We start from the raw sequence: 57,671 nt of genomic DNA on the forward strand, positions 1-57,671 counted from the left end.
TTCAGACATGACCATGCTATCGACATTAAACAGAAAAACAGCGATCAAGTGAAACCAAGCATGTTTTGTAAGAACATTGGGAATTTAACCGGACAACAATGAAAATTTTTATTACCATTAATTATAGAAGCATTTTGTTTGCTTAACGTCCCGTTATTATATGTTTTGTTTGTTATGTTATTGTAATTGACATCATATTGGAAAATTCCACCATTGAAATCTGTAATTACATCCTGATCATAATTGATGAGAAGAGCATCGATATTTTCTTCAACATTAAAACTCTTCCCAATAAATTCTACTATTCTACCTTCAGAGATGTTGTTTCCAGATATAGTGAATAAGAAAAATCTTCGAGCGGTAAAATCTTTATTGTTTAAATAGTATTCGGAAGCAGGTGCAATTAATAAAGACTTTCCGCTTGCGGTTTCCAAACGCCAAGATTCCTTCCAATGAGGAGCAAGTCTGGAAATATTTGGATTTTCGGTATTTAAATGTCTCGAGTGCCATATTTTGGCCGATTCAAGAAGCATTGCAGGAGGAGATTCCCTGTCGTGCATAAAATTGTCGATTTCCTTGCGACAGGCAAATATGATAAGGCAGCAACTGAAAAACAGGGTCATCAGGATAAGTGGGCGCTGTTTCATAATCTAGGTAATTGAGGTTTATAAAAGTAGTCAAGTTTAAGTATTATTTTTTATTAAAGCAAAAAAAGTATATAAAAATAAAACACAGTTTATGGTTGCCTTGACAATAATTATTCTTTGTTTATTTTTTGAATATTCGTTTGCCAAATGAAAAATTGGGAAAGTTTCTTTTTTCCGATAAAATAATAGTTTATAGCAATATACATGTTTATCAGGAGTATAAGAGCGAGCAGGAATGATCCGATATACGTTCTTACCTTGACTTGTTTATCCATCATTTTAGTTTTTTAAGTTCTTCAAAGTCTGACCGGCTCTCTATGGTATGTTTAAGTTTCGCTTTTAAGGTATACGTATTTCTCCAAACGCTAAGATGATTAGCAGCATAAAGAAAGAGTGCGCCAAGGTAAATTATACCAAAAAGATAAACTATTGGGATGTTCCTCTTCCTGACAAGATAGGCTACGTAAATGTAACTGATCAGAAAGCAGGGCCCAATCGATGCTAAATAGCCATACCGATCTGCAACAACGGAAAAACGGGCGAGGGAAAAGAGGTTAATGACTAAAACAAGATGTATACCAAAGAAAAATAAGGCAAAAAAAAGCCACTGACGTTTAATATAGGGGTATAATGTATACAAGATAAGGGGAATAGCAAGGGGATAGATCCACAACCACCAGCATACCCCCTCGTCTCCCTCAAAGGGGAAGGGATATAGGTAAGAGAGGTTCATCGGAAAGATACACTTGGTAAAATATTCACTTATGGTGTAAGCAGCGAGAGGCAACCGTTGATAAAACGGATAAAATGTCCGTCCGGTATCTTCAAGTCCCTGCGACTGGATCGTTATCAATCCAAAAAATAACGCTAATACAAAAAAAGGAAGTTTTTCAAGCCAAACCGCCCCGGTAGCAAGGTTCCGTCGATAGACGGTATCCCATAACAACAAGCACAGGGGTAATGAAACGGCCTGCTCCTTGGCGCCAAAGGAAAAAATAAATGAAAGGATTGTAAAATAATAAAAGGCGGTTTTTTGATGGTTAAGGACTACTATGAGCATGAAAACGACCGAATTTTTATGTTTTAAATCAAAATAAGACAGGTAATTCATAAAATTATATATCGGCTTATTGGTTTGCGGTAAGCGTTGTTCAATATACGATTTATCTAAGAAAAAGGATTGCATTTTACCTAAAATGGGAGAAAATAGGTTAACAGATTCGAAGCCATTAGTTGGCTAACGGTTATCAATAGATGCATGAAGAGTCGGGGTTTAGATTTAAAGATCAAAGCAAAAGCGATTTTAATACCGCTTTTGTAACAGAAAGATTATCTTCGTGTCTAACAATAAAGGACTATCGGACAAATTATCCAAAAGGGCGTAACGAGAAACGTTCTGGTGTTTAGGTAAACGTTCTAATGGTCATTAAATAGATATAAACCAAAATGAGTGAACAGAAAATATTAATGTCGGTTTCCGATGTAACGCCAGAAGAGATGCTCTTTTTGGTAAATGCCACGAAAGGATTAACAGAGAACCAGGTGGATCAATTTTTATTCCTGTACACAGGGAAACGCCGAAAAACTCAAGAAATACTTCTCTTAACGCTGGTTGGTTTTTTGGGTGTAGCGGGCATCCAACGCTTTATGATTAAGCAAGTGGGCATGGGTATTGTATTCTTTTTAACAGCGGGTTTTTGTGGGATAGGCACGATAGTCGATTTAGTGAATCATCGAAACTTAACCGAATCGTTTAACCAGAAAATGGCCATAGAATGCCTTCAAATGGTACGGATGTACAGTAAACCACGTGCGTAGTAGTTGATAAGACGTTATTTGCTGGCTAAAATGACTTGCATATTGGAAGGACCGCTTTCGTTCTTCATCCGGTCTATTGCCGTAACGACATAGGTATACTGTGCCCCATTCCGCACCGATTGATCGGTATAATACGTGCGAGAGGCATCAAAAATGATTTCCAGAATATTCTGGGAACGATTTAAGTTTATTTCTTCTCCGGCGTTAAACCGATAGATAACATAGCCATAGGCCGTTTCACCATCCAATGCGGCGAGCGGAGCATCCCATCGTAAGGATATACCACCGGCGTTCAAATTATGGATGTACAGGTTCTCTGGTGCTAGTGGGGGAATACTATCAATCCAAGACATCGTAGGTGGTAAAGCTTTATACCGATAAAAATTATATTGTAAGGAATCACGGAAACCAGCGAGATTGTTAACCAATGATTTGGAGCTGAAATAAACACTTCCTTGGATGTTGGGGTTCTTTCTTAAATAACGGATTTGCTCAGGGAGTTGACTTCGATCTCGCCATCCGGCACTACCGGATGTTGCTTTAAATGCGGCCTGCCCAACGTATACGTGTTTGCCATAGGCATTTGCTCCCCACCAGCCAATTAGCGTTTCATAAGCAGCAGCTCGATTGTTGAACGCAAAATAGATCTGTGGGTTAATGTAGTCTACCCAATCGTTTTGCAGCCAAGCGCGCGCATCGGCATATAGCTGGCCATAACCGCTCAGTCCAGCGGTTTCAGAACCCTCCGGATGTTGTTTTTTGTTTTGCCAGATGCCAAAGGGGCTGACACCGAATTTAACGTACTTTTTAGTTTGATGAATACTATCTGCCAGGGTTTTTATCAATTGATTAACGTTGTCCCGACGCCAGTCGTCAATATTATGGAAATGCTGGCCATAGCGTTTAAAGGTTTGATAGTCTGGAATAGATTGCCCTGCGGCAGGGTAAGGGTAAAAATAATCGTCAAAATGTACCCCATCGATATCGTAATTGCGCACTACTTCCATAATGACAGCTATAATATACTGTTGCACTTCAGGAATACCGGGATTAAAAAGTTTCTTGCCAGCATAGGTAAAAAACCATTCTGGATGTTGCTTGGTGATGTGGCTGGGATCAACATTGGCCTCGTTTAAATCAAAAGTTGCTCGATAAGGGTTAAACCAAGCATGTAATTCCATGCTCCGATTATGCGCTTCTTGAATAGCAAATTCTAAAGGATCATATAGGGGTGCAGGAGCTAAACCTTGGCGCCCCGTTAGGAAACGTGACCACAATTCCTTGCTTTTAGCATAAATAGCGTCGGCAGAAGGCCTAACTTGTAGAAAGATGGCATTAATACCGGCACGCTGGTGGGCATCAAGTATACGGAGGAGCTCTTGTTTCTGTGCGTCGGCAGGGAGGCCCGGTTTGCTGGGCCAGTCGATATTAACGACAGTAGAAACCCAAACACCGCGAAGCTCGCGCTTAGGACTAGTCGTTGAGATATATTGTGCAAAGCTGGATAAATAAAAAGAAACGAGTATGAATAGTGTTAGTAATGCGTATAGCCCTTTATGCCTGTTCATCAAATTAGCGTATGTTTTAGCGTGCTTATTTCTAAAAAGCTGTAAAGATAAGGATAGCAAGGGGCTATGAGAAAAAAAATCGGTAAAAGTATGCATGGATAAGGAAAAGGTGTAGGCTTATGTATACAAGTAATTTTTAAAAATGCAGCTGTTTGGGTAAGAAAACGCCCTTTTCTATAAGAAATATGTTGGAACAATTTTTGCTCAAAATTTCGAGACCTAACAAGACTTAGAAATTTGTACAATGGAAGATAAAGATACTGTGTATGAGAACCCTTCATTGGAGCAGAGACATACTGCATATGATGTGGAAGAGGATGAATTGCGGGAAAAGGGTAAGGATGGTCCTAAAATCTATTTCTTTATTCTAGCGATACTAGCTTTAATTGCCACCAATATTTATTTCTATGTTAAGTATAAGCATTCGGATGAATTGCATGGTACCGTATTGAGCGAGAAAACACAAATGGAAACGGAACTTGACCGGATTGAGGTAGAGCTGGATCGTGTAACGAAGCAAAATGTTGAACTGACAGAATCTTTAAGGGCAGCGCAAGATAATGCACGCATTAAAATTGAAGAATTGCGCACCAAATTAACCCAACAACAATTAAGTCGGGCAGAATTGGTAAATGCACAAAAGGAAATAGCACAATTACGGACAACGGTTTCTAGGTATACGAAAGACATTGAAAAGTTAAAAAATGAAAATGCGCTCTTGATTTCTGAACGCGATCGATTAAAAGAGTCTGCCGGAAATGCAAATCGCAAAGCGGATGAATTAGAGGCGATAAATAGTGAGCTGGAACAGAAAGTCGCTTTAGCTACCGCGCTTAAATTATCTTCTATTAACATTAATGCGGTAAGGGAAAAGCGACATGGTGAAGAAAGTATAGAAACCAAAGCCAAAAAAACGGATAAACTTCGTATCGATTTTAATATTGCCGATAACCCCTTAGCCAAAAAAGCCATTTACGACGTTTATATCCGTGTGATTGAACCCAATGGTAATTTACTTATTGCCGATAATAACATTTTTGAGGTAGACGGGGTTGAAATGCAATATACCGATAAAACGGGAATAGAATTTTCTAATGATGGAAAACTTTATTCTTATGAATGGCAGGGACCGGAAGACTTTAAGTCGGGAAGTTATACGGTTATGTTGTATACCAATAAAGGCTTAATGGGAAAGGGAACCATTCGTTTAGATTAAGCACTGTTGGGGCTAAATGTAATGAACCTTTTTATTATTTTTCTTTCTTAATCGGAATCTTGATATAGAAGGTCGTTCCCTGACCGATCTCGGTATTATAATAGATGGTTCCCTGCATACTTTCTATGGTTTGTTTGACAAAGGCTAAACCAAGTCCGGTACCCGAGCTTTTAGTGGTAAAATTTGGTTGAAAAATCCGGTCTCTTACCCCCTCATCGATACCATTTCCATTGTCTCGGATAGCGATAGATGCTTGGTGATCTTCCACCATAAGCGAAATTTTAATAATACACTTACCCCTACCGGCCTTTGCTTCGATGGCGTTTTTGATCAAATTACTGAATGATCGGCGTAGCTGATCACGATCTCCCCGAGCAATAACCGGACCATCAGACACATATTTAAAGAAGATATCAACGGCTGCATTATTGTTGTAAATGGGAATAATTTTTTCAATAATATCCAAGAGATCAACATCTTCCAATTGCGTATCGGGCATTTTAGCAAAGTTTGAAAATTCAGAAGCGATGGTAGAAAGGCTATCAATTTGTTCAATAAAGGATTTGCTGAAACGCTTAAATTTTTGATCAAAATTTGGGTCATGCTCTTTCCATGATCGTTCTAAGAGCTGTACGCCAAGTTTTAAGGGGGTTAAGGGGTTCTTTATTTCGTGCGCTACCTGTTTGGCCATTTCTCGCCAAGCCGATTCGCGTTCGGATTGTGCAATTTTATTCGCGCTAACTTCAAGCGCAGCAATCATATTATTGTATTCTTTAATTAGTGAACCTATTTCATCATTTCTTTTCCAGAAGAGCGGTTCATTGATTTTACCGATGGAAGTTTTGGCTAAGCTTCGCTGTATAAGGATCAGTGGAGAGGTAATGCGATTGGCGATAAATACGGCAAAAAGACCTAAGGCAACGATAACCAACGCGTAGATGTTAATAAGGGTATTCAATAACATTCCAATACGATCAGAGAAATCCTTTTCATTGGAGAAATAAGGTAAACTCAGGTAGGCTATTGTTTCATCCTGTTCATTTTTAATCGGTGCATAAGCAACAGTATAACTTAAATCGCCTATTTTTTCCTTATGGAAATATTCTGACCGTTGAAACCGAGCCATATTTAACCAAGCATTGGCATTCATGTACCGGGATGTTAGGCCAAGATCATATATTTTACTTTGCGTGGTAAAAAATAAGAGTCCTTCCGTATTATATAAACTAATATCTGTAGCATTAATATTGGCTATATTATGTAGAAAATCTTCTTCTATTTCGAGTTTTTCTGCTGTTTTGTTTTTAAATATGGTAGACTCAAAACCAGAAGCCAATTGATTGATTCTTCTTACGGTATTGACCTCTTGTTGGTTTTGATATTGGTTGCTAATACTGAAGAAGGTGATGATACCGCTGACGATTAAATTGAGTACGACAGCTAGTACAACAAAGGCTTGTATACGAGTTCGGTAAAGGATTTTATTTTGGGTGATTAAGAATGAACGGCGGACATTTCGGAAGCTGAAATCATAATTTTTAAATGTTACAATTAACCATCGCAGTGCATAGACCACAATGGCAAAAACAAGGAGCACCAGAAAGAGAAAGGACAAAGAAGCTAATTGTACCCAGAAACCCTGCCCATCCTTGCTTAATACCATTAATACATGTTCATTAGGTCTATACATGAGTTCCCTCCCACCTTCTTGATTCCGTATGTGGATATATTGGAAAAGGTTTTTGGGGTACATTTGATCGGAGATGGAAAAACGATGATCGCCAAATTGATTGATTAATTTTCCGTTGCGATATAGCGCAAAAGAATATTGTTGAAGATCATCTTGTTGATTGACGCGACCGTTGCTTAAGATTTCAGGAAAAGAGGCGTATCGTTCAAAGGCTTTACTAGACAACTCGATAACGGCAGTACCAATTTCTTTTCCATCGGCAATGATGGGTATCAGGCCGAAATACAATAAATTGCCTAAACTATTATTTATTCGGTAGAAATATTCGGATACTTTTATAGACCCTGATTCTACTTTTTGTTTGTAGTAGCTGAGCTTTTGAACACTTTTTACGTCATCTGGGTAATTTTTGGTCAGTTCAAAAATATTAAATTCATATCGGGAAAGATATCCACTGAAATAGGTTTGTCTGAGATAATCATTTAGTACAGCTACCTTATACCGTTCGGGATGTGAAAAATAATTGATCAAATAATAATCTTTTGCTACATTATTTTCAATTCCATAAAAAATGAATACCGCATCAGGGTCGTCTGCTGATTCTAATCGTTGGAGAATTAACTTTTGAGACTCTAGTTCCTTATCTTGGATAAATTCCGTTTGTTTTAATGAGGCAATACATGCGAATAACAATAGGGAAGTAATAAAAACGACGAGGTTAAACTGATAATTGTTATAGAAAGAAATAGCCCTTAAAAGGATAATAGCGGCGAAAATAAAAAAGGATGCCGTCAATTCATTGAAGAAAAATTGAAAAGTAGCATAAGCGATAAACGTTATCGCAAATAGAAGGAGCCATTGACGCTTATTTATCGTTAAACTGGAGCCTACAGCAAATACAATCTCTAAAAGTAAATAGAGGTTCAGTATTACCAAACACAAGGAAAGGATTCCTATCCAGCTGAAAATGTTGAGTTTTAAGATATTGCTAACATTAAACTGAATATTCGAATTTCCAATGAGGCCACCAAAAACCTGAACGATTTGCGTGCTGGCGATATAAATGAATAAAGAGGCTAAGACAAAGAAGCCAATATGGATGATCTTGGTGTTTAGCCTTGGATTTACTTTGAAGAGCTGAAACCGGTAATTATAGACGTAGCAGGTAAACCATACGGCAGCAATAATATTGAGCAGAAAAGCGCCTAGCGAAGGAAAGAGGAAGTTGGACGCATAATATTTTGGGTCAAAAAATTCGTTGAAAAAATGATTGGCTAACCAGCCAGTCTGCAAATCGATATAGCGTGCTGTAGCAAAAAATAGTAAGAAGAGAAGTGCGGATAATTTTACTTTTCCACGATCGGCAAGCCATACGCAAAAGCTATTCATTAATACAGTAGCAAAGAGCACTGCGGCCAACCACATGGCTAATTCTAGCTTGGAAAACAGGGTATTATAGGTTTGTTTTTTCAGTTTTACGGAAAAGAGATATTTCCCATCGACACTTCGAATACTATACACCGGATTATCGTCATAATTGGCTATAGTAAGGTTCTGCGAATGAATTAAATCGGATGAAAATTTTTCGCTTAAATAATCATTTTTAAGGGCATATTTCGCTTTTATAGGGATTAAGCAGACAACCGAAAAGCCCCCTTTTGATTTTTTTATGGCTTCGTACGAGCCATTGTCTGGTGTAATCCATGAGCTGCCTTCCGGTAGTCCGGCATCTGATTGCGGCACGATTCGGTCTGAACCCCAGAACGTCAGCTCACTGTTAGAGTAGGTATAGACATAGATCTGTTTTTGCTCCCCTAAGTACTCTACTATTTTTTGGGTTAATTCCTCATCGTTTTGAATATCTCTTAATGCGTTAAAATTATTGGTATCTGCCAGAAAGGATTTTACAAATAATTCTTTTTTATGCAGATTTTGTTCGATTCGTTTCGCCTCAAGACGTAAGAGCTCATCTTTACGGAAAGTAAGGTTAATGGTAATGGCCGTACCTATGAAGCAAAGCGTCAATACTAAAAGGAGTATCCGTATTTTTAGAGAGGTATTCAAATTTCATCCAGTATATGGGTAAAAATATAAAATATTCATGAGGGCTAGTAAAAAAAAGCTAATCGCTATGCATTTCTCTCAAACGCATAGCGATCAGCATGGTATGTTTCAATAAATGGTGTAAAAAATAGAAATATAAAAGGGGACGTGGTGAAGGTAATGGAAAAAGGTATTATATACTCGCCGAGGCTGTTTCTACTTGTCGGTTTACCTTTTTCACTAATCCTTGCAAAACGTTGCCTGGACCCACTTCTAGAAATGATGTTGCTCCATCAGCCAGTAGATGCTCGACCGTTTGTGTCCACCGGACAGCTCCTGTTAATTGAGCGATAAGGTTGGTTTTGATCTGTTGAGGGTCGGTATAAGGCTTGGCATCAATATTTTGGTAAATGGGGCAAATGGGCTCCTTAATTGTTACGCTTTCTATCGCTTTTTGCAGTTCGGCGCGGGCTGTTTCCATAAGAGGTGAATGGAAAGCACCTCCTACATTAAGCTTTAGCGCGCGCTTAGCTCCTGCTTCCAGTAATAGCGTGCATGCTTTGTCAACGCCAGCTACCGTTCCGGAAATAACCAATTGACCAGGACAATTGTAATTTGCGGGGACAACGACATCGCTTACGCGTTGGCAGATATCTTCCACTGTAAAATCATCAAGACCTAAGATGGCTGCCATGGTAGAAGGTTGGATTTCACAAGCCTTTTGCATGGCATTTGCCCGTTTTGCCACCAATTGTAAACCATCTTCAAAAGATAAGGCCTCTGCTGCTACTAATGCCGAGAACTCTCCAAGCGAATGTCCGGCAACCATTTGCGGATTAAAGTCGTTGTCTAACGCTTTTGCCAAGATCACGGAATGCAAAAATATAGCGGGTTGCGTAACTTTTGTTTGTTTAAGATCTTCCTCGCTGCCGTTAAACATGAGGTCTGTAATACGAAAGCCTAAGAGCTCATTCGCCTGTTCAAAAAGGTTGCGGGTATTTTCCTTATAATCATAAAGGTCTTTACCCATTCCTACAAATTGGGCTCCTTGGCCGGGGAATATATATGCCTTCTTCATCGGTTTATATGTGTTTTTATCTTTAGTGGTACGTTTTAAGCGCTAAATTATATGGACTTCAGTTATACGGTTTGGTTTCTGTCTGATACTTTAATAATCCCTTACATCCCATATATCTTATGCCTTACACCTCTTAAAAAGCTAGTCTAAACTTGCTGTGATGAGCCGCAGAAACTCTGCGCGTGTACGTTCCTGAGCAAATGCACCGGTAAATGCAGAAGTGGTTGTTACCGAGTTCTGCTTTTGGATACCACGCATGGCCATGCAAAGATGTTTACATTCAATTACCACAGCAACACCCACTGGACTTAGTGTTTCTTGGATACAATCGCGGATTTCGTTCGTTAATCGCTCCTGTACCTGTAACCGGCGAGCAAAAGCATCTACTACCCGAGGTATTTTACTTAACCCAACAATATGTCCGTTCGGAATATAAGCAACATGTGCTTTCCCAAAAAAAGGTAATAAGTGGTGTTCGCACATCGAATAGACTTCGATGTCTTTAACCACAACCATTTGGCTGTAATCCTCTTCAAACATAGCGCTCCTTAAAATTTCCGCCGGATCTAGATCATAGCCATGCGTGAGGTATTGTAGGGCTTTTGCCACGCGTTCTGGCGTTTTTAAAAGTCCCTGACGTGATGGGTCTTCCCCTAACTGTTGTAAGATATCCTGGTAATGCGTGGCAATACGATTAATCTTAGCAGGATTATAGCGATCAATTTTTATATAACCGTCTATTTGCTCATCATCTAAAGGTGCTTCGTGGTCTGTAATATTCATTCCTTTGTGATTTAATTGCCAAAATATTCCACAGAATTATTTTCCGTTTCCTGTAGTTTTATGCAGTGTAATTGGGCTCCTTCGGCAGCTATTGGCTCTTTGAGTTGATGAAAAATGGAGACAGCCAATATTTCGGTAGAAGCCATTTTACCTTTCATGAAATCTACATCTAAATTTACATTGCGGTGATCAAGTTTGTCGATGACATGATCACGTATAATATCTTTAAGTTTGCGCAGGTCAATGACGAATCCGGTAACAGGATCTATTTCCCCTTTGATGGTAACAAAGAGTTCATAATTATGCCCGTGCCAATTGGGATTACTGCACTTACCAAAAGTCGCTTCGTTTTCTTCCAGGCTCCAATCCTCACGGTACAACTTATGGGCCGCACTAAAGCGCTCTCTACGTGTAATATAAATCATAACTATTTATTAGCCCGCAAAGATAAGTTTAATTAGGCTAAGATTTAAATCTAGTGTAATTTAAGCGCTTTTTACTTTTTACTTTTTACTTTTGAGTTTTTACTTATGGCAAGATGTTTAGTTGTAGCTGCAACAGCAGCCGAGATCGCTCCTTTTTTAGAAGTTTTAGCGCAAAGAAAACAAGCGGAAATCGATGTGCTCCTGACGGATGTAGGTATGGTCGCCACGGCTTTTCAATTGGGGAAAGCCCTTCATCAAAAGACCTATGATTATGCCGTCCAAGTAGGTATTGCTGGAGCTATTACGAAAGACCTGGCCTTGGGTGAGGTAGTTTTTGTTGCTCATGATACGTTCTACGAACTGGGGGCAGAAGATCACGATGATTTTTTAACGATTGAACAATTGGGTTTTGGAAAAAGCACTTTCCATGCTATGCCGGGAGTGATACCAGATGGATATGCCGCATTAACGAGAGTAGCTGGTATAACGGTTAATCGCGTACATGGAAATGAACAGTCTATTGCCCAGCTACGTAGCCGAAGTAACGCAGCAGTAGAAAGCATGGAAGGGGCTGCCTTTTACTATGCTTGCCAGCAGGCAGGATTATCTTGTATACAGGTAAGAAGCATTTCCAATTACGTTGAAAAAAGAAACCGCGCGAATTGGAAAATAGGTTTAGCGGTAAAAAATTTAAATGAATGGCTTATTTCTTGTAGTCATCTTTTTTAACTGTAACGGAGCGGAAGCTTTTTAAGATAAAATGACATTTTCACAGGCATATGGTGCTTAGCATTCTTTTACTTTTGTTTCGCTGGATCGCTTAGTATCTGGTGCTAATGTCTTCTGACTCCATTACGCTTATTAAAAATAAATGATATGAATTTAACTCTTGGTTTTTCCCCCTGCCCTAACGACACGTTTATATTCGATGCCATGATTCATCATAAGATTGATACGGAGGGATTAACGTTTGACGTTTCTTATGAAGATGTGGAAACGCTAAACCATAAGACATTTCATCAGGAATTGGCTATTAGTAAATTGAGCTTCCATGCCTATGCCTATGCGCTAGAAAACTATGTATTATTAGATGCAGGTAGCGCACTGGGTTTTGGTGTTGGCCCATTATTGATTTGTAAACAGGAAGCACTGGTGAAACAGGTATTGCAAACGTTGAAAAATGAAACAGGTGTTTCTGATTTAACGATTGCCATACCGGGGAAATATACGACGGCCAATTTTTTATTGGGTTTGGCTTTCCCGCAATTGCAGCGAAAAGAGACGATGGTTTTTTCTGAAATAGAACCGGCGCTATTAAAAGAGCAGGTTGATTTAGGTCTGATCATTCACGAAAATCGGTTTACGTATCAAGATAAAGGACTACATAAGGTGATCGATCTAGGTGATTTCTGGGAAAAAGAGACGGGTTGTGCCATCCCGCTTGGCGGCATCGTTATTCGTCGGGATTTACCCGAAGACATTAAAGCCAAAGTTAATCGTATTATTCGGCGAAGTGTGGAATATGCTTTTGAGCACCCCACTTCTGGGCTTGATTTTATTCGCTCTCATGCGCAGGAAATGAGTGAGGAAGTCATGTATAAACACATTAATCTATATGTCAATAAGTATTCCGTAGATTTAGGAGAGGAAGGAAGGAAAGCGATAAAGTTGATGTTCGATAAAGCGTTAGCATTAAACGTAATCCCAGCGATAGCGAAAACGCTTTTTTTAAATTAATATAGTGGTATCGAAATGTTGTGTTGTACCTTGTACCGGTTATTATAGTGGTCAGTAATCGGTAATCCGCGCCACACACGTTACTGTTCACGCATCATTTTAAATTTTTATTTTTTTACTTTTTACTTAGCAATATGGCAAGACACACTTATCAAAGTGGTATTATAGGAAATTGTGCGTATATCGCGCATGTACAAACAGACACAAACATTTCTTGGCTATGCTGGCCAGCGTTTGATAGTACCTTTGTTTTTGGTAATAAATTGGACAAAAAACATGGTGGCGAGTTTTCTATTCTGCCGGATGGCGAATTTACCAGTAAACAGCGCTACATACCGAATACGAATATTATAGAAACGGAGATCAGTAGTAAAGAGGGGGTCTATAAAGTTACGGATTTTGCTCCTCGTTTTCAGCAGTATGAACGCTATTTTAAGCCACTTATGCTGGTTCGGAAAGTAGAACGCATTAGTGGAGAACCGCGCTTGCGTATGCGCTGCTATCCGGTAACAGATTATGGAAAGCGACCTCAGGAAAGACATCGCGGAAGTAACCATGTGGAATTTAGCGGCGGTGCAGACAAGATGCGATTGACAACCAACGTGCCGATTAGCCATTTTTTCGAAGCAGGAACGTATGTCTTACACAGCACAAAATATCTAATATTGACTTATGGCGAACCATTAGAGGCTCCGTTGGAAGAAACTGCTGAACGTTTTTTGTGGCAAACCATTAACTATTGGCGGACCTGGATTAAACACACCAGCATTCCGTCTATATATCAGGAAGCGGTGATCCGTTCGGCTCTAGCGTTAAAACTCCACCAATATGAAGATACGGGAGCGATTATTGCGGCCAGTACCTCAAGCTTACCGGAGTATCCCGGTAGTGGGCGGAATTGGGATTATCGGTATTGTTGGATTAGGGATAGCTATTATGTTCTGGCTTCTCTCCTTCGTATCGGACAATTTGAAGAGATGGAAAACTATGCGGAATATATTGCCAATATATCTGCGAACGAAAAAGGAAGGTTCCAACCGTTATATAGTATCAATGGAAGAAAGGAATTGGTAGAAGAAGAATTGAGTTACCTTTCGGGTTATAGGGGGAATAAACCGGTTAGAATAGGAAACCAAGCCTATGAACATATCCAGAACGATGTGTATGGGCAGGTACTCTTGACGTTATTGCCTTTGTATACCGATAGTCGCTTTGTAGCGGAAGAACGTAGCCATTCTGCAGGATGGCTAGAAGCGTTGATCACCAAGATAGAGCAGACTATCGACGAAAAAGATGCGGGTATTTGGGAATTCCGAAACTTTGCGAATTACCATTGCTATACAAACCTTTTTCAATGGTCAGGGTGTAAAGCCGCTGCACGTATTGCGAAGAAGATAGGCAATGCCGACTTAGAAAATCGAGCAGAGCAGTTGGTTAAACGGGCTGCAACGCATATTGAAGATTGTTATGATTCCGAACGAAAGGTTTATACACATGCCGTGGGGAGCAGCCATTTGGACGCAAGCACACTGCAATTAATCATTATGCGGTACCTCGATCCCACATCGGAAAGGGCGAGGAATCACTTGGCGGGCTTAGAAAAAGAGCTTCGGGATGAAAATGGCCTCTTTTATCGGTATCTACATGCCGATGATTTTGGAAAGCCAAAATCAACATTTCTCATCTGTGCATTTTGGTATGTAGAGGCCCTAGCTTGTGTTGGCCGTGCCCAAGATGCGGTTAAGACCTTTGAGAACCTGTTGCAGTATGCCAACCATTTGTTCTTATTTAGCGAAGATATCGATGCAAACAACGGCGACCAATGGGGCAACTTCCCTCAGGCGTATAGTCATGTGGGCCTAATTAATGCCGTAAACCGGATTGCTTCGGTTTTAGGGACACCTAGATTTTTAATATAAGCACATTAGCGGTTAAGAAGAAGTGCGCGCAATAAGGCGCGTACCTCTTCTTGATCTTCCAAATAGTATTTTGCCGCAGACACATTACTTCCTACCTTAATCGTAACGGCTTTTTCGGGAAGCGCTTTAAAGGTATCTTCGTCCGTTCTATCATCGCCAATGGCCAACATAAAATCAAAAGCTGTTTCATGTAGGAGATTTAACGTAGCCCTACCCTTGTTTACATCGGCATTTTTGACCTCCACGACCTTATCTCCATCCAACATTTTTAAGCCAAAGGTATTGAGGTGGTATTGCAGATTGTCCATCAATTCATTGGCGCGAAGCGATCCTAAGCCTTTTTGAACTTTGCGATAATGCCATGCAAGGGAATAACTCTTTTCTTCAATAAAAGAGCCCGGTGTTTTATCGGTATAGATTTCCATTAACTTCATCACCTCTTCTTTCCAAACGGTAGATAAACCGGGTAATTGAACCCAATCGCCATGAACTTCTTTTTTCCATGCACCATGCTCGGCAATGAGTGTATAATTTTTCATACCAAACCAGTGCTCCAGCGTGGTATGTTTCCGGCCACTGATAATCACTAAGGTATTTTTCGGATCGTCTACAAATCCATCCAACAATTCATATAAGGCTGGATCAGGATAGGCTTCATCAATTTCTTTTTTGAAGCCCACTAATGTGCCATCATAATCCAACAAAAGCAGTCGGTTTTTTGCAGACTTATATCTTTCTTGAATGGCCCGTTCTATCGACTCTTTTACTAAGTTCGCTCGGGAATCCCGTTGCATTTGTTTAACATCTTCTATGCGAGCCATAAAAATTTTCACCCAATGTTTGATGTTAAACTTAAAGACAACGGCACGCATGGCTTTCATGCGGTCCTGCATTTCGTCTTCAGGCATATTTAATGCGCTTACGAGGGCTTTTCGGATCTCACTGATATTATTCGGATTTACCAAAAGAGCATCGTTTAACTCTTTCGATGCACCAGCCATCTCACTGAGAATAAGGACGCCTGTATTATCATTCCTACTGGCCACATATTCCTTACTTACCAAGTTCATCCCATCGCGCATGGGCGTGACTAGACAGACGTCGGCGACATTATATAAGGCAGAGATGATTTCGATGGGATACCCGTGGTAAAAGTAGGCAATAGGGGACCATTGGAAGGTGCGGAATCGGGCGATGATATTACCTACTAGACGATCGATTTCATCTTTTAATAATTTATATTGGGGGACACTGTCCCGAGAGGGGACAACCACCATGTATAAGATAATTTTTTCTAAGTATTCGGGGTTTTTTTCCAACAATAACTCAAAGGCATTTAATCGCTCAATAATGCCTTTGCTGTAATCCAGGCGATCAATAGAAAGCACGATCTTTTTATCGGCGAAGTTTTTTTTGAAATTCTGGATATGTTGTATAACTGTAGGATCCTTGCTTAAATTGGAAAACTTGTCGCTGTCAATTCCCATGGGAAATGGTTCGGCAAGGACAATCCGGTTTTCGACTCTAAGCCGATTGGCATCCGCCTGTACAGGAAGCAAATGGGTAGCGGCGCTGAGAAAATGCCGTACATCATCGAAGGTATGAAAGCCCAGCAGATCAGCTCCTAACATACCCATTAAAAGTTCCTTACGCCACGGAATTAGCCGGAAAAGTTCTTGGGAAGGAAAAGGAATGTGGTTAAAATAAGCAATGGACACCTGCGGTTGTTGTTGGCGGATTAGTCCCGGAACGAGCAGTAGCTGATAATCGTGCACCCAAATGGTGTCTCCCGGGTTTAATTGTTTTAAGATTGCATCAGCAAATTTTTGGTTAACCTGTACGTAGGAAAGCCAGTTATGGTAATCGTAGTTGGCATAAGTAGACAAGTAATGGAATATCGGCCATAAAACTTCATTGCTAAAGCCCTCATAATAACGTTTAACCTCCTCCTTACGTAAAAAAACGGGAATTAGGCTAAGCTCCTTTAACTTTTCGGTTATGTCTATTTGTATTTGTTCGGTTTCGGCCGTTGTTCCAGGCCATCCAATCCAGATATTATCCCCTTCTTTGTAAATAGAACCTAATCCGGTAGCCAATCCGCCCTCGCTTGGAGTAAAGACAAGTTGGCCATTTTCTTCATTTATTTTTACTGGTAGTCGATTGGATACGATGATTGTTTTGCCCACGATGTTATGTTATCTATTTTTATTGACTGTTTCGTACTTAACTTTAACTAAAGCTAAATCTTGGTTGACTAGAACTTATCCTGATTAATCTGCCAGCCGGTTGTTTACATAAGCTAACCTATCCTGAAAGCACTGGAGCGTGAAAAGGACAGTTCAATGATTATTAACCCAAAAATCAACGTATGGTTTGGAAAAATTGATTTTTGATGTTGTGACGAAACAAAAATACCTAAAAAATAGACGTTAAGGGCTATAATCTGAAGTAGTCGTATTTAGGGGAAATTCGGGGCGAATTGTGAAAATATTTATGGAATTAAAGCTAAAAATGGAGAATAAACTGTAGGTTTGAATGGTTAAAGAAATGAGAAAAATTTTACCTTATCTGCTGGTCTTGTTTGTTATCCTGTTCAGCTGGTATTACAAGGGAATGCCACAAAGCATAAAAAAAGGTTTCGGGCGATTGCTTGCGGTACTCATCGTTGCCCTATGGGTTTATTTTTTGCTTAAGTTTAGGTAAAAAAGCGGAAGGTGAGGCCTTCTCTGGGTAAAATTGCAAACGAAGGATAATTACTTTTGGCATAAAAGCAACCACCATGGTGTGGAGATGCTTTCGGTAAAGGTAAAGGCTAACTGTGGAAGTGAACAGAAAAAGACTGCTTGATTAAGGTTTTTTTATTAATAAACAAAAACTGTTGATTTTTTTAAAAGTAAATTTTATCTTTGCAGCCCCGCAGCATTAAGCTCCGGGAAATATGTTGAATACATAAATTATCTCAAATGGCAACTAAAATAAGATTGCAAAGATTTGGTAAGAAGGGTAAACCTTTTTATCATGTAGTGGTAGCTGATTCTCGTGCTCCTCGTGATGGTAAGTTTATTGAGCGTTTAGGTTCATATAATCCTAACACCAATCCAGCAACGATTGATTTAAATTTTGACAAAGCATTGGATTGGTTAACCAAAGGAGCTCAGCCTACGGATACTGCCCGCGCTATTTTGTCTTACAAAGGAGTGCTTTATAAAAAGCATTTGTTGGGCGGTGTGAAAAAAGGTGCTTTTGACGAGGCAACAGCTGATGCTCGTTTTCAAGAGTGGTTAGCCGGTAAGGACGCTAAAATTGAAGGTAAGAAAGATAATCTTTCTAAATCGAAAGAAGAAGTAAGAAAAGCAGCTTTAGCGGCAGAGGCGAAGAAAAAAGAAGAAAGAGCGGCGGCTTTAGCGGCAAAAAATGCTCCTGAAGAAGCAGCAGAAGAAGCTCCAGCGGAAGCTCCTGAAGAAGAAGCAGCTTCTGGAAATGAAGAAACAACAAGCGCTGAATAAGGCGATTTGATAATCTTTATAAAATGCCATTTCTTAGGGTCCACCCTATTGGAATGGCATTTTATTTTTCCCATAAGATAATCCTACCAAACGTAATATCATGCAGCTAAGTGATTGTTTTTATATAGGTTATATTAGCAAAACACGTGGACTGAAAGGAGAAATACAGGTGTATTTTGAATTTTTGGATTATGAAGCGCTGGATTTTGATGTTGTTTTTTTAGAACTGGACAAGAAGTTAGTGCCCTTTTTTGTTCGCTCGTTTAAGCTTCAATCCAATCGGACGGGATACTTTTATTTGGAAGATATGGATCATATTGATCAGGCCAAAAGTCTCGTTGGAAAACAATTGTATCTCGCGAACGAAAAAATGCCGGAGCGCGATCCTGATACATTTTATATAACGGACTTAAAGGGGTACCAGGTTTTTGATCAGACCTATGGAAATTTAGGAGAAATTATTGCAATCAATGAATTTCCCCAGCAGGACATTGCTGTTGTATGCTATAAGTCAAAGGAACTATTGTTTCCCTTAAGCGATGATTTTATTGTTGAGATTGATGAGGAGAGCAGGGTATTAAAGGTAGATTTACCGGAAGGCCTGATTGTCTTATATAGTGAAGCTTAATCAAATAAGGATGCGTTTTGATATCATAACCGTATTACCAGGATTGTTGGAAAGTCCTTTTGCACACTCCATTTTACAACGTGCGCAGCAAAAAGGCTTAGCTGAAATCCATGTTCACAACCTGAGGGATTACGCAGCAAACAAGCATAAAAGTGTAGACGATTATCCTTATGGTGGTGGAAGTGGAATGGTGATGCAGATAGCACCCTTTGCTGCCTGTATCGAGCAATTACAAAGCGAGCGTACTTACGATGAAGTGATTTACATGAGTCCGGATGGCCAAACCTTAAACCAGTCGACTGCGAATGCACTGGCCTTAAAAGGAAACCTGCTGATTTTATGTGGTCATTATAAGGGAATAGACCAACGTATCCGTGAAATTTTCGTAACTAAAGAAATTTCTATTGGAGATTATGTGGTCTCGGGAGGAGAATTGCCAGCTGCTATATTGGTAGATGCCGTTATACGGCTTATTCCTGGTGTATTGTCTGATGAAACTTCTGCCCTTTCCGATTCGTTTCAAGGAGAATTACTGGATGCGCCAGTATATACCCGTCCGGCTAATTGGCGTGGTCATCAAGTGCCGGATGTTCTATTAAGTGGTAATGAAGCGGCTATTGCCCATTGGCGCTATGAGCAGGCTTTAGCGAGGACTCAGGAACGCAGGCCCGATCTTTTAGACGAATAGTTTGAGCAAGAGGCGCAGGTGATGCGAGTAGTGATTTTTGTGGTGCATCCATTGGCGTTGCACGGGCGAATTTGGAGAAATGTATCCTTTTACAAAAAAGGGAAAATAGGTTTTTAATTTTAAAATAAAATAACTAATATTGCAGTCCGATTTTTACGGGTTAAAAATCGTTGTTAATTACTTAAAATCATGGATTTAGTAAAATTTGTAGAAGAGCAGGCGGTAGCAAAAAATGAAGTTCCTGCATTTAAGGCTGGTGATACCGTTAGCGTTCACTATAAAATTCGCGAAGGTAACAAAGAACGTGTTCAGGTATATAAAGGCGTAGTTATACAACGGAATGGCGTAGGTTCTAACGAAACCTTTACCGTAAGGAAAATGTCAAATGGCATAGGTGTTGAACGTATTTTCCCGGTAAACTCACCTAACATTGATAAAGTGGTTGTAGATACTTATGGTAAAGTTCGTAGAGCTAAATTATTCTATTTACGCAACTTAACCGGTAAAGCTGCTCGTATTAAGTCAAGGAGAGTGTAAACCTTTTTTGAAGGTTAAAAATAGAAAAGGCTCCTTGCTTCTAGTAAGGGGCTTTTTTATTGTTCTCCCTCCCATTCTGCAAAGAAGTTGGCAAGGAATTGTTCCATGAATTCATGGCGGTTAATGGCCATTTTTCGTCCGGTATCCGTATTCATTTTATCCTTAAGGAGCAGTAGCTTTTCGTAGAAATGGTTAATGGTTGGGGAGGTGCTGTTTTTATAAGTTGCCTTATCCTGATTGGGGTTGGGTCGAATTTGTGGATCATAAAGGGGTCTATTCTTAAAACCACCATAATGGAAAGCACGGGCAATGCCAATGGCTCCCATGGCGTCAAGCCGATCAGCGTCTTGAACGATTTCCATTTCTTTTGAGCTGAAATTGACGGTTCCTAAACTAGCTTTATAGGACATATTGCGAATGATCGCTACCACATGAATAACGACGTGTTCGGGTACCGCTAAGCTGTGCAGAAACTGGTCGGCAAGAGTGGGGCCGATCTCTTCATCACCGTTATGAAATTTACTGTCGGCTATATCGTGTAAGAGGGCCGCCAGCTCGACCACTAACGTGTCAGCCTTTTCTGTCTTTAAAATGTGTTGGGCATTTTTCCATACACGCGCTACATGAAACCAGTCATGACCCGCTTCGGCGTCTTTTAACGTTTGTTTGACAAAGGTTATCGTTTGTTCGATCAAGAGGGTCATTCGTTTTCTTTTGGATGAAAATTTAGCGCCTCGTTCCTTTCGAAGATGATATAGGCGCGATGCCAGGGATCGTCGCCGAGCAGTTTCCAGCGGTGCCCCTTTCCAGTAACATCCGTTGCGATAAGGACGTCGCCTTCCCTAACGGTAAATGTTTCTCCAAGTGAGGTGGTAAATTCTAGGGTTCCTTTTAAGGTTAATACATATTGGGTAGTAGGCGCTTGATGCCAATCGTACACTGCTTGAGGTGCTGTTTCTTTAAAATGGAGACTTTTTACGGCAGTTAAGAAGCTGGTATCGACATACCCTTCCTGTACGTGCGAGTGGCCCTCTTTTCCTGTGTATAATTTATAAGCTTTGATCATCTATTTTCACTTTTCTTCTAGATCCGTCATACAGTTCATAGGCTAATAAGCGGCAATCCAATTTGCCGTTATAAAATTCTATCCGCCTATGCGATTGTAGGCCAATCTTTTTGGCAAGATCTGGGTTTCCGGTGAAGACAAAACCAGTATAACCCTTGCATTCATTTTTCATAAAATCACCTATGCGGCCATAGGTAAGCTCTAATTTGCTATGGGTGCCCAAACGTTCACCATATTCCGGATTGAATAGAATGACTCCGGGAGCTGGAGGGACATGGGTTTTAGCAAAATCGCAGACTTCAAAAGTAATTAATTGATCTACTCCTGCTGTTTTAGCATTGGCTTGGGCAATGTTAACGGCCTCCTCTGAAATGTCAGAAGCAATGATTTTTAAATCAATATTTTTAATGATCTGTTCTTTAAGTTTCCGACGTGCGGCAAAAAACACCTGCTCATCATAACCTAAAATATGCATGAAGGCATAATTCATCCTAAAAAGGCCTGGTTTGCGATTGGTAGCGATTAAAGCGGCTTCAATAGCTAAGGTGCCGGAGCCACACATGGGATTGACAAAAGCTGCTTTTTGATCCCATTCGCTGGCATAAATAACACCACTAGCTAATGCTTCAAGCATAGGGGCTTTTCCGGGGTGCTTTCGGTAACCGTGCTTGGCCAGCGTTTCGCCAGAAGTATCGAGGTACAGATCGGCTTTATTCTCTTTCCAGAAAAGATGGACAACAGCCTTGTTTAATTTCGGACCGGTATTGGGCCGAACGCCTTTTTTTTCTTTTATGCGGTCAACAATGGCATCCTTTACCTTTAAATTAGCAAATAAAGGCGTGGTAATGGTTTCATTGTTTACGTTTGAATTCACCGAAAAATAACCGTTAAAATCGAGGAGCTCTTCCCAAGCAATTGCTTGTATGTGATGGTATAATTCATCCGCATTGGCGGCGGTAAAACTTTTTAGGGCATATAATACTTGACTGGCGCAACGCAAATTGAGGTTTAAGGTTATGCAATCGTTGAGTGTGGCCAATAGTTCTACTCCGGTACTAAACGCGCGTTTGATAGGAAAACCAAGTGCTTTTACTTCTTGTTGTACATAGGGTGACAACCGTTTATTGCAGGTAATGATAACTTTTTGTGGTGTGTTGAAAACTTGCATAGCTTATTTCTGCGAAGTTAAGATTATTTGTCGCCAAAAATCCCTATTTTTACAATTTATATTTTGTTTGATTGTTATGGAAATTAAAGGTAAGGTACACGAGGTTGGTGCGGTACAGCAAGTTACAGATTCGTTCAAAAAACGTGATTTAATTGTTCAATACGCTGAAAATCCGCAATTTGTAGAGTATATTCGTTTTGAAGCGACCCAAGATCGGGTTAATATTTTTGATAATTTGGCCCCCGGTGAAGATGTAGAGGTCTCTTTTAATTTACGGGGTAGACCATGGACAAACAAAGGTGGTGTAACCACCTATTTTAATTCACTGGTTGCTTGGCGAGTAACGAAAACGGCTCCAGAAACAGCTGCTCCAGCGGCACATGTCCCTCCTGTTGACATATCTTCGGCTCCCGATGATGACGATTTGCCATTTTAATTCTCCTCGGCCGTAAAGGGTTTACAGCGAAATATGAGGAAACTTGATAAAGAAAAGCATCCGCCAACTGGCGGGTGCTTTTTATTTTGAACAACAAGTTATTAAATTTCGGATTTAAATTCCTTATCACCTATGTGGTTTTGTGTTAAAATTTGTTAAAATGGAGCTGAATAGCAGGCTCTTGCGTATTTTTGTGTTTATATGAAGCGGAAAAGTATAGCGGCCATTATTGGTTTGATGTTATTTGCATTATTGGGTGTAATAGCCATGCAATACTATTTCATAAGCCAATCGTATCATTTAAAAACCCAATTATTCGATGAAGCGGTAAATGCCGCACTCAATACCGTTGCGCTTAAGGCTGAAAAGCGGGAGGCTGTTGATTTTTTACAGGCGAAGGAAGCCCAAAATCGGAAGTTACAGGAGAAACGTGAAGCCGAGTGGCGTACTAAAATGTTTGTAGAGAAAATTAAACGGGAACAGCGTCAGCAAGAAATGGAGGTCCGCGAGCTGGAAGCCAAATTATTGCGAGCCTTTCCTAGTGCTACCCTGATCACGAATGATTTTTATGAAACGTACATGCGTGATGCCAAACTTAAAAATCTGGTCAATGTGGAGCTTGTTACGATGCCCGAGGGCTTTTATCAACAACGGAATAGATTAGATGTCTACGTCAATGACCCGGTTAGCCATCCAAAAAAAGCAAAAGACGATAGCTTGCGCTATGTTTTTATTGATCCCTATATGAACGACATTGGTGTGGTTGCCTTACCACCAAGAAAGGATAGACGGTTAGACGCTCAAATGAAGAAATATGAGCAACAAGAAAAATTCTTCCAAACGGGGTCATTGGTGGATTCGTTTATGGCTGCAGCACAAGGCCCTTCAGTGATGGAAAATTTGGCCAGTGATCTGGAAATGGCAAAAAAGCCCTTAAAAAGTCGGATTGATGTAGGCTTCATCCGGCAAGAACTAAAGGAAGAATTTGCCAATAGAAACATTCATCTGCCTTTTGAACTTCGGATAACTGGTCAGCAAGATTCGATATTATATCGCTTGGTTTCGTTTGCAGGGCAGTATGACAATAAGAATTTTTATAGTACCATCTTATTTCCGAATAGTGTTATCCGTTCTTCGGGAAAATTATCGGTCAGCTTTCCAAGCAAACGATCATTGATGCTAGGGAATATGGGCGTAATGTTAGGATCATCGATAGCATTACTCCTCGTTCTTATCGGTTGTTTTACGTATACGATTTTTACTATCCTCCGTCAAAAGAAGATATCGGAAATGAAAACCGACTTTATTAATAACATGACTCACGAGTTTAAAACGCCGGTGGCAACCATTATGATTGCAAGTGAATCGTTAAAAGATCCGGAAATTATCGCCGATCCTAAACGAGTAGATCGTTTGGCGAATGTGATCTATGATGAAAATGTGCGTTTGGGTAACCATATTGAGCGTGTTCTGAATATAGCGAAGATTGATAAGGGTGAGTTACGTATGGATCGGCAGGAGCTTAATATGAATGATTTGGTGGGAGCAGTAATTGATAGCATGGATTTGCAGTTGAAAAAGCGTCATGCAAAGGTTGGGCTGGAAATGGAAGCTCGCGATCCTGTTGTAAATGGTGATGAATTTCATTTATCAAATGTCATCTTTAATTTGATCGATAACGCCATAAAATACAGTAAAGAAATTCCTGAAATAACGATTAAAACCTGGAATAGCGGGAACAGCATTCATATAACAGTAGCCGACCAAGGTATCGGAATGAGTCGCGATCAATTGTCTAAAATTTTTGATCAATTTTATCGGGTGTCTACCGGTAATTTACATGATGTTAAGGGATTTGGTTTGGGCTTAAGCTATGTGCAGGATATTGTGAAACGAATGAAAGGTACAATTAAGGTGCGAAGCGAAAAGAATAAAGGTACGGAGTTTGAGGTCATTTTACCCGTATCTCATCATTAAGCAAAAGAATATGCGAAAAATTTTATTAGCAGAAGATGATCCCAATCTTGGCGAAATATTAAAGGATTATTTAGAACTAAAAGGAAAGTTTGATGTAAAACTCTGCCAGGATGGTGAGGAAGCCCTGCGTGCCTTTGGGAGAGAGGACTTTGATCTGTGTATCTTAGATGTCATGATGCCCAAGAAAGACGGGTTTTCGCTCGGGAAAGAAATCCGAAGAGTAAATGAAGCAATTCCGATTATTTTTGCTACGGCAAAGGGTATGATGGAAGATAAGACGGAAGCCTTTAATTTGGGGGGGGATGACTATATAACTAAACCATTTAGGGTAGAGGAGCTATTGCTGCGGATTAATGCTTTACTGAAGCGTAGTTCACAGCAAGACCGGACGACGGAGGAAGAATTGCCCGTTAACTTTGATCTTGGGGAATATCATTTTGACTATACAACACAACTTATTTCCCGGTATGGGCAACAACAAAAGCTTTCTACAAAGGAGGCAGAGCTATTGCGAATGCTGTGTCTAAAAAAGAATGATGTACTTACTCGTGAAGAAGCACTGATAAAAATTTGGCACGACGATAACTATTTTAACGGAAGAAGTATGGATGTTTTCTTAAGCAAACTTAGAAAATACCTTCGGGACGACCCTAAAGTAGAGATTGTCAATGTGCATGGAAAAGGGTATAAGCTATTGGTGGGTTAATGGATCAGTTCTCCAACATGTTTATGGATGTTGTTCGCCATTTTGCTTAAAGGAAGGTCGTTTAAGTCTGAACCGAAAGGATCTTCTATTTCTTCTGCGATCATCTCTAGAGAGGTAAGTACGTAGAAAGCAAAAACTACCGCTGGAACTACAAAATAGCCTAGGGAAAAGACGAATCCGTATGGAAGGGTCAATACATAAACCGAAATAAACTTTTTAATGAAAGAAGTATAGGTAAAGGGGATTGGTGTGTTTTTAATCCGTTCACAAGCGCCACAGATATCCGCGAATGCAAGTAGTTCGTTGTTGAGTAGAATGAATTGGTCTCCGGAGATAATCCCTTCTTTATATAAGATGTTGGTGCGCTTGAAAAGCATGGCTGCCACCTGATTCGGACCATGTTTACTGTCATCTAACTGGGCAAACGCTGGATGGTCTTTTTCATCTAGCATAAAGCGCGTTCTACTGGATTGAAGATGATCTCTTAACGTGTTCGCAAATAAAGGTATACTTTTTTTATAGAAGCTTCGGTTCACCTTATCGTTTATAGGTAAAAGACTTTCGATGCGTAAGGCGAGGTTTCGGCTCGTATTGGTTAGCTGTCCCCATAATTTTCGGCCTTCCCACCAACGGTCGTAGGCGGTATTTGTTCGGAATACTAATAGAATAGATAGCACGAAACCCAGTAAACTGTGCATGGAGGGAATATTGCGTAACCAGCTCTGCTCAGATAATTTTAGATATTCGATTTCGAAGAAAGCTATGGCCCAAGAATAGATCGCCATAAAAAAAAGAAAGGGATAAAGTTTTTTTATCGTTTCAGAACGGTGAAAGGAAAAAACAGCATGCAACCAATCTTTTGGATTATATATAATCATGGCGTGATCAGAATTAAAATTGCGGTAAACTTAGATAACTCCATTTTCTTTTACAAGTCAAATTTGATTCCTTGTGCTAAGGGCAATTTGTCTGAAAAATTTATGGTAGTGGTTTGGCGCCTCATATAGGCCTTCCAAGCATCCGATCCAGACTCCCTGCCACCACCAGTTTCCTTTTCTCCGCCAAAAGCCCCTCCTATTTCTGCCCCTGAAGTGCCAATATTGACATTGGCAATACCACAATCGGAACCATTAACCGATAAGAAATGTTCTGCTTCTTTCAGATTTAGGGTCATAATAGCAGAAGATAAACCTTGTGGAACATGATTTTGTATAGCAATAGCTTCCTCTAATGTGTCGTATTTCATCAGGTATAGGATGGGAGCAAAAGTTTCTTGATGGGTTATTTTGGATGTTGGTGGCATTTCTACTACACAAGGTTTCACATAACAGGAGGATGGATAGTTCGGTCCAGAAAGTAGTCCCCCTTCAACAACAAGCTTACCACCTTCTTTTTTGCATTGTTCAATGGTACTTAGATAAGTCTGTACAGCTTGCTCGTCAATTAGGGGCCCAACGTGGTTTTTTTCATCCAAGGGATTTCCAATACGTATTTGTTGATAAGCCTTAACGAGCCGCTGCTTAAATTGTTCATAAATGGATGCATGGATGATAAGCCTACGGGTGCTCGTACAGCGTTGGCCGGCAGTACCTATCGCTCCGAAGATACTGGCCAATAATGCGGTATCTAAATCGGTATGCTGCGTGATAATAATCGCATTGTTTCCTCCGAGTTCCAAAATCGATTTACCTAAACGTGTAGCCACTGCTTGTGCTACCGATTTACCCATGCGGGTTGATCCCGTAGCAGAAATTAATGGGATACGGGAATCGTTGGCCATTAAGGTGCCAAGAGAGGCATCTCCTTGGATTAAACAAGAAACAGCCTGAGGAATTTGGTTCTTAGTAAATACCGCTTGTACAAGTTGTTGGCAAGCTTCTGCAGTAATAGGTGTCTTTTCCGAAGGTTTCCAGATACAGGTATTTCCACAAACCCAAGCGATAGCTGCATTCCAGCTCCATACCGCTACAGGAAAATTAAATGCCGAAATAATACCCACGACCCCTAAGGGATGCCACTGTTCGTACATACGATGTTGCGGTCGCTCGGATTGGGTGGTTAACCCGTAAAGTTGCCGGCTTAGTCCCACAGCAAAATCACAAATATCGATCATCTCTTGTACTTCTCCGTAGCCTTCTTGAAGGCTTTTTCCCATTTCGTAAGAAACGAGTGCGCCTAAATCTTCTTTGTGAGCTCTTAAAGCTGTGCCGATCTGCCGAACAATTTCCCCTCTTTTAGGGGCAGGAATTTGTTTCCATGTGGAGAAGGCTTGGTTTGCTTGCTCGACCTGATTCTGATAGGATGCTTCAGTGGTTTGTACAACATGCGCAATCAGTTGTCCATCAACTGGAGAGTAACTTGCAAGAGTTGTCGACGTAGAAGGAAGGTGCGAGCGGATTTTTAATCTTTTTAAAACAGAGGAAATAGCTATAGAAATCATATTGATTATTGTTTTAAGGATGCTATACAAACCTAAATATAATCTGAAGGAAAACCATGAATTTGTAGGTTTCTTTTTGCGTGAAGTGTTTATTTTCAACGGCTTCGGTTGATATGTTGGTTAAAAAATAAATCCGTATCTTTGTACAAGGAGATTAGTAGATATCAGTTATGGTTTCTTCATTAGGTTACTGCTGGCGGGTGTATAGAGGGAAAAAGTGTTAAAAAAATAATAAGCTAAACGGCTATTTTACAGGTGTTTGTTTTTCTGAGTGTTTGTTTGTGGAAAACTAAATTGGCTAAATAGCAGTTTTAACGGTAATTTGAACACATAAATTTCATCAGCAAGTACCGCCAGACCAGATGGATATACTGGCATGATAATCCGGACGCAGTCGTGTCCATTGCAGGAGTCGTTCATTAAATAGTGGACGCAAAGAATGAGGGAGCCCAATAAATAGCTAAACTACTAATTATTAAATTGCGATGGAAGACGATTTTGATTTTGAATTCTCTGAAGACCCAAAATTTTCAGTGGAACGCTACGAAGAAATGATCCGCAATGAGGATCAGTATTTTTTTGATGCTCAAGCCTTTGAAGGGATTATTGACTATTATATGGAGAAAAATGACCCGGTAAAAGCCCTACAGGTAGTAGATTACGCCGTGAGTCAACATCCTTTTGCAGCCATATTCTATATTAAGCAGGCCCAGCTTTATTCTATAACCAATCAGTTGGATCAGGCCTTAAGGGCACTGGATAAAGCTGAACTATTGGAGGCCTCCGAGCCAGATATATTTCTTATACGGGGAGGAATTCTCGGCACTATTGACCGTTACGAGGAAGCGATAGCCAATTTGGAGAAGGCTCTTTCTTTGGCCGAAAATGCTGACGAGATCTACCTGCAAATGGCAATGCTTTTTCAGAATAAAGGGGATTACGAGCAAGCGATTCATTATTTAAAAAAGAGCTTGGAGCACAACATGGAAAATCAGGAGGCCCTTTATGAACTAGCTTTTTGTTATGACGTGTTGGATAGACAAGAGGAAAGCATTGGGTTTTATTTGCAATATATCGATAATGAACCCTATTCTTATGCTGCTTGGTATAACTTGGGCAATGCTTATCATAAGTTAAGTTTATATGAGAAAGCAATTGACGCGTATGATTATGCTATTTTGATCAAGGAGAATTTTGCGTCTGCCTATTTCAATAAAGGAAATGCCTTGGTTAACCTTGATCGGTACGCGGATGCTATTGCCGTTTATAAGCAAACATTTGAATATGAACCACCAAGCGCGGAAACCTATTGCGCAATAGGTGAATGTTATGAGAAGCTAGAGCAGATGGATGAGGCCCGTTCTTACTATAAAAAAGCGGTAAAATTAGATCCTAAACTGGGCGATGGTTGGTTTGGTATTGGTGTGACATTAGACTACGAAGAACGTTACTTTGAGTCATTGCACTTTTATAAAAAGGCTTTAGGTATTGATGACCAAAATCCGGAATACTGGTTTGCCATTGCAGATGCGAGATATAAGCTTAAACAAATCAAGGAAGCTGAAGCGGCATACGAGCGGGTGGTCGAGCTTAATCCCTTAGACATTGAAGCCTGGTTGGATTATTCCTCTGTTTTATATGAGCAAGAAAAGTTATCTGGTGCCATAGAGGTTATTTCTGACGCTATTAAGCATAATCCGGATGCAGCAGAGCTCTATTACAGAATGGTCGCTTATTTATTTGCTTTTGGGAAATACACAGAGGCGCTCCATTTTTTGGAATTGGCCTTAACGGCTGATCCGGAAAAATATCATATACTGTTTGAGTATTTGCCGCAACTACAGGATAATAAGGTGATTCTCGAAATTATCAATAAATTTGCGCATTAAGATGATATTTATCGGCGCGAAAGTTTAACAGTGTTGATTTTTTTTTTCACCTTTGCATTCCTATGAACTTTGAGTTAAATAATATCCCTACACGGACTCTCAAGCCTCGGAATAATGGGATAACAATGGTGATGGATAAGGGGATGAGTACGCGACAAGCTCAAGACTTCATCGAAGTTGCTGCTCCACACACCGATGTCATTAAATTGGGCTGGGCGACGTCTATGGTTACGCCAAAGCTTGAAGAGAAACTACAAATCTATCGAGATGCTCAAATGCCCTTTTATTTCGGGGGCACACTGTTTGAAGCATTTTTAATTCGCAATCAGTTTGATGCTTACCGGAAAGTATTAGATAAATACAAAATGGAATATGCTGAAGTTTCGGACGGATCAATTAATCTACCCCACGATGAAAAGTGTAAATACATTGATATTCTTAGTAAACAGGTAACGGTAATTTCAGAAGTGGGTTCTAAAGATGATAAGAAAATTATAGCTCCTTATCGTTGGATAGAACTTATAAAGGCGGAGCTGGAAGCGGGATCGTGGAAGGTCATTGCTGAAGCTAGAGAAAGTGGAAATGTGGGAATATACCGGGAAACAGGAGAGGTAAGACAGGGATTGATCGATGAAATTTTAACACAAATTCCTCAGGAATCTATTATTTGGGAAGCCCCCATAAAGGCTCAGCAAGTTTGGTTTATCAAATTAATAGGTTGTAATGTTAATTTGGGAAATATCCCTCCCCAAGAGGTAATACCTTTGGAAACCATTCGTTTAGGATTACGAGGCGATACGTTTGATCACTTTATTTCGACATAATTGTTGAGATGAAAATTAGCTTATTATTTTCGTTGGTTAGGATTTTTATAAATAATAAAGGGCGTTATGATGCGCCATGGTTTTTATTAAATTAGTGATGAAGAAATTTGGATTGATTGGATATCCGTTGAAGCATTCTTTTTCCAAGCAATATTTTAATGAGAAATTTGAACGGGAAGGACTTACAGATCACCATTACGAATTATTACCCCTCCAAAATGTTAGTGATCTTCCTGATTTATTGCGGCAACAACCTGAACTCTGTGGCCTGAATGTGACGATACCGCACAAAATAGGTGTCATGTTCTATTTAGATAAAATTTCTCCGGAAGCCAAAGAAATAGACGCGGTGAATTGTATCAAGATTGTAAAATCGAATCCGGTAGAATCATTTTTCAGCGGAGAAATGTGTATGAAAAGGGTGCAGTTGGAAGGATACAATACCGATGTATATGGCTTTGAAGAGTCCTTGAAGCCTTTGCTTAAAAAACACCATCACAAGGCATTAGTCCTTGGGAATGGAGGAGCCGCACGAGCCGTTTTTTATGTACTCAAGAAACTAAATGTCGATTATGACGTGGTTTCTAGACGGGCAAATGCCAAGCAGTTTTCCTACGAACAGCTAAATCAGGAAATTATAGAGGGGCATCCGCTGATTATCAATACTACCCCATTGGGTACTTTTCCCAAAGTAGACGAAAAGCCGGTCATCCCTTACGAATTTATTGGTGAAAAACACCTGCTGTATGATTTGGTGTACAATCCAGAAGAAACGGCATTCTTGAAAGAAGGGAAGGAAAGGGGTGCCACTATAAAAAATGGATTGGAAATGTTACACTTACAAGCAGAGAAAAACTGGGAAATTTGGAATGCTTAGTTAAGGATCTGTTACCTCTTCTTTCATTACAGTGGAGCATGCGGCTGTAAATGTACTACTAAACGTACCGTGCCAGATTTTCATTCATGGGAATTTATGCTTCTGCAAAAAATAAAAAGCTAAATTCTTTCGACCTGTTTTTATATTTTGTGAAAGGAGGCAAATTAATTAAGTTTGTTGATATGATACAGGTTAAAAGGTTTGAAAATAATCCCTTTGCAGAAAATACGTATCTTCTTTTTGATGAAAGTAAAGAATGCGTTGTTGTTGACCCAGGAATGTATACGCAGGCAGAAGAAATGGCGGTTTTGGAATTCATTGACAAATACAAACTGAAACCTACACTATTACTGAATACCCACTGCCATGTGGACCATGTGTTAGGAAATAAGTTCATTTATGAACAGTTTAATCTGTTGCCGCAATTCCATGAGCTAGAAGCGGCTGTCTTATCCGATGTACAGGTGAGGGCTCCCATGTTTGGCCTAAGATATGAGCAATCACCTATTCCTGAACAATTTTTACAAGAGACCGGAAGCGTTTATTTTGGTGATAGTTCCTTAGAATTGATTTTTGCACCAGGGCATTCTCCTGGACATTTGTGTTTTTATAGTGTAGCAGACAAGTTATTGATCGGTGGGGATGTGTTATTTAAAGGAAGTATAGGAAGAACAGATTTACCCGGAGGCAATCATCAACTCTTACTTAAAAACATCAGCGAAAAGTTGTACCGGTTGTCTGATGAAACGCTTGTTTATCCAGGACATGGACCAGAAACAAGTATTGGTGCGGAAAAGGAAAGCAATCCGTTTATTAGAGGATAAAGGTCATCGTGATGAATACTGCCACCTTCATCGCTAAGCGATACCTTCTTTCCAAAAAATCGATCCAGGCCATCAATATTATTTCTGGTATCAGTACGGCTGGTGTACTGGTGGCGAGTGGAGCCTTGATTCTTATTTTATCTGTTTTTAATGGGTTAGAGAATCTGATTCTGGATATGTATAGTTCCTTTACAGCAGAATTGAGAATTGAACCGGCTTCCGGTAAGGTATTTGAGGAGAATACTACACTCTTTAGCCAGATAAAGCAGCATCCAAGCGTTGCTAATTATAGCGATATATTGCAGGAGAAGGTGTTGCTGCGGCATGGAGACTACCAATATATTGCAACCTTGAAGGGTGTTGATAGCACATATAGGCCAAGTGCTGTCATGGATAGCCTCTTGTGGGATGGAACATTTATGTTAAAAGCTAAGGGGGTGGATTATGCCGTTTTAGGAGCGGCAGCCTTTACTAATCTTGGGATCAGCTTAGAAGATGCAAACCCAACAATAGAGGTCTTTTCACCTAAAAAAGGGGTAAAAAATGCCTTAAATCCGGCAGACGAATTTAATGACCGAAATATAACCTTAACAGGTGTGTTTAGGGCGCAGCAGGAATTGGATAATTTAGTAGTTGTTCCAATAGACTTTGCTCGGGATGTCTTGGGCGAATATAGTGGCGTATCTGCTTTGGAGGTAAATTTGAAACCGAAAGCGAATGTTGATAAGATACATAAGGCCTTTGAAAAGTTGTTGGGAAAATCTTATCAGGTAAAAAATAGAGCCCAGCAGAATCCAGCACTATATAAACTACTGAATAGTGAGAAATGGATGGTATTTTTTATTCTGGCCTTTGTGCTGGTTATTGCAGCGTTTAATATTGTGGGTTCACTGACGATGCTGGTTATCGATAAGCAAAAAGATGTTGCTGTTTTAAGTAGCTTAGGTGCATCTAATCGATTAATTAAGCAAATTTTCTTTTTGGAAGGCATGTTTATTGCTATGGCAGGATGTATTATTGGCTTGGTTATAGGGGCTCTACTCTGTATTGCTCAACAGGCGTTTGGTTTAGTGCGTATGGGTGCTGAAAATATGGTTACCGATGTATATCCTGTAGCAATGCGGCCAACAGATTTTATATTGGTTTTCCTAACCGTACTCCTGGTATCTGGAATAGCATCGGCAGTATCTGCTCAATTAAGCGTTAGGAATATGACCCAATTGAGAGCAGCAGAATAAAAATTAAAAAAATTAATAGTGACAGTAGCAGATATTTTACAGTATTTTAAATCCTATAAAGAAGTTATTACCTTAACCAAATCTCTGCAGGGACGTAATGCCCGTATTCAATTACGAGGAGTAATAGGTTCTGCGGATGCGCTAATTGCGGTAGCTAGCTACCAGTTGCAAGAAAGACCTTTCATTTTTGTTTTGCCTGATTACGAAGAAGCTGCCTTCTTTTTAAGTGATCTAGAAGGATTGCTAGACAGGCAGGTATTATTTTTTCCGTCTTCGTATCGGAAATCTTTTGATTTTACGCAGGCGGATAGTGCCCATGTATTACAACGGGCAGAAACACTAAGTACGTTAAATCATACCTCTGAGCTTCCAAAGATGGTCGTTACTTATCCAGAAGCCTTAGCTGAGAAAGTTATTAATAGAAACGAACTTAGCAAGAATACGCTGGAAATTTCGCTAAATGCGAGATTGGATATCGATTTTATTAATGAATTTTTAATTGAGTACGACTTTGAACGGGTAGATTTTGTCTATGAACCTGGGCAATTTGCCATACGCGGGGGCATTGTGGACATTTTTTCTTTCTCCAATGATCTACCCTATCGGATTGAGTTTTTTGGCGACCTCATCGAGAGTATTCGGACTTTTGACACCGAAAACCAGTTGTCTGTACATAAAATAAATACAGTAACTATCGTTCCTAATGTGCAGGCTAAATTTTTAACGGAGAATAATATTTCCTTGTTGGAATACATTGATCGGGATGCCGTTCTTTGGGTAAAAGACGTTCAGTTTACCTTAGATATTATACAATCAGGATATAAACAAGCGGCTAAATTATGGACTGCTTTATCGACTGCCGATAAAGCACATAATCCGGAATGGATCGATCCAAAATTTAATTTTAGTGATGAGAAAATGTTTGCGAATCTGTTGCAGGATTTTCCGCTGGTAGAATTTGGCAAACAGTATTTTTATAACAGCGATGCCATTATTCATTTTGATCAACGCCCACAACCTTCTTTTAATAAGGATTTCAATTTATTGATCCATAACATCAAGGAGAATGATCGCCAAGGAATTACCAATACGATTTTTAGCGACTCGGCGAAACAAACGGAACGGCTCTTTGCTATTTTAGATGATTTAGATAAGGATGCAAAATTTACACCAATACCCATCGCACTACGAGAGGGCTTCAGTGATTTAGCATTAAAATTGGCATGCTATACTGATCATCAGATTTTTGATCGTTACTATAAGTATAAGCATAAAAAGGGCTACGCACGCTCACAAGCGATTACCTTAAAGGAGCTTCGTGATTTAAAGCCGGGAGATTATATTACCCACATTGATCACGGCATAGGAAAATATGCAGGCTTGGAAAAAGTTGAAGTAAATGGTAAAATGCAGGAAATGATTCGTCTAGTTTATGCGGATAATGACCTGCTTTATGTGAATATCAATTCCTTAAATCGCATTAGTAAATATTCGGGTAAAGAAGGTACCGTTCCTAAAATGAATAAATTGGGAACAGACACTTGGGAAAAGCTTAAAAAAACCACTAAAAAAAAAGTTAAGGATATTGCCCGGGATTTAATTAAACTTTATGCACAGCGTAAAGCACAGTCCGGAAACGCTTTTCATCCCGATACCTATTTGCAAACCGAATTGGAGGCCTCGTTTATTTACGAAGATACACCTGATCAAGAAAAGGCTACCAGCGATGTGAAAAAAGATATGGAAGCCCCACATCCAATGGATCGATTAGTTTGTGGAGATGTCGGTTTCGGAAAGACTGAAGTAGCTATTCGGGCGGCTTTTAAAGCCGTGGCGGATAGTAAACAGGTGGCGGTATTGGTGCCGACAACCATTTTGGCTTTACAGCATTATCGCACATTTTCTGAGCGTTTAAGGGGTTTTCCCTGTCGTATCGATTATATCAATCGGTTTAAGACATCGAAACAGATCAGAGAAACCTTGCAAGAGCTGACCGAAGGAAAAATAGACATTATTATTGGTACCCATCGTTTAGTGAGCAAAGATGTTAAATTTAAAGATTTAGGGTTGTTGATTATCGATGAAGAGCAAAAATTTGGTGTTGGCGTAAAAGAAAAACTGAAGCAATTAAGGGTAAATGTTGATACGTTGACACTGACGGCCACGCCAATTCCGCGAACATTACATTTTTCTTTAATGGGAGCACGCGATTTAAGTATTATTAGCACTCCTCCCCCTAACCGGCAACCGGTGCAGACAGAATTACATGTTTTTAATGAAAAATTAATTCAAGAGGCCGTTGCCTTTGAAATTAATCGAGGGGGGCAGGTCTTTCTTATCCATAACCGGGTGCAGGATCTAAAGCAATTGGGGGGCATGATTTCAAAATTAGTGCCACAAGCCCGGTGTGGAATTGCCCATGGACAATTAGAAGGAGATGCCCTGGAAGATGTAATGCTTAAGTTTATTAACCATGAATTTGATGTGCTTATTGCGACAACCATTATTGAAGCTGGCTTAGATATCCCTAATGCTAATACCATTATCATTAACCATGCGCATATGTTTGGCTTGAGTGATCTCCATCAAATGCGTGGTCGGGTAGGCCGGTCAAATAAAAAAGCATATTGCTATTTGCTAAGCCCTCCTTTGTCTACGCTTACTCCGGAGGCCCGGAAGCGGCTAAGCGCTATTGAAGAGTTTAGCGAATTGGGCAGCGGCTTCAACGTGGCTATGCGGGATCTTGATATCCGCGGAAGTGGTAATTTATTAGGTGCTGAACAAAGTGGTTTTATCGCCGAAATTGGCTTCGAAATGTACCACAAAATCTTGGATGAAGCCATCCAGGAATTGAAAGATGATGAATTTGCTGGCGTATTTAAAGAGGATAAAGAACGGGAATACGTATCTTTTACACAGGTAGATACCGATCTAGAGGTCTATATCCCCGATTCGTATGTAACCAATGTTGGCGAACGCTATAACCTATATAATCAATTGGCCGCACTAAAAACAGAAGATGAAATTGACGTGTTTGAAAAACAGTTAATGGATCGGTTTGGACCTGTTCCTGCAGCGGTAAAAGAATTGATGAATACCTTGCGCTTGCAGTGGTTAGGAAAAGCGATTGGCTTTGAAAAGATTTCCTATAAAAAAGGGATTTTAAGAGGTTATTTTGTGAGCAACAAGCAATCTCCCTATTTTGAAAGTGAACGTTTTGATCGGGTTTTACAGTTTGTTCAGCATAACGCGTCTATTTGTAACCTTAAGGAAGTTAAGGGAACCCTGAGAATAGGTTTTGACCGTGTTCAAAACGTCAATGAAGCCGTAATGCTTTTGCAAGAATTAACCCGATAATCGATGGAGAAAGCAAATGCTATTTTACAGGAGCTGACAAGCTATAAAATGCCTTATGGTAAATATAAAGATTGGCCGTTGACCAAGCTACCGGAAAGTTACCTGTTGTGGTTTCATCGTAAAGGATTTCCAAAAGGAAAACTAGGAATACTTTTGGCTACGATGTATGAAATTAAATTGAACGGGTTGGAATACTTATTGGCGCCTCTGGATGAGAAATCTTTGAACAAATGATAGGATTACCTGTTTGAATAATATAAGCAAATATACATTATGATTCAGTTAAAAATCATCTTCGGAAGTACCCGTGATGGGCGTAAAGGCACTGCTATTGCTGATTGGGTATTTAATCAGGCAAAAAAACACACTGCTTTTGCAACGGAGCTTCTTGATCTCAAATTGGTTAATCTACCCTTTATGGATGAACCAGAGCATCCGCGCGTTCAACGGTATGTGCATCAACATACGAAAGATTGGAGTGCAAAAATAGGAGCTGCCGATGCCTTTATATTTGTAACTCCAGAATACAACTATGGGATGCCTGCCCCATTAAAAAATGCATTGGACTTTCTATTTAATGAATGGGCGTATAAGCCTGTAGCAATGGTTGGTTATGGTGGAATATCCGGGGGAACGCGTTCCATTCAACAGCTCAAACAGGTTACGAATGCTTTGCGGATGTTTCCTTTTGATGGTCTGATTTTACCAAATTTTACCAAACAATTGAATGAAGATGACGGCTTTGCTGCAACAGAGGCGAATGAAAAGGCAGCTGAAGCGATGTTTGCCCAGCTTGAAAAACTTCATGAAACATTAAAGCTATTGCGGAAATCGTAAAGCGTTATTCCTGATCCAGTGCTTGGTGTAAGAATAATTTGAAATCGTACATGGCCTCAATAAAGGGCATAATATACGTGAAGCATTGCTTATCGGTAAGTTCGTTATCCTTTAACGCTTTGCTGACTGTGAAGCTTTTAAGTTTTAAGAATTCGATCTCCGGATGGTCTGGAGCATAACCAACAGGTGCCTTTTTTAATTTATCGTCATCATTTAAGGTACAATACGTAATAAAATCTGGGGTACTGATAATGCGTCTAAATTCAGTACCGTTATAATCAATTTCTTGTCTGATGGCCGCTAAATGATCTTTTTCAGGTCGCCAGTAGCCCCCTGCAATAAAAGAGTTCCCCGGTTCAATGTGCAAGTAATATTCAGGGCCATTGAGTTTTCTTCCAGCGACCGAAATTCCGGCACCAAACCAGTTTTTATACGGTGTTTTGTCTTTACTAAAGCGCGTATCCCGATAAATGCGAAACAAGCATTTGGAAACGGAAATTTCTTCGGTTATATAACGGTCGACCTTGGCTAGATGCTGAATAAAGGTGGTGATAAAATCTTTTACATTTTGATGCGCAGCATCGTAAAGCGATTTATTTTCCAAAAACCAATCGCGATTATTATTGGTCTTGAGGTCGGAAAGAAAGATAAATGTGGAAGGATGTATAGTAACCATATGAACAAAATTAAAGAGCTGTCTAAAAAGGACAGCTCTTCCATAATAAAGATTTACCAGAATAACAAATACAGGGCAGCCACCACTCCCGTTACTAAAATAGAACCAATGGCGAAGCCGGGATGCACCTTAAACATCTTGGTATCTACTTCGAGTCCTTTAGGTGTTACCCCTCTCCTGTTTTCTATATTACTAATAATAATCATCGCCGCCATACAAATAATAAATACGAAACCCATGCGATCAATAAAAGGGATTTCATAAACACCGTCTCCATTCTTTACAGCAAAACCAAAGGGAGCCAAGAAAGAGAGATTCATAATGTTGGGCAAAAATTTAAAAATTACAGATAATATAAATCCCCCAATTGTAGCGAACATGGCTGCTGACGAAGTGGCTTTTTTCCAGAAGAAACCTAGAATAAACATGGCAAAAATGCCTGGAGAAACAAAGCCGGTATATTCTTGTATATATTGAAATCCACCTTTTTTATCGATACCTAAGTGTGGTGAGATAAAAATGGCAAGTAACATGGCGACAATAATGGTTATTTTTCCAGTTGTCACTAATTTTTTTTCTGAGGCCTCTTGATTGAATAGCTTTTTATAAACGTCTAATGTAAATATGGTGGCGATACTATTGGCCTTACCCGCTAGAGAAGCAACTACTGCTGCAGTCAAAGCGGCAAAAGAAAGGCCCTTTAAGCCAGTAGGAAGAAGATTTAGCAAAACAGGATAAGCGTGGTCAGGGTTAACGCTGCCGTCTTGGAGCATTTCTTGCTGGAAGTAACCTTCTTTATATAAAATAAAAGCGGCTATACCCGGTAATACTACAATCACAGGCATAAGCAACTTGAGGGCCGCTGCAAATAGAAGTCCGCCTCTAGCTGTTTTTAAATCAGCACCTAAAGCGCGTTGGGTGATATATTGATTACATCCCCAATAGTTGAGATTAACGATCCAAAGTCCGCCAATGAGTACAGATAGCCCCGGTAAATCTAGGTAATTCTCATTGTCCTTTCCAAAAATCATTTGAAAATGATCCGGCGCTTTATCGTACATGAGTCCTAGACCTTTCAGTGCACCTTGTACCCCAAAATGATCGGCAACTAAGTTAAGTGCAATATAGGTAGTCGCTAACCCACCGAGAATGAGGAAAAAGACCTGAATAACATCCGTAAATCCAATCACTTTCATGCCCCCAAGCGTGATAATGATAGCAAAAACGGCCAAAGCGTAAATACAGAACGTAAAATTAATACCCGAAATACTAGATACCGCCAAAGCCCCTAGATACAGAATGGAGGTTAGATTAACCACTACATACAATAACAGCCAAAAAACAGCCATTACGATACTAACAGTCCCATTATATCGTTGATTCAGGAATTGCGGCATAGTATAAATTTTGTTCTTGAGGTATACCGGAATAAAGAAAATTCCGACAATTATCAAGGTTATGGCAGCCATCCATTCATATGCTGCAATAGCAAGCCCCATTTTGAAGCCCGATCCGCTCATACCAATAAATTGTTCAGCAGAAATATTGGATGCGATTAAAGAGGCTCCAATGGCCCACCATGTTAAAGAACCTTCTGCCAAGAAGTAATCCTTTGAATCCGCAGTAAGCGATTTTTTCCTTTGATACACCCAGAAGCCATATAAGGCCACTATGAGGAAGTAAAAAAGGAATACAAGATAATCAGTTGTTTGTAGGGTTTTCATTGGTTTTTTATTAAAGATTATTTTATTACGTTGAAACGATAAATGGTTTGTGACCGATATGTGTGTCCAGCTTTTAATATGGTAGAAGGAAATTCGGGCTGGTTTGGAGCGTTTGGAAAGTGTTGCGTTTCGAAACAAAAGGCATGTTGCTTGGCATAAGCATTACCCGATTTCCCTTTATCTTTACCGGAGAGCGCATTTCCGGTATAAAATTGTACACCGGGTTCAGTTGTCGATACATCGAGTTTGATGCCGCTTTGTGTTGCATAAGCCGATGCAACAAGGACAGGTTCATAACGTTTTTGGAGAGCAAGGACAAAGGTATGATCATAGCCGCCTTCGCCATGTAGAAGCTGCTGCTCCTGATCGTGAATAGTGCTTGATAAAAGTCGGGATTGTCTAAAATCAAATGGTGTATTTTCTACCGTTGCCACTTCTCCTGTCGGGACGTGTTGGCCATTAATAGGGAGAAATGTTTCGGCATTGATTTGTATAAAATGATCTAAGACTTCGCCTGCACCTTCACCATTGAGATTAAAATAAGCATGGTTGGTCAAATTAACGATGGTGTCTTGATCGGTTGTTGCACGATAATGAATTTTGAGTTCATTATCTTCGGTCAAGAAATAATCTACCGAAGTATTTAAATTTCCTGGAAACCCTTCTTCTCCATCGGGAGAGTTATAATAAAATGTAACACCAGTGGGGTTATGTAGACGCCTATCCCAAATGTGCTGATGGAATCCGTTTTTACCTCCATGCAAAGCATTTGAACCATTATTAGGCTCAATATGGTACGTTTTTCCGTTTAGAGAAAAAGAACCACCTGCAATACGATTAGCATAGCGGCCAACGGTTGTGCCATGATAGATTTCATCAGCCTCTAGGTATTGAGAAATCGTATTGAAACCAAGAACCACGTCGGTAGGATTACCCGATTTGTCTGGTACAATGATGCTGACTATTCTTGCGCCAAAATTGGTCAATGCGACCTGCATGCCACGGCTATTTTTTAAAATAATAAGCGCTGTACTTTTATCCCCTATTTTAGCCTTAAAATCCTCTAGCAATGGGAGCTTGTCTTGCCGCATCATTATTCTCGGTTTAAATTAATCATGCTTGTTCCAGAATTTATTTCTGCAATATAGTATGGAATAGTTATTCCAGTCTTTTCTTTATAGGCTTGTTGCACGGCCTGTGCAACTTCTTCGGCTTTATTTGCGCTAACCAAATTGATCGTACATCCTCCAAATCCCCCACCCATCATGCGAGCACCTAAAACATACGGATTATCCCTGACTAAATTTACCAGTTCGTCCAGCTCGGGGCAGCTCACTTCATAAAGATGCTGTAAACCATCGTGCGTTTCAAACATCCGTTTTCCAAAAGAGGTAAAGTCATCTTTCTTTAAATCTTCGCAGGCGAGCAACAACCGTTTAATTTCGGCAACTACGTAGGTACATCGATTGTAAACGATTTCGTTGGCAGGCTTAACATATTTTAATAACATTTCTTCTGAAACATCTCGTAGGCTTTTCACTTCAGGATAGTGTTGATGGATTAGTCGAACCCCTTCCTCGCATTGTTCACGGCGTTCATTATAGGCAGAGGATGCTAAGGAGTGTTTAACCTGGGTGTCTAACAACAGAATTTTGATATCGCTTGTGTTAAAAGGAATATATTCGTATGTATAGTCTGCGCAGTCGAGTTTAATAAGTTGCTGTTCTTTACCGAAAACACTGGCGAACTGATCCATAAGTCCACAATTTACACCTACAAACTGGTTCTCAGCCGCCTGTGATAATAAGGCAAGATCAAGCTTTTGAATGTTTAATTGAAAAAGTTGACTTAAAGCATAGGCTGTTGCGCATTCCAATGCTGCGGATGAAGACAAACCTGCTCCTTGGGGAATATCACCGGTAAAAACAAGATCAAATCCGTCATTGATGGCATAATTATTTAATTGTAATTGCTCAACTACGCCTAAGATGTAATCTGGCCAAAGTTTACCTGACCGTTTAATGGCATCAACACCTGTTTCAAATGTATCGGAAAGATCCAAGGAATGAAGTCTGATCCGCTTAAGATTATTTTTCGCGATAGCTAAGTAAACATTTTTATTGATTGCTGCAGGTAATACTAAACCATTATTGTAGTCTGTATGTTCGCCGATGAGGTTAACTCTCCCAGGTGATCGAATCAGTAAGGGTTCCTGATGAAATAGGTCTTTAAAAGCGTTTTTTAGGTTAGCAACTTCAGTCATGCTTATCGTTTATAAAAATTTTAGTTTGTAAATGTATTGGATGCTGAAGTAAAAAACAAATAGAATTGTGTGAAAAATACACTATTTCTTCTCAAAATAAGATCACTTTTGTAAAATTTATGTTTCGGAAATAAGAAACGATGGTCGATCTAATTATAAAAAAATAAACACGAGCAAATTTTTATAGCTAATAATCAGCGTGTTAAGCGAAGGTTGTTTCTTAGCAAGCTACTATGTATTGCAAAATACCTAATAAAACATATATCTTTGTATTATGCTAGTAGAAAACACGCAAACCCAAATGAGGAAGGGAATACTTGAATATTGTATTCTATCCATAATTTCCCGAGGGGAAATATATGCCTCAGATATCATCAGCGAGCTTAAGATAGCTCGGTTATTGGTGGTTGAGGGTACTCTATATCCTCTTCTAACCCGATTAAAAAATAATGAGCTGTTAAGTTACAGTTGGAAAGAATCCAGCGCAGGGCCACCTCGGAAGTATTACCAAATCACTCCGGCAGGACAGCAAGTATTAAAGGCGTTAGATGAGACATGGAATGAGTTGGTATTTGCGGTAAAAACAGCAACCACGTGGAGCCCTAAGGAAGAAAATAAAGCAAATCATTCTTAAATTTTTTTGATCATGAACAAAACAATTATCATTAATATAAACGGCATTGTATTTCACATTGAAGAAGATGCTTATGAAGTACTTCGTTCATATATGATCGAGGTGAAGAAACATTTCGCTTATACCGAAGATAGTAAAGAAATTGTAGGCGATATAGAGAATAGAATTGCTGAAATGTTTAGCGAAAGGATTGTTGCCGGAAAGAAAGAAGTTATCACGATAGCTGATGTAGAAGAAGTGTGCGCGCAAATGGGAAGTGTAAAAGATTTTGAGCGTGGAGAAGAAGGTGGCTATACGGATACGCAACAAACAACCTATGGTGCAGGCTATACGGGCACACGCAAATTATTTAGAGATATGGATGATAAGGTATTCGGTGGAGTCTGTTCGGGCCTTGGGCACTATTTGGATATTGAGGCGTTATGGGTACGTTTAGTAATGGTTCTATTGTTTGTATTTGCGGGTACAGGTTTTCTGGTTTATATTATTTTATGGATTGTAGTACCGCCAGCGCGAACCAGATCAGATCGTATGGCTATGCGTGGTGAAGCTCCGAATCTCCAAAACTTTAAAAAGAACTTCGAAGAGGAAATGGAGGGCCTCCGTGGAAATTTTACTATGGCCGGGGAAAGTATTAAACCCGGCCTTGTAAAAGCAGGGGATGCATTAGAACAGTTGGCAAATTTTATAGCGAAAGCCTTTATTATTTTATTAAAAATTGCAGGAGCATTGGTTGTTTTTGGTTTATGCGCTGCGTTGGTAGGACTGATTATTTGCGTAGTACTGGCAATTCCAAATTGGGGTGGCGATAATTATGGGGGAGTATACGGACCAGATTTTCCATTGTACTATATTCCTGAGACGTATAAGAATATGGTTATTATTGCTGTTTTCTTCAGCTTAGCTATACCGCTAATTGCGTTAATTTTATTGGCGATCAGAATGGTGTTTAATCGGCGTTTGGCTGGGAGCTATTTTGGATTTGGCCTATTGATTATTTGGCTGGTTGCCACGGGTACGCTGGCTTATTATGCTATCCAGACCGCAGAAGATTTTAGGGAAGACGCAACAATCGTTAAGGAGCAAGTCTTGCAATCAGCACCTCAATATTATATTGACATACACGATGTCAACCAAATTAAACAAACGGATAGCACAACGCACTCGGTGGATTCTATAGGGGTGATTATTCGGTCGAACAAACGTATGGGTAAATTTAAAAACTTCGGTTCTGTTGGGATAAGCGTTGTTAAAGCTGAGCAAGGTGGGGCTCCTAAATTAATTCAGGAATTTCGAGCAAGAGGGAAAGATTTCGAAGTGGCCGCAAAAAGAGCTGGAAGAATGGTGTATTCAATTAACCAAGAAGAGCAGCACTTGACATTTGATAGTCACTCTACTTTGCCAAAAGGAGAATTAATCCGTGATCAACGTATACATGTTAAGTTATCACTGCCTGTCGGGACAAAATTGTTTTTGAGTAATGATGCCGACCGTTACATGCGTAACCTTTCTGCCTGGGAATGTCGGGATAATTATCCTGAGGAGTTACGTGAAGGTTATACCGAATGGTTAATGACTTCCGAAGGACTAAAATGCATGGCGGAATCAGCGAATGAACAGGAGGACACTAGAGATAGTATAGTTGACAATAACGTAGACAGTTTGGGACTGCGTAAACATTAATTTTACGGTATTATTATCATTCCTAGTTTAATCTGTAAATTAGCCGATCATTCATCTACCAATGGTGATTTCATTTTATAGAGGAAAAAACAGCGTTTATGGATATTCTAGCTCTTTATCATCTCTTTCAACAACATCCTATAGTAACAACGGACACCAGGAAAATTGCACCTGGATCCCTTTTCTTTGCCCTTAAAGGAGCGACATTTAATGGGAATCAATTTGCTGCACAAGCATTATCATCAGGAGCTGCATTTGCTATAATAGATGATCCTGCTTATCAACTAAATGATCGATGTATTGTAGTCGATGATGTATTGGCCACCTTACAGGTACTGGCAAGATATCACCGGGATCAGCTGCAAATTCCCATTATTGGGATAACGGGGACTAATGGAAAAACAACCACTAAAGAACTGATATTTGCTGTTTTGTCTCAGAAATTTGCGACGTATGCAACGAAAGGTAACCTAAATAACCATATCGGCGTCCCATTGAGTATATTGGAGATTACATCCAATACAGCAATCGGTATTATCGAAATGGGCGCTAATCATGTAGGCGAAATCGCTTTTTTATGTAGTATTGCTAAACCAACATGCGGTTTGATTACCAATGTAGGTAAGGCACATTTGGAGGGCTTTGGCAGTTTTGAAGGTGTAAAACAGGCTAAGGGAGAACTTTATTCTTGGCTTGAAGCACATAAAGGAGTGGTCTTTTTACAAAGAGATAATCATCACCTCTTGGCAATGGCAAACAATAGAACCTTTAAACATATGATTACGTATGGACTTGATCAGCATAATCAGGTTTCAGGAACAGTCACATCCAGTAATCCTACCTTAAATCTCGTATGGGAAAGTGTAAAGACCTTTGGTTGCTCTGCGAAAGAGATTTCTTCCAATCTTACCGGGGCTTATAATTTAGAAAATATTTTAGCTGCAATTGCCATTGGTTTGTATTTTGGTTTGTCGCCTGAGGAAATTAATAATGGGATTAGGAGCTATCAACCGACAAATAATCGCTCGCAGCTGGTTACAACGGAAAATAATACTATTATTAGTGATTATTATAATGCCAATGCCAGTAGTATGCGGGCCGCATTAGATAATCTAGCATCAATGCCACATGGTAAAAAAGCGGTTATTTTAGGCGACATGTTTGAACTAGGTAAAGATGCTCCTGAAGAGCATCGACACATCATAGAACGTGTGAATGCAATGGATTTATACCGTAGCATCTTTGTTGGCAAAGATTTTTATGCTCAAAAAGCAAAAGGAAACGCCGCAAATGAATTTTACGAAACCCTTGATGCCGCAAAAGAAGGGCTTTTTGCTTCACCCATAAAGGATGCTCTGGTCTTACTCAAAGCATCGAGAGGGATGGCTTTTGAAGGACTCCTAATGCATCTATAACCGTTTAAAAAAGGAAATCATGCGTAAAATAAAAGAATTTTTTTGGTTTTGTAGTGGAGCGCATGTACCTACCCTGTTAAAAACGCCAACGGAACACAATAAATATGTAAGTATTGGTGCAACTATCTTTTTTACTGGCTTATTTGCGGCGATTGCCGGAGCATACGCACTTTATTTCGTTTTCAGTGGGAATTCGGCTGCAGTTTTTATAGCAATTGTATTTGGTTTGATTTGGGGAGCAGCCATTTTTAACTTAGATCGATACATCGTTTCTACTATTCATAAAAAAGCAACCGTTCTCAGACAATTTTTACAAGCTACTCCACGGATTATTTTGGCGATTTTGATAGGTATTGTTATATCCAGACCACTAGAATTAAAAATCTTTGATAAGGAAATTAAAGAACAGCTGCAAATAAATTATCTGGAAATACAAAGGGCTAGAATAGATAGCTTGAATAATACATTTATTAGCAAATATAAGGAAGCGTTTGCTGACCTTAATCGCCTACGGACTGAGCGAGATGTCTTGTTAAACGGTATTTCAGAAGACAGGAAAAAGCTGAATTATGAAATTTTTGGTAATAAAACACCGGAAACATCAGGTGTTGTTGGCTATGGCCCCTATGCTAAACGTAAAGAAGAAGCTCTGAAAGAACGAGAGAAAAAAGAAGAACAGATAGCGCATAGGATTACTCAGCAGGAAAACTTTATTAATGAGCGAAGAAAATTCGATGGGCTTTTAGATGAACAATTAGCAACATCAAAGCAATTAGATAGTTTAGTTGCATTGGCTGGTTTTGCTGATAGAAACAAGGCGTTGGGACAACTCCAATATGATAAAAATGGCCAGGTAAATGAAAGTAATTACTGGGCCATTACTTTTATTGGGTTATTATTTATTTTTTTTGAATGCTTACCTGTTTTTGTTAAGTTAATGAGTGCCGAAGGCCCATATGATGATTGGATTGCTAATAAAGAGGCGGTGTCAATTTACGAATCTTCGACAGATAGAGCCGCTGACATAGCCGTTATTGACCAAGTACAGCAGACAAAGATTGCCGTAAAAGTAACACAAGAAATAGACAAACTAAAAAACAAAGCATAGCGGAGCATAAAGCTCCTGCTATGAGAATGAATTTTCGCTATGCTTTAATGGATTTCCGTTACCTTAATCATGTTAGTTCTTCCCTTTTCATTGATCGGAATAGAGGCCGTATTAACAACCAAATCTCCTGAAGACACAAGTCCAGATTCTTTCAATTGGTTATTGACATCCGCTATAGACGAATCAGTACTTTCTTCCCCGTCATAATAAAAGCCTTTTACCCCCCAGAGCAGGCTTAGCGTATTAAGGAGGGATCTATTTCCAGTAAAAATATGAATATCTGCATCCGGCCTGTGGCTAGAAATTTCAAAAGCCGTATAGCCCGAAGAAGTCATGGCGACAATGGCTTTTGCTTTAATTTGCTGTGCGAGATAAACAGATGATGCGCAAATAGAATCAGGAATTGATGTAGAAGGGTTGAGACCCTGTTTACGAGGTGCAAAATAAGGATAAGCTGTACCTTCTACATTTTTGATAATCTTCGTCATGGTTTCAATGACAATTTCGGGAAATTCGCCCACAGAAGTTTCTCCACTAAGCATAACGGCGTCTGCTCCATCTAATACGGAATTCGCTACATCATTAACTTCTGCACGGGTTGGTCTCGGTGTCGTAATCATGCTCTCCAGCATTTGCGTAGCAATGATGACAGGTTTAGAAGCGTCTCGGCACTTTTGAACAATCATTTTTTGTAATAAGGGTACTTGTTCCATAGGAATTTCTACCCCTAAATCCCCGCGAGCAACCATTACGCCATCTGTAGCAGCGATAATACTATCAATATTTTCAATAGCCTCTGGTTTCTCTATTTTTGCAATAACACGGGCAGATTTACCACGATCAGCAATGATCTTTTTACATTGGAGAATATCTTCAGCTGTACGTACAAAGGACATACCGATCCACTCAACGTCATAATTTAATACAAAGTTCAGGTTATCTAAGTCCTCTTCCGTTAAACTTGGAATGGAAACCTTCGTATTGGGTAGATTTACACCTTTCCTAGAAGTTAATACACCGCCATGAACCACTTCACAGGTTACAGTATCTATTTGATTGGTCTGTAATACACGAAGTTGTATTTTACCATCATCTAATAAGATGATTTCATCTTCGGTGACATCCTTTGGAAATTCTTGATAAGTGATATAAATTTCGTCTTCATTACCAATCAATTCGTTGGTCGTTATTCGGAGTTGTTTACCATTTAACAAAATGGCCCCACCTTCCTTCATCTTTCCAATACGGATTTTGGGTCCTTGTAAATCAGCCAATATACCGATGTTTAAATGGTTTTCAGCATTAATTTCTTTAATGGTGTTGATAACTTTTAGGTGATCTTCTTGGCTTCCATGTGAAAAGTTTAATCGGCAAACGTCTACACCTTTTTCAATTAAACTGCTCAATATTTCTTTTGGAGAAGAGGCAGGGCCTAATGTGGCTACAATTTTAGTTCGCTTATGAACTTTTTTCATCTGTATATTTGTTTTAAATGATGATGAAGCCTGCATGAACAGTTATACAACTTTCTTATACAATAGCTTATGCAGTTTCATTTGATTGTTCGTTTTATTGTCTTTGTCCCTCTATGCCAAGGGAAAAACACGTTGTTTTTTTATTGTTGCTGTATAGTGTAAAAATTACACAGGCAAAGGTAATAAAATCATTAATCAAGCTAAAATACTAAATTTTCTTTCGATTTCAATTTGTGTGGATTAATTTCTGTAGCAACAACAACTTCGCGTAAATGGTTAATTTGACTAATCTGCCATTGTAAAAGATCTTCGTCAATAGCGTTCTGAATGAGGAGAAAAAAATCTGTTGCCTTCATTTCCGGTATAAGTATGCCCCCTTCTATACCTTTATTATTTAAAAGAAAATAAGCGGTCTCGTTTATTACGTCTTCATAGGTAAAACGTCCAAAATAGAATGTCTGTTGAGGATTTATCCAAATTTCGTGATCGCCTATCTTACGGAGATCGAGTGCGGTAACTTTATTAATAAAATAGCACAGACGATAATCTTTTAGCGGAGACGTAATTGCTATTAGATTAAAATCAATAGCCAATTCGTATTTTAATGTAAGTTTGTTCAAAATTTATTGTACTTTCATGCAAACTTAGAGAAATAGAATTTTTATTGCAATGTATAGCACCACACAAAATGAACAATCGGCTGTTTATAGGAAAGAAACGATGTTTTCCTATGGAAGAGGGAGATGGGGCCTACTATAGAAACTAGAGTTGTTGGTATAGTGGAAAGAAGAGTAGAACTAAAGTAATTTAGTGGAAAACTTAAAAAGGTTTGAATTTTGCTGAATTTTATTTTTCTTTGCACTGATTTATTAAACATTAAACCATAAAAATCATGTCTGATATCGCTTCAAGAGTTAAAGCAATTATCGTTGAAAAATTAGGTGTTGACGAAAATGAAGTTACACCAGAGGCTTCATTCACTAATGATTTAGGTGCTGATTCATTAGACACCGTAGAGTTGATCATGGAGTTTGAAAAGGAATTCAACGTCGCTATCCCTGATGACCAAGCTGAAACCATCAGCACTGTTGGACAAGCTGTAGCTTATTTAGAAAAGAACGTTAACTAACTAAAAATTAGGCTAATCGAATAAATGGAGCTTAAAAGAGTAGTAGTAACAGGATTAGGTGCGCTTACTCCTATTGGTAATACTGTTTCTGAATATTGGGACGGTTTGATCAACGGGGTAAGCGGAGCTGCTCCTATTACGCATTTTGATGCAGAAAAATTCAAAACAAGATTTGCGTGTGAGGTTAAAAATTTTGATCCAACCCAATTTATGGATCGGAAAGATGCGCGTAAATTGGATCCATTTGTTCACTATGCTTTAGCTTCTACGGAAGAAGCAGTTAAGGATTCTGGATTGGTATTTGAACACTTAAACACCAATCGAATAGGTGTTATCTGGGGATCTGGTATTGGGGGATTAAAAACGTTTCTAGACGAGGTGAGTAGTTTTGCCCGAGGTGACGGTACACCAAGATATAATCCCTTTTTTATACCTAAAATGATTTTGGACATTTGTCCAGGTCATATATCCATGAAATATGGTTTACATGGGCTGAACTTCTCCACAGTATCTGCTTGTGCATCATCAACACATGCTTTGATTGATTCTCTGAACTATATTCGGACAGGTTATGCCGATGTAATTATTAGTGGAGGCTCTGAGGCAATTATTAATGAAGCAGGTATAGGTGGTTTTAATGCTATGCACGCGTTATCAACCCGTAATGATGATCCGGCTACAGCTTCTAGACCTTTTGATAACGATAGGGATGGCTTTGTTGCAGGGGAGGGTTCGGGAACCATTATATTGGAAAGCTTAGAACATGCAAAAGCAAGGGGAGCAAAAATTTATGCTGAACTTGTTGGTGGTGGTATGAGCGCCGATGCCCATCATATTACAGCCTCACACCCAGAGGGCTTAGGGGCTCGATTGGCGATGACAAATGCAATTAATGACGCCAAAATTACCAATGAGGATATTGATTATATCAATGTACATGGAACTTCCACCCCTGTGGGGGATATAAGTGAATCTAAAGCTATTTTGGATCATTTTGGCGAGCATGCCTATGCCTTAAATATTAGTTCAACCAAATCTATGACAGGCCACCTTTTGGGTGCTGCTGGGGCCGTTGAGTCGATCGCTTCGATACTGGCCATTCGTAATGGCATTGTTCCTCCTACGATCAATCATTTTACGGATGATCCGAACTTAGATAGTAAGCTTAATTTTACATTTAATGTAGCACAAAGCAGAACGGTTGATTATGCCTTGAGTAATACCTTCGGTTTTGGAGGACATAATGCTTCCGTGATATTTAAGAAATTTGAAGAATAATATTCTTTTAATTTGTCTGCAATAGCAAAGGATCGTATCCTTGAGCTTTGCTGCTAATTATTGATATGGATTACGGCAAAATTTCCAAAAAGAATAATGTCTATTTTTTTTAGCACGTATAAGCTCTATCTCTCGTCTAAGCGTAAATACGTAAGGGCTCTTAAGAACTTATTGGGTTTTGTTCCGGGGAATATTTATCTCTATCAAATGGCCTTTCGGCACAAGTCGGTTGCTGTACCGGTAAAAAGAGGTACCAAGAATAGTAATGAACGCTTGGAATTTTTGGGAGATGCTATTTTAGGTGCTGTGATTGCCGAATTGCTTTTTAAAATGTATCCTTATAAGGATGAAGGTTTTTTAACCGAGATGCGCTCAAAAATCGTCAGCAGAGTACACCTTAATCAATTAGCTAGGAAACTTGGTTTTGATGAACTGATTCAATATGACTCCAAAATGGTAGGTTATCCTGGCAAATCGAGTTCGCTGTTAGGGGATGCATTTGAAGCCTTAGTGGGAGCGGTCTATTTAGATAAGGGATATTCCTTTACCCGAAATTTTCTGCTTGGGAGAATCATTAAACCCCATGTGGATATTCATTTATTGGAACAAACGGAGACAAATTTTAAAAGCAGATTAATCGAATGGTGTCAATCTACAGGTAATGAAGTCCTCTTTGAAGTTACCAATAATGCGGAGGGAGAAAGTGCCAAACTATTTACAGTAGATGCTATTATTTCTGGCGAGGTTAGAGGTACAGGAAGGGATTATAATAAAAAGAATGCTGAAAAATTGGCGGCAGAAAAGGCTTGTGAGGCGTTGGGAATTGTTTAATTAGGATGCTAGAATCAATCCCTGCGCACTTAGAAAAATTAAAAACCCTCTGCAACCGTAAATTCCGAATTTAATTTTTTTAAAAACCCTGATCTGTTGACGTTCAATCCTCAATACCTATATTTCGTTTTCCAAAGTTTTTTTAAATGCTCTCGAAGTTTGTATTCTGCCGGGTTATTACCTGGATTATATAACTGCGTTCCGCTGATTTCCGGAGGAAGAAATTCTTGTTCTATAAAATTCCCTTCATAAGCATGTGCATACTTGTAATCTTTACCATAATCGAGGTTTTTCATTAATTTGGTTGGTGCATTTCTGATGTGTAAAGGAACAGGTAAGTCTCCCGTTTCTTTTACTAAAGTTTGCGCGCGACTAATGGCTTCATAAGCGGCATTACTTTTTGGAGAAGAAGCTAAATAGGTTACGGTTTGCGATAAAATGATTCTAGCTTCTGGCCAACCGATTACATTGACGGCTTGAAAGCAATTATTTGCCAACAATAAAGCATTAGGATTAGCATTCCCTATGTCTTCTGATGCTAAAATGAGTAAACGCCGTGCAATAAATAAAGGATCTTCTCCTCCTTCTATCATGCGAGCTAACCAGTATACGGCAGCATTGGGGTCACTTCCTCTAATCGATTTAATGAAAGCAGAAATAATATCATAATGTTGTTCCCCTGCTTTGTCATATAAGGCCATGTTTTGCTGGATCTGCTGGAGAACAAATGCATTGTTAATGTGTTGCTCCCTATCTTTTAAAGCATGGACCACCAATTCTAATCCATTTAAGAGTTTTCGCGCATCTCCACCTGATATTCTAAGTAATGCTTCATGTTCGTCTATGCGAACGTTTTTTTTCTTTAATAGTTCGTCTGTCGTAAGTGCTTTATGTATTAATTTTACAAGGTCTTCTTCTGCTAAAGGCTTTAATGTATAAACCTGGGATCGGGAGAGAAGTGCCGAAATCACTTCGAAGGAAGGATTTTCTGTAGTTGCTCCTATTAGCGTAACCAACCCTTTTTCTACCGCATTTAAAAGCGAATCTTGCTGGGATTTTGAAAAACGATGAATTTCATCAATAAATAAGATTGGCTGCTCGGCATACATTGCCTTGCTTAGATTTGCTTTTTCAATAACGTCCCGTACATCTTTAACGCCCGAGTTTATGGCACTTAAGTTGAAGAAAGGACGATTTAAGCGTTTGGATATAATATAAGCTAAAGTCGTTTTTCCAACCCCTGGAGGTCCCCAGAGGATCATAGAAGGCAAATTGTTACTTTCAATAGACTTTCTTAAGACAGCATCTGGCCCAAGCAAATGTTGTTGCCCAACATAATCGTCTATATTTTCCGGACGCATGCGCTCTGCTAAAGGTGGGAGTATTGCCATGATTTTTAGCAAAATTAATAAAAAAAATACTAAAATCAATAGTTTATGCGGGTTTTGGTCCGACGTGAATACCAGAAATAGAATTTATATGCTAAATTATCGTAGAGTTTTTTGTAAATTTGTAAGATAGCTATTGTACATTAGTTCAATAGCTTATTTGTGTGCATGAGGAAAATTAATAATTATTATATACCCTTTATAGGTTTTATCCTGTGCTTCCTTATGCCTGTAAAAGGCAGGTCGTTTGAGGCACAACATCCTACCATAATTGATATAAAGGACAGTTTATCAACAAACCAAGGGTTTATCGGACCTATTAACTATATCTTACCTCCAGAAAAAACAAGTGAGCAACGATTAGAGGAAAAATATGATAAAAAACACGCTGATGCTGATTTTTTAATCCGTTTATTTGAAGAGCGAAAGCTGGTTAGCGGTCTGCAACAAACTGGCGCGGCCTATCCCCTACCATCATCTACGTTAAAGGGCAATTTTACTTTTGCTGATCTTGAACATTCTTTTCAACAATCGCTACAAGCCTATCTGCAATTAGGTAATATGGAAATGGTGTCTAATCTTCAAAATAGGCTGGGAATATTGCAAGTAGAAAATAAAACCTATGACAAAGCGATTAACAGCTTTCAACAGGCGTTAATCAATAAAGAATCTTTAAGGGATATAAATGGTCAATTGGCTATCTGCAATAATTTGGCATTAATATATAAATTTATGGGTAATGCCGAGCAGGCCTATAGCTATTATAACCGGATCAATAAATTAGCAGTAAAATCAAGGAACATACTGAGTGAGGTCACCGCGTTGGAACAGCTTGCACTGCTCAAGTCGAGGAAAGGACAATACCACGAGGCAGAACAAGATATTATAAAAAGAGTGCTCCCGCTATATAAACGGTTAAAGGATACTCACGGACGGGTCGGTGCCTATAATAATTTAGCTTTCGTATACTTGGCTCAGGAAAAATATACAGAGTCGAGATGGTTCCATTTGCAGGCAGTTAAGACCGCATCTGTAAATGGGGGTTATACAGCGGATCTTTCTTATAGCCTTTATCATTTAGGAAAGGTAAAAAAGATCTTGAAAGAGTATGATCTTGCCATAAGTGATTATACCAAGGCCGCCTCTTATGCCAAACAAAGTGGTGATGAATGGTTGAGGATGCATATTTATGATGACTTAGGCGATATTTACATCCAGACTAAGGACTATGCGAATGCTACTACTTACTTAGAAGCTTATGAAGACATTAAGAATAAACTCATTCAGGCGAGTAACCAAAAAGAGGAGATAACACAAACTTCTAAGGAAAGACGTGAAATCGCTGTTTTACCTTAATTTACTGAAAATCAACTGACCATAAAGAAAAGGAGCTGCGTTGTTTATCTATTTCTAATGTAAAAATTATATGATTTATAAAGTAAATCCGTTTTTGCTATCAGAAGGTAGAAAAATTGGTTCTTTTTTTGATAAATTTAAACCCTTGAGGACAGCGGGGTCTAAATGAAGTATTATTTAAATATAATGGATATTAAATCATTCCAAGAGATGTTAAAAAAATTGTTTTTGGCGTTGTTTGTTGTTGCTGCCGTAGCGTGCAGTGCTAATCCGCGCGTTAAATTGGATGAAGGGGCAGGTGCATTGCGGCCTAATGCCAAACAAGAGTTGATTGCCAAAGATTTGGTTAGTTTGCTTGAAAAGGCACACTATAAAAAGGTACCGTTTAATGATTCTTTGTCGTCCGTGGTTTTTGACCTTTACCTAAAAGGGTTGGACCAGGGAAAGAATTATTTTCTTCAATCCGATATCGATAGTTTTCAACCCTACCGAGCAGTACTGTTAAATGATCTTAAGAATGGAGATCTCAGTTCGATGTTTCAAATCTATAACGTTTATAGAAAACGGTTTAATGAACAGCTAACTTATGCTATAGCGCAAGTCGATGCTGCATATGACTTTACTAAGGATGAGTCTTTTGTCTATAACCGTGAAGATTTACCTTGGTTTAAAACAGAAAGTGAAGCTCAGGCAAATTGGAAACAACGGATTAAATACGATCTATTAAATTTAAAATTGAGCAGTACGGGAAAAGAAGGGGAAGATGCGAAAAATAGAAAGACAATAAAAGAAAGGTACCAAAATCTGCTTTCCCAAGTAAAAACGGAAAATAATTATGATGCATTCCAGATCATGATGAATGCATTTACCGGGTCAATAGATCCACATACGAATTATTTTACCCCAGAAGACGCTCAGCGGTTTAACGAAAATATGGCTCGTTCTTTTGAAGGAATTGGAGCGCAGCTTACCACGGATAATGAAGTGGTGAAAATTATGCGCATTGTGCCTGGAGGGCCAGCGTTTCGCGACAAAACTCTGAAGCAAGATGACCGAATTATCGCAGTGGCTCAAGGTAATGGCGAATTTGTGGATGTTATTGGTTGGAGACTTGGTAACGTTGTTTCTAAAATAAAAGGACCAAAAGGAACGACTGTTCGTCTAAAGGTTATCCCCGCTGGACAAGAGCTTACTTCTACACCAAAGATAGTTTCGTTGGTACGGGACAAAATAGTGGATGAAGAGGAGTCTGCAAAGAAGGAAATAAAAGAGGTTAAGGATTCTGACGGTAAAACCTATAAAATAGGTGTTATTAAGGTGCCTGGTTTTTACCTTAATTTTAAAGAGATGCAGGCCGGAAACCCTGATTATAAAAGCACTACGAGAGATGTACGCCGAATATTGGATACGCTAAAACAAGATCATGTAGACGGTGTTATCATGGATCTTCGTGCGAATGGTGGTGGATCATTGATAGAAGCAGTTGAATTAACGGGCTTGTTCATAAAATCTGGTCCTGTCGTACAGGTCCGTGACCCGAATAATAGAGTAGAAGTTAACAGTGATGACGATGAGGGTATTAGTTGGGAAGGACCATTAGGTGTAATGATTGATCGGTTTAGCGCTTCTGCCTCTGAAATATTTGCTGCTGCAATCCAAGATTATGGAAGAGGGGTGATTATAGGAAATCAATCTTATGGAAAGGGCACCGTACAGAGTGCTGTATCCATGGATAATTTTATCAGTAGAGCGGACATGCTTTTGTTGAGCGCTCGGGATAAATCTAACGGAGCAAGTGCCGATGATGGTATGCCACAGGGCGCACCGAAATTTGGTCAAATCAATTTTACTACCTTTAAGTTTTACCGGATTAACGGAAGCAGTACACAGCATAAAGGTGTTACACCAGATGTTGAGTTTCCTACGGTTTTTCCTGCAGACAAATTTGGAGAAAGTTCGGAAAAAGCGGCCTTGCCTTGGGATCAGATAAAATCATCTACTTTTACACCTTATGCAGATTTGAGTAAGATAAAGCCCGAGCTCATTGCTAAGCATAACGAACGGATGAAGACATCAACAGAATATAAATATTTGTTAGATGATATCGCTACCTTTAAAGAACGGGAAAATGAGACGTCTGTCTCTTTGCAAGAGGCCAAATTGAAAAAAGAACGGGAAGAACAAGAAGCTAGGAATAGGGAACGAATGAATGTTCGCCGAAAAATTCGTGGATTACCCGAAATACAGTCTAATAGTCCGCTTCCAAGGTTAGACAATGATTTTATAGAAGACGAAAGTCTGAATGTTATGGCTGACTTTATTGCATTGCAAGGGAAAGCATAATTTAATATAGGTTGAGTGTGTCTAAAAGGTAGTCATTTCAACGTTTCTTGCGTTATCTCGATTCTTCCGAGCCCTCGGGAGAGTCGAGATATGATGCTGCACTTCGATATGACAGCGATCGATGGATATTTTTAGACACATTCTTTTTTCTGCGGTAAAGAAACAGTTTATCCACACCACCACCATATGTTTGAAGAAGAAGTAATCCTCAATGCCATTAAATATCGTAGAAGTATATTTCCAGCAAGCTATACCGATCAAGAGATAGCCGATGAAACGATTATGGAAATATTGAAATCTGCAAATTATGCTCCAAACCATAAATTGACACAACCTTGGAGATTTACCGTTTTTAAGGAAAACGGACTTGTTTCATTGGCAAATGAGATGGCTCGGTTATATAAAGAACAGACAAATCCAGCGCAATTTGTACAAAAGAAATATGA

At 39.4% G+C, this 57,671-nt stretch carries 50 protein-coding genes (1 of these 50 running past the window's edge); 30 read left to right on the forward strand and 20 right to left on the reverse strand.

The window, feature by feature from the left end:
- Positions 1 to 44 precede the first annotated feature (44 nt).
- Both ABD930_RS03520 and ABD930_RS03525 read right to left on the reverse strand, forming a co-directional pair.
- Positions 45 to 647 carry a hypothetical protein gene (locus ABD930_RS03520; RefSeq protein ID WP_345230312.1) on the reverse strand — a complete coding sequence of 201 codons (603 nt, stop codon included), beginning with the start codon at positions 645 to 647 and terminating at the stop codon, positions 45 to 47.
- A 274-nt stretch (positions 648 to 921) separates the two neighbouring features.
- Positions 922 to 1,833: a hypothetical protein gene (locus ABD930_RS03525; RefSeq protein WP_345230313.1), complete on the reverse strand. Its 912-nt coding sequence runs from the start codon at positions 1,831 to 1,833 to the stop codon at positions 922 to 924.
- Positions 1,834 to 2,093: 260 nt separating this feature from the next.
- On the opposite strand from ABD930_RS03525, the gene ABD930_RS03530 reads away from it, so the two are divergent.
- Complete coding sequence (locus ABD930_RS03530) at positions 2,094 to 2,465, forward strand: TM2 domain-containing protein (RefSeq protein ID WP_345230314.1); 372 nt, start codon at positions 2,094 to 2,096, stop codon at positions 2,463 to 2,465.
- Positions 2,466 to 2,479: 14 nt separating this feature from the next.
- Here the strand turns inward: ABD930_RS03530 and ABD930_RS03535 are convergent, their stop codons facing one another.
- Positions 2,480 to 4,033, reverse strand: a complete 1,554-nt coding sequence (locus tag ABD930_RS03535; RefSeq protein ID WP_345230315.1) for a glycoside hydrolase family 10-like protein — start codon at positions 4,031 to 4,033, stop codon at positions 2,480 to 2,482.
- 244 nt (positions 4,034 to 4,277) lie between these two features.
- Between ABD930_RS03535 and ABD930_RS03540 the strand changes: the two genes are divergently transcribed.
- Positions 4,278 to 5,249, forward strand: coding sequence for a hypothetical protein (locus tag ABD930_RS03540; RefSeq protein ID WP_345230316.1), 972 nt, complete (start codon positions 4,278 to 4,280; stop codon positions 5,247 to 5,249).
- Between the two features lie 34 nt (positions 5,250 to 5,283).
- Here the strand turns inward: ABD930_RS03540 and ABD930_RS03545 are convergent, their stop codons facing one another.
- From ABD930_RS03545 to ABD930_RS03560, 4 genes are all read right to left on the reverse strand, one after another.
- Entirely contained in the window at positions 5,284 to 9,003 is a 3,720-nt protein-coding gene (locus tag ABD930_RS03545; RefSeq protein WP_345230317.1) for a sensor histidine kinase, read from the reverse strand.
- Positions 9,004 to 9,175: 172 nt separating this feature from the next.
- On the reverse strand, positions 9,176 to 10,060 hold the full coding sequence (fabD, locus tag ABD930_RS03550) for an ACP S-malonyltransferase (protein ID WP_345230318.1): 885 nt from the start codon (positions 10,058 to 10,060) through the stop codon (positions 9,176 to 9,178).
- A gap of 141 nt (positions 10,061 to 10,201) precedes the next feature.
- Positions 10,202 to 10,843 carry a GTP cyclohydrolase I FolE gene (folE, locus tag ABD930_RS03555; RefSeq protein WP_345230319.1) on the reverse strand — a complete coding sequence of 214 codons (642 nt, stop codon included), beginning with the start codon at positions 10,841 to 10,843 and terminating at the stop codon, positions 10,202 to 10,204.
- Between the two features lie 11 nt (positions 10,844 to 10,854).
- On the reverse strand, positions 10,855 to 11,268 hold the full coding sequence (locus ABD930_RS03560; RefSeq protein WP_345230320.1) for a 6-pyruvoyl trahydropterin synthase family protein: 414 nt from the start codon (positions 11,266 to 11,268) through the stop codon (positions 10,855 to 10,857).
- A 105-nt stretch (positions 11,269 to 11,373) separates the two neighbouring features.
- Between ABD930_RS03560 and mqnB the strand changes: the two genes are divergently transcribed.
- From mqnB to ABD930_RS03575, 3 genes are all read left to right on the forward strand, one after another.
- A complete protein-coding gene (mqnB, locus tag ABD930_RS03565; RefSeq protein ID WP_345230321.1) occupies positions 11,374 to 11,997 on the forward strand; it encodes a futalosine hydrolase in 624 nt (207 codons plus the stop codon).
- 147 nt (positions 11,998 to 12,144) lie between these two features.
- Positions 12,145 to 13,005 carry a menaquinone biosynthesis family protein gene (locus ABD930_RS03570; RefSeq protein WP_345230322.1) on the forward strand — a complete coding sequence of 287 codons (861 nt, stop codon included), beginning with the start codon at positions 12,145 to 12,147 and terminating at the stop codon, positions 13,003 to 13,005.
- A gap of 134 nt (positions 13,006 to 13,139) precedes the next feature.
- Entirely contained in the window at positions 13,140 to 14,924 is a 1,785-nt protein-coding gene (locus ABD930_RS03575; protein WP_345230323.1) for a glycoside hydrolase family 15 protein, read from the forward strand.
- A 5-nt stretch (positions 14,925 to 14,929) separates the two neighbouring features.
- Here the strand turns inward: ABD930_RS03575 and ABD930_RS03580 are convergent, their stop codons facing one another.
- Entirely contained in the window at positions 14,930 to 17,110 is a 2,181-nt protein-coding gene (locus ABD930_RS03580) for a bifunctional alpha,alpha-trehalose-phosphate synthase (UDP-forming)/trehalose-phosphatase (protein WP_345230324.1), read from the reverse strand.
- A 777-nt stretch (positions 17,111 to 17,887) separates the two neighbouring features.
- On the opposite strand from ABD930_RS03580, the gene ABD930_RS03585 reads away from it, so the two are divergent.
- From ABD930_RS03585 to rplS, 4 genes are all read left to right on the forward strand, one after another.
- On the forward strand, positions 17,888 to 18,430 hold the full coding sequence (locus ABD930_RS03585) for a 30S ribosomal protein S16 (protein WP_345230325.1): 543 nt from the start codon (positions 17,888 to 17,890) through the stop codon (positions 18,428 to 18,430).
- A 100-nt stretch (positions 18,431 to 18,530) separates the two neighbouring features.
- A complete protein-coding gene (gene rimM, locus ABD930_RS03590; RefSeq protein ID WP_345230326.1) occupies positions 18,531 to 19,058 on the forward strand; it encodes a ribosome maturation factor RimM in 528 nt (175 codons plus the stop codon).
- Positions 19,059 to 19,068: 10 nt separating this feature from the next.
- On the forward strand, positions 19,069 to 19,746 hold the full coding sequence (gene trmD, locus ABD930_RS03595; protein WP_345230327.1) for a tRNA (guanosine(37)-N1)-methyltransferase TrmD: 678 nt from the start codon (positions 19,069 to 19,071) through the stop codon (positions 19,744 to 19,746).
- 189 nt (positions 19,747 to 19,935) lie between these two features.
- Positions 19,936 to 20,283, forward strand: a complete 348-nt coding sequence (gene rplS / locus ABD930_RS03600; protein ID WP_345230328.1) for a 50S ribosomal protein L19 — start codon at positions 19,936 to 19,938, stop codon at positions 20,281 to 20,283.
- Between the two features lie 56 nt (positions 20,284 to 20,339).
- Here the strand turns inward: rplS and ABD930_RS03605 are convergent, their stop codons facing one another.
- From ABD930_RS03605 to ABD930_RS03615, 3 genes are read right to left on the reverse strand one after another with little or no spacing between them, the layout of a single operon-like run.
- Positions 20,340 to 20,987 carry an HD domain-containing protein gene (locus ABD930_RS03605; RefSeq protein ID WP_345230329.1) on the reverse strand — a complete coding sequence of 216 codons (648 nt, stop codon included), beginning with the start codon at positions 20,985 to 20,987 and terminating at the stop codon, positions 20,340 to 20,342.
- The gene (locus ABD930_RS03610; RefSeq protein WP_345230330.1) at positions 20,984 to 21,349 is read right to left on the reverse strand and encodes a cupin domain-containing protein; all 366 of its coding nucleotides are present in this window, start codon (positions 21,347 to 21,349) and stop codon (positions 20,984 to 20,986) included. The genes ABD930_RS03605 and ABD930_RS03610 overlap by 4 nt, the downstream gene beginning before the upstream one ends.
- The gene (locus tag ABD930_RS03615) at positions 21,333 to 22,517 is read right to left on the reverse strand and encodes a THUMP domain-containing class I SAM-dependent RNA methyltransferase (RefSeq protein ID WP_345230331.1); all 1,185 of its coding nucleotides are present in this window, start codon (positions 22,515 to 22,517) and stop codon (positions 21,333 to 21,335) included. Before ABD930_RS03615 ends, ABD930_RS03610 begins: the two co-directional genes overlap by 17 nt.
- 76 nt (positions 22,518 to 22,593) lie before the next feature.
- On the opposite strand from ABD930_RS03615, the gene ABD930_RS03620 reads away from it, so the two are divergent.
- The 3 genes from ABD930_RS03620 to ABD930_RS03630 all read left to right on the forward strand — a co-directional run bounded on the left by ABD930_RS03620 (position 22,594) and on the right by ABD930_RS03630 (position 25,636).
- Complete coding sequence (locus ABD930_RS03620) at positions 22,594 to 22,953, forward strand: DUF3127 domain-containing protein (protein WP_345230332.1); 360 nt, start codon at positions 22,594 to 22,596, stop codon at positions 22,951 to 22,953.
- A 201-nt stretch (positions 22,954 to 23,154) separates the two neighbouring features.
- Complete coding sequence (locus ABD930_RS03625) at positions 23,155 to 24,930, forward strand: sensor histidine kinase (protein ID WP_345230333.1); 1,776 nt, start codon at positions 23,155 to 23,157, stop codon at positions 24,928 to 24,930.
- 10 nt (positions 24,931 to 24,940) lie between these two features.
- Entirely contained in the window at positions 24,941 to 25,636 is a 696-nt protein-coding gene (locus tag ABD930_RS03630; protein ID WP_345230334.1) for a response regulator transcription factor, read from the forward strand.
- Here ABD930_RS03630 and ABD930_RS03635 read toward each other — a convergent pair.
- Positions 25,633 to 26,514 (reverse strand): bestrophin family protein, encoded by an 882-nt coding sequence (locus ABD930_RS03635; protein ID WP_345230335.1) that lies wholly within the window; start codon positions 26,512 to 26,514, stop codon positions 25,633 to 25,635. The genes ABD930_RS03630 and ABD930_RS03635 overlap by 4 nt on opposite strands.
- 50 nt (positions 26,515 to 26,564) lie before the next feature.
- On the reverse strand, positions 26,565 to 28,076 hold the full coding sequence (gene amaB, locus ABD930_RS03640; protein WP_345230336.1) for an L-piperidine-6-carboxylate dehydrogenase: 1,512 nt from the start codon (positions 28,074 to 28,076) through the stop codon (positions 26,565 to 26,567).
- A 485-nt stretch (positions 28,077 to 28,561) separates the two neighbouring features.
- Here amaB and ABD930_RS03645 point away from each other — a divergent pair, with 485 nt between their 5' ends.
- From ABD930_RS03645 to ABD930_RS03680, 8 genes are all read left to right on the forward strand, one after another.
- Positions 28,562 to 29,965, forward strand: coding sequence for a tetratricopeptide repeat protein (locus tag ABD930_RS03645; RefSeq protein WP_345230337.1), 1,404 nt, complete (start codon positions 28,562 to 28,564; stop codon positions 29,963 to 29,965).
- Between the two features lie 62 nt (positions 29,966 to 30,027).
- Positions 30,028 to 30,789: a phosphosulfolactate synthase gene (locus ABD930_RS03650; RefSeq protein WP_345230338.1), complete on the forward strand. Its 762-nt coding sequence runs from the start codon at positions 30,028 to 30,030 to the stop codon at positions 30,787 to 30,789.
- A 97-nt stretch (positions 30,790 to 30,886) separates the two neighbouring features.
- Positions 30,887 to 31,666, forward strand: a complete 780-nt coding sequence (locus tag ABD930_RS03655; RefSeq protein WP_345230339.1) for a shikimate dehydrogenase family protein — start codon at positions 30,887 to 30,889, stop codon at positions 31,664 to 31,666.
- A 182-nt stretch (positions 31,667 to 31,848) separates the two neighbouring features.
- Complete coding sequence (locus ABD930_RS03660; protein WP_345230340.1) at positions 31,849 to 32,490, forward strand: MBL fold metallo-hydrolase; 642 nt, start codon at positions 31,849 to 31,851, stop codon at positions 32,488 to 32,490.
- A gap of 11 nt (positions 32,491 to 32,501) precedes the next feature.
- Complete coding sequence (locus tag ABD930_RS03665) at positions 32,502 to 33,728, forward strand: ABC transporter permease (protein WP_345230341.1); 1,227 nt, start codon at positions 32,502 to 32,504, stop codon at positions 33,726 to 33,728.
- Positions 33,729 to 33,746: 18 nt separating this feature from the next.
- On the forward strand, positions 33,747 to 37,085 hold the full coding sequence (gene mfd, locus ABD930_RS03670) for a transcription-repair coupling factor (RefSeq protein WP_345230342.1): 3,339 nt from the start codon (positions 33,747 to 33,749) through the stop codon (positions 37,083 to 37,085).
- A gap of 3 nt (positions 37,086 to 37,088) precedes the next feature.
- Positions 37,089 to 37,319 carry a DUF3820 family protein gene (locus ABD930_RS03675; protein ID WP_345230343.1) on the forward strand — a complete coding sequence of 77 codons (231 nt, stop codon included), beginning with the start codon at positions 37,089 to 37,091 and terminating at the stop codon, positions 37,317 to 37,319.
- A 39-nt stretch (positions 37,320 to 37,358) separates the two neighbouring features.
- A complete protein-coding gene (locus tag ABD930_RS03680; RefSeq protein WP_345230344.1) occupies positions 37,359 to 37,922 on the forward strand; it encodes an NADPH-dependent FMN reductase in 564 nt (187 codons plus the stop codon).
- A 4-nt stretch (positions 37,923 to 37,926) separates the two neighbouring features.
- Here the strand turns inward: ABD930_RS03680 and ABD930_RS03685 are convergent, their stop codons facing one another.
- From ABD930_RS03685 to ABD930_RS03700, 4 genes are read right to left on the reverse strand one after another with little or no spacing between them, the layout of a single operon-like run.
- Positions 37,927 to 38,598: a DUF2461 domain-containing protein gene (locus ABD930_RS03685; protein WP_345230345.1), complete on the reverse strand. Its 672-nt coding sequence runs from the start codon at positions 38,596 to 38,598 to the stop codon at positions 37,927 to 37,929.
- A 53-nt stretch (positions 38,599 to 38,651) separates the two neighbouring features.
- A complete protein-coding gene (locus tag ABD930_RS03690) occupies positions 38,652 to 40,322 on the reverse strand; it encodes a sodium:solute symporter family transporter (RefSeq protein WP_345230346.1) in 1,671 nt (556 codons plus the stop codon).
- Between the two features lie 17 nt (positions 40,323 to 40,339).
- On the reverse strand, positions 40,340 to 41,416 hold the full coding sequence (locus ABD930_RS03695; protein WP_345230347.1) for an aldose epimerase family protein: 1,077 nt from the start codon (positions 41,414 to 41,416) through the stop codon (positions 40,340 to 40,342).
- A complete protein-coding gene (locus ABD930_RS03700) occupies positions 41,416 to 42,585 on the reverse strand; it encodes a galactokinase (protein WP_345230348.1) in 1,170 nt (389 codons plus the stop codon). The genes ABD930_RS03695 and ABD930_RS03700 overlap by 1 nt, the downstream gene beginning before the upstream one ends.
- 274 nt (positions 42,586 to 42,859) lie before the next feature.
- On the opposite strand from ABD930_RS03700, the gene ABD930_RS03705 reads away from it, so the two are divergent.
- The 4 genes from ABD930_RS03705 to ABD930_RS03720 all read left to right on the forward strand — a co-directional run bounded on the left by ABD930_RS03705 (position 42,860) and on the right by ABD930_RS03720 (position 47,425).
- Entirely contained in the window at positions 42,860 to 43,219 is a 360-nt protein-coding gene (locus ABD930_RS03705; RefSeq protein WP_345230349.1) for a PadR family transcriptional regulator, read from the forward strand.
- A gap of 12 nt (positions 43,220 to 43,231) precedes the next feature.
- Positions 43,232 to 44,902: a PspC domain-containing protein gene (locus tag ABD930_RS03710; RefSeq protein WP_345230350.1), complete on the forward strand. Its 1,671-nt coding sequence runs from the start codon at positions 43,232 to 43,234 to the stop codon at positions 44,900 to 44,902.
- Positions 44,903 to 45,000: 98 nt separating this feature from the next.
- Positions 45,001 to 46,317: a UDP-N-acetylmuramoyl-tripeptide--D-alanyl-D-alanine ligase gene (locus ABD930_RS03715; protein ID WP_345230351.1), complete on the forward strand. Its 1,317-nt coding sequence runs from the start codon at positions 45,001 to 45,003 to the stop codon at positions 46,315 to 46,317.
- A gap of 19 nt (positions 46,318 to 46,336) precedes the next feature.
- Positions 46,337 to 47,425, forward strand: a complete 1,089-nt coding sequence (locus tag ABD930_RS03720) for a DUF4407 domain-containing protein (protein ID WP_345230352.1) — start codon at positions 46,337 to 46,339, stop codon at positions 47,423 to 47,425.
- Positions 47,426 to 47,469: 44 nt separating this feature from the next.
- Here ABD930_RS03720 and pyk read toward each other — a convergent pair whose 3' ends face one another.
- Both pyk and ABD930_RS03730 read right to left on the reverse strand, forming a co-directional pair.
- Positions 47,470 to 48,900 carry a pyruvate kinase gene (gene pyk, locus ABD930_RS03725; protein ID WP_345230353.1) on the reverse strand — a complete coding sequence of 477 codons (1,431 nt, stop codon included), beginning with the start codon at positions 48,898 to 48,900 and terminating at the stop codon, positions 47,470 to 47,472.
- A gap of 200 nt (positions 48,901 to 49,100) precedes the next feature.
- Positions 49,101 to 49,520: an IPExxxVDY family protein gene (locus ABD930_RS03730; protein ID WP_345230354.1), complete on the reverse strand. Its 420-nt coding sequence runs from the start codon at positions 49,518 to 49,520 to the stop codon at positions 49,101 to 49,103.
- Positions 49,521 to 49,792: 272 nt separating this feature from the next.
- Between ABD930_RS03730 and ABD930_RS03735 the strand changes: the two genes are divergently transcribed.
- The 3 genes from ABD930_RS03735 (at position 49,793) to rnc (ending at position 52,138) form a co-directional block, all read left to right on the forward strand.
- The gene (locus ABD930_RS03735) at positions 49,793 to 50,029 is read left to right on the forward strand and encodes an acyl carrier protein (RefSeq protein WP_013664647.1); all 237 of its coding nucleotides are present in this window, start codon (positions 49,793 to 49,795) and stop codon (positions 50,027 to 50,029) included.
- A 24-nt stretch (positions 50,030 to 50,053) separates the two neighbouring features.
- Positions 50,054 to 51,307, forward strand: coding sequence for a beta-ketoacyl-ACP synthase II (fabF, locus tag ABD930_RS03740; RefSeq protein ID WP_345230355.1), 1,254 nt, complete (start codon positions 50,054 to 50,056; stop codon positions 51,305 to 51,307).
- A 96-nt stretch (positions 51,308 to 51,403) separates the two neighbouring features.
- On the forward strand, positions 51,404 to 52,138 hold the full coding sequence (gene rnc, locus ABD930_RS03745; protein WP_345230356.1) for a ribonuclease III: 735 nt from the start codon (positions 51,404 to 51,406) through the stop codon (positions 52,136 to 52,138).
- A gap of 110 nt (positions 52,139 to 52,248) precedes the next feature.
- On the opposite strand, the gene ABD930_RS03750 is transcribed toward rnc, so the two are convergent.
- Positions 52,249 to 53,529, reverse strand: a complete 1,281-nt coding sequence (locus ABD930_RS03750; protein ID WP_345230357.1) for a replication-associated recombination protein A — start codon at positions 53,527 to 53,529, stop codon at positions 52,249 to 52,251.
- Between the two features lie 165 nt (positions 53,530 to 53,694).
- On the opposite strand from ABD930_RS03750, the gene ABD930_RS03755 reads away from it, so the two are divergent.
- The 3 genes from ABD930_RS03755 to ABD930_RS03765 form a co-directional block, all read left to right on the forward strand.
- On the forward strand, positions 53,695 to 54,882 hold the full coding sequence (locus ABD930_RS03755; RefSeq protein ID WP_345230358.1) for a tetratricopeptide repeat protein: 1,188 nt from the start codon (positions 53,695 to 53,697) through the stop codon (positions 54,880 to 54,882).
- A gap of 210 nt (positions 54,883 to 55,092) precedes the next feature.
- Positions 55,093 to 57,225 (forward strand): carboxy terminal-processing peptidase, encoded by a 2,133-nt coding sequence (locus tag ABD930_RS03760; RefSeq protein ID WP_345230359.1) that lies wholly within the window; start codon positions 55,093 to 55,095, stop codon positions 57,223 to 57,225.
- A gap of 186 nt (positions 57,226 to 57,411) precedes the next feature.
- On the forward strand, positions 57,412 to 57,671 hold the 5' end (the start) of the coding sequence (locus ABD930_RS03765) for a nitroreductase family protein (protein WP_345230360.1). It continues 316 nt past the right edge of the window; only the first 260 of its 576 coding nucleotides appear in the window; it begins with the start codon at positions 57,412 to 57,414; its stop codon lies beyond the right edge, outside the window.

The sequence above is a fragment of the Olivibacter ginsenosidimutans genome, assembly GCF_039542865.1.
In the GTDB taxonomy this organism is placed as follows: Bacteria; Bacteroidota; Bacteroidia; order Sphingobacteriales; family Sphingobacteriaceae; genus Olivibacter; species Olivibacter ginsenosidimutans.

Bases quoted from the DNA above. Each gene is read 5' to 3' on its own strand.
- ABD930_RS03700 (WP_345230348.1), bottom strand. From the start codon at position 42,585: ATGACTGAAGTTGCTAACCTAAAAAACGCTTTTAAAGACCTATTTCAT.
- ABD930_RS03750 (WP_345230357.1), bottom strand. From the start codon at position 53,529: ATGGCAATACTCCCACCTTTAGCAGAGCGCATGCGTCCGGAAAATATA.
- ABD930_RS03655 (WP_345230339.1), top strand. From the start codon at position 30,887: ATGAAGAAATTTGGATTGATTGGATATCCGTTGAAGCATTCTTTTTCC.
- ABD930_RS03735 (WP_013664647.1), top strand. From the start codon at position 49,793: ATGTCTGATATCGCTTCAAGAGTTAAAGCAATTATCGTTGAAAAATTA.
- ABD930_RS03585 (WP_345230325.1), top strand. From the start codon at position 17,888: ATGGCAACTAAAATAAGATTGCAAAGATTTGGTAAGAAGGGTAAACCT.
- ABD930_RS03530 (WP_345230314.1), top strand. From the start codon at position 2,094: ATGAGTGAACAGAAAATATTAATGTCGGTTTCCGATGTAACGCCAGAA.
- ABD930_RS03630 (WP_345230334.1), top strand. From the start codon at position 24,941: ATGCGAAAAATTTTATTAGCAGAAGATGATCCCAATCTTGGCGAAATA.
- ABD930_RS03605 (WP_345230329.1), bottom strand. From the start codon at position 20,987: ATGACCCTCTTGATCGAACAAACGATAACCTTTGTCAAACAAACGTTA.
- ABD930_RS03760 (WP_345230359.1), top strand. From the start codon at position 55,093: ATGTTAAAAAAATTGTTTTTGGCGTTGTTTGTTGTTGCTGCCGTAGCG.
- ABD930_RS03690 (WP_345230346.1), bottom strand. From the start codon at position 40,322: ATGAAAACCCTACAAACAACTGATTATCTTGTATTCCTTTTTTACTTC.
- rimM (WP_345230326.1), top strand. From the start codon at position 18,531: ATGCAGCTAAGTGATTGTTTTTATATAGGTTATATTAGCAAAACACGT.
- rnc (WP_345230356.1), top strand. From the start codon at position 51,404: ATGTCTATTTTTTTTAGCACGTATAAGCTCTATCTCTCGTCTAAGCGT.
- ABD930_RS03575 (WP_345230323.1), top strand. From the start codon at position 13,140: ATGGCAAGACACACTTATCAAAGTGGTATTATAGGAAATTGTGCGTAT.
- ABD930_RS03525 (WP_345230313.1), bottom strand. From the start codon at position 1,833: ATGCAATCCTTTTTCTTAGATAAATCGTATATTGAACAACGCTTACCG.
- pyk (WP_345230353.1), bottom strand. From the start codon at position 48,900: ATGAAAAAAGTTCATAAGCGAACTAAAATTGTAGCCACATTAGGCCCT.
- fabF (WP_345230355.1), top strand. From the start codon at position 50,054: ATGGAGCTTAAAAGAGTAGTAGTAACAGGATTAGGTGCGCTTACTCCT.
- ABD930_RS03645 (WP_345230337.1), top strand. From the start codon at position 28,562: ATGGAAGACGATTTTGATTTTGAATTCTCTGAAGACCCAAAATTTTCA.
- ABD930_RS03720 (WP_345230352.1), top strand. From the start codon at position 46,337: ATGCGTAAAATAAAAGAATTTTTTTGGTTTTGTAGTGGAGCGCATGTA.
- ABD930_RS03540 (WP_345230316.1), top strand. From the start codon at position 4,278: ATGGAAGATAAAGATACTGTGTATGAGAACCCTTCATTGGAGCAGAGA.
- fabD (WP_345230318.1), bottom strand. From the start codon at position 10,060: ATGAAGAAGGCATATATATTCCCCGGCCAAGGAGCCCAATTTGTAGGA.
- ABD930_RS03685 (WP_345230345.1), bottom strand. From the start codon at position 38,598: ATGGTTACTATACATCCTTCCACATTTATCTTTCTTTCCGACCTCAAG.
- rplS (WP_345230328.1), top strand. From the start codon at position 19,936: ATGGATTTAGTAAAATTTGTAGAAGAGCAGGCGGTAGCAAAAAATGAA.
- trmD (WP_345230327.1), top strand. From the start codon at position 19,069: ATGCGTTTTGATATCATAACCGTATTACCAGGATTGTTGGAAAGTCCT.
- ABD930_RS03680 (WP_345230344.1), top strand. From the start codon at position 37,359: ATGATTCAGTTAAAAATCATCTTCGGAAGTACCCGTGATGGGCGTAAA.
- ABD930_RS03520 (WP_345230312.1), bottom strand. From the start codon at position 647: ATGAAACAGCGCCCACTTATCCTGATGACCCTGTTTTTCAGTTGCTGC.
- ABD930_RS03620 (WP_345230332.1), top strand. From the start codon at position 22,594: ATGGAAATTAAAGGTAAGGTACACGAGGTTGGTGCGGTACAGCAAGTT.
- ABD930_RS03695 (WP_345230347.1), bottom strand. From the start codon at position 41,416: ATGATGCGGCAAGACAAGCTCCCATTGCTAGAGGATTTTAAGGCTAAA.
- ABD930_RS03650 (WP_345230338.1), top strand. From the start codon at position 30,028: ATGAACTTTGAGTTAAATAATATCCCTACACGGACTCTCAAGCCTCGG.
- ABD930_RS03705 (WP_345230349.1), top strand. From the start codon at position 42,860: ATGCTAGTAGAAAACACGCAAACCCAAATGAGGAAGGGAATACTTGAA.
- ABD930_RS03615 (WP_345230331.1), bottom strand. From the start codon at position 22,517: ATGCAAGTTTTCAACACACCACAAAAAGTTATCATTACCTGCAATAAA.
- ABD930_RS03535 (WP_345230315.1), bottom strand. From the start codon at position 4,033: ATGAACAGGCATAAAGGGCTATACGCATTACTAACACTATTCATACTC.
- amaB (WP_345230336.1), bottom strand. From the start codon at position 28,076: ATGATTTCTATAGCTATTTCCTCTGTTTTAAAAAGATTAAAAATCCGC.
- ABD930_RS03665 (WP_345230341.1), top strand. From the start codon at position 32,502: ATGAATACTGCCACCTTCATCGCTAAGCGATACCTTCTTTCCAAAAAA.
- folE (WP_345230319.1), bottom strand. From the start codon at position 10,843: ATGAATATTACAGACCACGAAGCACCTTTAGATGATGAGCAAATAGAC.
- ABD930_RS03675 (WP_345230343.1), top strand. From the start codon at position 37,089: ATGGAGAAAGCAAATGCTATTTTACAGGAGCTGACAAGCTATAAAATG.
- ABD930_RS03635 (WP_345230335.1), bottom strand. From the start codon at position 26,514: ATGATTATATATAATCCAAAAGATTGGTTGCATGCTGTTTTTTCCTTT.
- ABD930_RS03755 (WP_345230358.1), top strand. From the start codon at position 53,695: ATGAGGAAAATTAATAATTATTATATACCCTTTATAGGTTTTATCCTG.
- mqnB (WP_345230321.1), top strand. From the start codon at position 11,374: ATGGCAAGATGTTTAGTTGTAGCTGCAACAGCAGCCGAGATCGCTCCT.
- ABD930_RS03710 (WP_345230350.1), top strand. From the start codon at position 43,232: ATGAACAAAACAATTATCATTAATATAAACGGCATTGTATTTCACATT.
- ABD930_RS03715 (WP_345230351.1), top strand. From the start codon at position 45,001: ATGGATATTCTAGCTCTTTATCATCTCTTTCAACAACATCCTATAGTA.
- ABD930_RS03610 (WP_345230330.1), bottom strand. From the start codon at position 21,349: ATGATCAAAGCTTATAAATTATACACAGGAAAAGAGGGCCACTCGCAC.
- ABD930_RS03660 (WP_345230340.1), top strand. From the start codon at position 31,849: ATGATACAGGTTAAAAGGTTTGAAAATAATCCCTTTGCAGAAAATACG.
- ABD930_RS03560 (WP_345230320.1), bottom strand. From the start codon at position 11,268: ATGATTTATATTACACGTAGAGAGCGCTTTAGTGCGGCCCATAAGTTG.
- ABD930_RS03570 (WP_345230322.1), top strand. From the start codon at position 12,145: ATGAATTTAACTCTTGGTTTTTCCCCCTGCCCTAACGACACGTTTATA.
- ABD930_RS03625 (WP_345230333.1), top strand. From the start codon at position 23,155: ATGAAGCGGAAAAGTATAGCGGCCATTATTGGTTTGATGTTATTTGCA.